The sequence below is a fragment of the Arthrobacter sp. TS-15 genome, from assembly GCF_006964045.1.
Lineage (GTDB): Bacteria > Actinomycetota > Actinomycetes > Actinomycetales > Micrococcaceae > Arthrobacter.
Genome location: NZ_SDXQ01000031.1, coordinates 1 through 57671 on the forward strand (window position 1 = coordinate 1; position 57671 = coordinate 57671).

Consider the following 57671-nt stretch of genomic DNA (forward strand, 5'->3'; position numbering starts at 1 on the left):
GTGTTTTCGCGGGGGGCTCTGCGGCGGTTGATGACTGCCAAGGCCGGGGTCTTGCGTGATGGTGCTCTGATTCGTGAGGCCGGTGTGGCGTTGGCTGCCTGGGCAGAGGATGTGCTTCCACTGAATGTTCCTGAGTCTTTGGATGTTCGGGAGCATGAGGATTCCAACCTCTTGTTGGCGGCGCAGTTGCTGGTGCATGCTGCCCGGGAACGGCGTGAGTCCTTGGGGGCTCATTACCGCAGCGACAGCTGGGAGGACCCCGGAGTCGTCGAAGATATTGACAAGCGTTACACCATGAGCCGGAAAGTGAGCCTCGTCCATGACTAACCTGACCCTCCCCGCTGCCCCCGTCCGGGACATCCTGGAACGGGCGTTCGCGGAGGACGCGCCCAGCGGCGACATCACCTCGCAACTACTGATCCCCGCCGACGCCCGGGCAACTGCAGTGTTGAATGCGCGAGTCCCCGGGGTCTTCAGCGGCGGTCCCGTTTTCCGTGATGCCATGAAGCTCGTGGACCCGGACACGGACGTGGAATTGCTCCTCGCCGACGGTGAAGCCTTCGACGCCGGAACACACCTCGCGCGGGTCAGCGGCAGCGCCCGCTCGGTGCTCCTCGCCGAAAGGGTGGGCCTGAACCTGGTGCAGCGGATGAGCGCCATAGCCACCAAAACGGCGGAATTCGTGCGGCTTGTGGAAGGGACGCGCGCCCGGATCACGGACACCCGCAAGACCACCCCCGGACTTCGTGTGCTGGAGCGCTATGCGGTGCGCTGTGGTGGGGGAGCCAACCACCGCTACAGCCTCTCCGACGCCGTGCTGGCCAAGGACAACCACCTGGCCGTCATGACCGGAGGCGACTCCAGCAAACTGACCGAGCTGCTGATTGCAGCCAAGGCCCAGCTTGGCCACACCACCCACTTCGAGGTGGAAGTGGACCGGGCCGAGCAGATTGAACCCGTGTTGGCTGCCGGTGTGGACACCATCATGCTGGACAACTTCTCCATCGAACAGCTCCGTGCCGGGGTCAAACAGGTGGACGGACGGGCCATCGTGGAAGCCAGCGGCAATGTGAACATCAATACCGTCACCGAGATCGCTTCCGCCGGCGTGGACGTTATTTCCATTGGTGGCCTGACCCACAGCGTGAGCGCCCTCGACCTGGGGCTGGACGTCGTTCTAGAGACAGCCTGACCATCCCATGATCTTCCTTGACGCCGCAGCCACCACTCCGGTTCGCCGTGAGGCCCTTGAAGCCATGTGGCCTTACCTGAGCGGCGAGTTCGGCAACCCCTCCAGCCACCACAGCCTGGGCGAAACGGCAGCGGGTGCGCTTGCCGGAGCCCGTTCCGGCGTCGCGAAGGTCCTGAACTGCCGTGCCGGCGAGGTGACCTTCACTTCCGGCGGCACGGAAGCGGACAACCTTGCCGTCAAAGGCATAGCGTTGGCGCGGAAGGCGGCTGATCCGTCGCTGAACCGTGTGGTGATCAGTGCCATCGAACATCCCGCAGTGGAAGAATCAGCCCGTTACCTGGAACGGGTGCATGGATTCACCGTGGATGTGCTCCCCGTGGACGGGAAAGGTCTGGTCTCCATTGATGGCTTAAGGTCGGTCATAGGCCCCCACACCGCTCTGGTGAGTGTCATGTACGCGAACAATGAGGTCGGAACCGTCCAGCCCATTGCAGCCTTGGCCGCAGTGGCCCGGGAACACGGAGTGCCGTTCCACACGGACGCAGTGCAAGCCGCTGGGTGGTTGCCGGTGGACGTGAAAGCGCTCGGTGTGGACGCGTTGAGTATTTCCGGACATAAACTTGGTGCGCCCAAGGGATCCGGTGTCCTGTTCACCAAGGGGCGGCTTCGGGTGGAGCCCCTGGTGCACGGTGGCGGCCAAGAGAAGGCAAAGCGCTCGGGCACAGAGAACGTGGCAGGGGCTGTTGCGTTGTCCACGGCGCTCAAGCTCTCCCACGCTGAGCAGCCCCATCAAGCAGCGCGCGTTTCGGATCTCAGGGATCAGTTCATCCAGCGGATCCTCGCCACCGTACCTCACGCCCTGCTTACAGGACACCCCATCCAACGCCTGCCCTCCGTAGCTTCTTTCTGCTTCCCCGGAACCAGCGGCGAGTCTGTGCTGCTTGAGCTGGAGCGGCTCGGCGTGGTGTGTTCCAGTGGATCGGCCTGCGCGGCGGGATCCGACGCACCCTCGCCGGTGCTCCTGGCCTTGGGTATCGCCCCTGAAACGGCCCAGACGGCGGTGCGTTTCAGCTTCACCTCAACTGTCACCGACGCCGAACTGGAACAGGCAGCCGCTGCCGTGGAAACCGCCGTCGGACGCGTCCGGAACCTGGCTGTCCCGCAAGAAAAGCAGTAATTACTACCTGGGTGATTACACGTGCCGCGCGCGCCTGAAAATCCAATGCCGCAGCAGGGTAAACCGGACCGCCGTGGCCACGAAACCGGACAACGTGGTGGTCCACAACTCTTCGGTGACCGTGGCTTCGGGCCGAAGAAGATGCAAAACACCCAGGCTCCCGCCGGTGATGATCAGCGCGATGCCAATCACTATCACCCCACTGAGGTGGTCTTGCGCACGTTTCCTGCGGCCGGTGATTTTGAACGTCAACCGTCGATTCAGGGCCGTGTTCATCAACGACGTCAGAACAAGGGCAACGGCGTTGGCCAGCTGGGGATCGATCCACGGACGCAGCACAGCGTAAATGGCCAGCGAACTCGCCGTGCACACCACTCCGACTCCGGTGAAGCGGATTAATTGCCGAACAACCGGGTACTTCAGGACGCCGCGATGCCGTTTGCGTTGACGCGGGGGCTTTTGAGAGGGAGACGGGCGTAGCTCAGTGGCCTCCGCAGCTATCTCCATGGGGTTAAGCCTGACACACTATGCGGGCTGCTGTTCCCAGGAAGCGCCGGTGACGGGGTTGTGAAGCTCGCCGATTCCTTCCACGCGGCACACCACGGTGTCTCCCGGTTGGATTCGTGCGCACTCCGCGGGGAACCCTGTGAGCACAAGGTCGCCGGGCTGGAGCGTTATGAATGAGCTCAGATAGACCATGATTTCGTCCACTTTCCAGCCCAGGTCCGCTGAACTCGCAGTCTGCAGCTCCTTGCCGTTATGCACAATCCCGATCTCCAGGTTTGAGTCATCCAGGCTGGTGACTATCCACGGACCTGCGGGAGTGAAGGTGTCCTGGCTTTTGGCGCTGATCCAGAGTTCGTCGGACTTCTGGAGGTCGCGGGCGGAGACGTCGTTACCGATGGTGTATCCGAGAATTGCCGACCTCGCTGTTTCCAAGGTCAGGCCTCGGGAGGCACGGCCGACGACGACCGTCAGTTCAGCCTCCGGGTCCACGTAACCAACGGTGGAGCTCAACTGAATTGCTTCGCCCGGTCCGATCACGCTTGATGCTGCTTTGTGGAAGGCCTGTGGCGGCAGGTCCCGGCCAGGCTGCCCGGTGTTGTGCGCCATGCCGAAGACGTTTGCAGGTACCGAGGGGGCCAAAAAAGTGAACGCATCCTGGCTGACCACCGCCCCGGGTTCCCACCCGTTTCTGGCCGGGCTGCTGGCATTGGCCCTCGACGTCGGGAAGGGGGACTCCACCACAGTCCACTGTGTGCCTTCCGCCGAGTCGAAATCCCGGGCGTCGTTGGCCACAAAGAACTGCTCGTCAGGAGACTGGCGGGCCAAAGTTTGATCGGTGTCAGTTGCGATCGGGACGGGCCGGACTCGGGCGATGCGACGGGAAAAAGGCGAAGTCATGATGACATCCTACGTCCTTCCTGGCCGGTGGGTTGCGTTGTGGGGCCCGCTCTGCACACTCTGGCCCTCCCTTAGCGCGCAGAGCGGGCCTCACAACGCATCAGGTGAGGGGCGCGGATCCGAATGCCACGCTGAAGCGGTCACACCACAGCACCACGGATGTCAGCCCCGTGATGTCCGTTCCTGGCGGAAGTAGGTAGTTGTGATTGCCGTGCGTGGCTTTGACCGCACCGAGATCCACGTATCGGCCGGACCGGTATTTGAACCAGTCGCCGCCGGCCGGCAGGCTGCTCAACCATACTTTGACGTCCGGGCCGTCGCTGCTGGCCAGGTCCTCGAGCCGCAGCAGATGGCTGCCATCGGCAAGTCTCACCAACCGGGCAGTGCCTGTGGTCTCATGCTCTTGGGATTGGAAAGTGCCCGAGCCAAGAACCACCGGTGCCTCGGGAGTTGCGGGTGGGGGCGTTACCGGAGCCTGTGCGCTCGCGGGAGCGGGAGCCTGTGCGCTCGCGGGAGCGGGCGCGGCAGGCAGGGCATCGTAGACGCTGCTGCTGGTGAAGATGCGCCACGGCTGGAACAGGGCGGCCCCCACAACCACTACGGAAAGGACCACCACCCCTGCCACAACCGCAAGGATCCTGTTGGCCCGGATCATGCGCTGCAGTCTGTTCATGCTTCAAAGTTAGGCTTCGCGGCAGGGCTTTGGGGGTTCTTTTGCTTACAGGACGGTGACGCCTTCTTCCAGTGCCGTGGAAGGAACTCCTGTGCAGGAGGAAGCGCCGTGCAGGATGAACACAGGACCCGGGCTTAGAATCCGTTCCATGCGTCTGGCGATTATCGGGTTGGTCCTCCTTGTGGCTGGTGGGGTCACAGTGGTTACGGGTGTCCTGCCCTGGCAGGAGGTGGCAGTCCTTGTAGACCGGGTGGCACCCATCCTGGGTTTTGTCATTGCCATGACGGTGGTTACGGAACTTGTCAGTGAGGCCGGCGCCTTCCAGTGGATTGCCCGCCATGTGCGGGGGTGGGGGCGTGGACGCAGTGTCATGCTGTGGTTGCTGCTGGCGTTGTTTGCCACACTCAGTACCGTTTTCCTGTCACTGGATACGACGGCGGTGCTGCTCACCCCGGTGGTGGTCACCGTAGCCCGCCAAGCGGGCCTCCCCGTTCTGCCCTTCGCCCTGACCACGGTTTGGCTGGCCAACACTGCCAGCTTGTTGCTTCCCATCTCCAACCTGACCAACCTTTTGGCGCAGCACAATCTCGGTGGCATCAGCCCGGCACAGTTCGCGCAACTGATGTGGGCGCCCTCGCTCGCGGCAATTGTGGTGCCCTTGGCATTTGTTGCTGTGGTTTTCCGGCGGGAGCTTCGCAAAACCTACGCGCTCGATTCCGCCCGTCCGGCCCCGACCACCTCATCCACGGCAGCGCCGGACAAAGTCCTGCTCCTGGTCAGTGCGATCGTCCTGGTGTTGCTGTTGCCGGCGTTGGTATCCGGAGTCGCCATTTGGATTCCCGCCGCGTTGGCTGCCGCGATACTCGCCGTGACCTTCGCCGTCCGCCGACCCAAGGTGTTCAAGGTGGCCTTGATCCCGTGGTCCCTGCTGCTCTTTACCTGCGGCCTCTTCCTTGTAGTGGAAGCAACGCAATATCTTGGCGCATCAGTACTGCTTGGCCAGGTGGCAGGGCAGGGGAACGGGTTCCTTGAGCTGCTGAGGCTGGCCATGACAGGCGCCCTTGGCTCAAATGTCGTCAACAACCTGCCGGCTTACCTTCTGGCCGAGCCACTGGCCGGAACTCCTACCAGGATGGCTGCGCTGTTGGTGGGGGTGAACGCGGGACCCCTGATCACTCCGTGGGCCTCTTTGGCCACCTTGCTATGGCACGAACGCTTGGTGCGGATGAATGTACTGATCAAGTGGCGGGGGTACGCGGTTTTCGGCCTGATGGTGGCGCCGCTGACAATAGTGGCGGCCATTGCGGCCCTCGCAGTTCTCGGCCCCGGAGGGGTGTTTGGTTAGCCGAGATACTGTTCGCCCACTGGGACCTCGGCAGCCAGGCGGTTTGCTGGTCCCGCCAGCGGACAAGCCCAGGCCTCGTTGTAGGCGCAAGATGGGTTGTACGCGAAGTTGAAGTCCAGGACAAACTCTTGGTCTGCGCCGGATCCCCGCGTCCCATGGAACGAACCCTTGACCGTGTCCACCAAGTACCGTCCGGCGCCGTAGCTTCCGCCGTCCTTGCCTGCAGTGGCGTCGCGGAACGGCACGAAGATCCCGCCCCCGTAGCTCCTGAGCTTCCAGGCCGCCAACGAGCCCAGCCCGGGGAGGTCGAAAGTGCCGATTCGGACGAATGGCACCAACCCGTCAGTCCCCGTCTCAACGTTCATTTCCTGGCCGGCTCCCTCGGGTGACAAGGCGGCGTACCTCCGGAAGGAGGGGTCATAGTCGGCGGTTGGCAGTCCGGAGAAGGAAGCCTTCATATCGGCGGTGAGCGCTGAAGCCGGATGCGTAGCGAACATCAGGTCCCGTTCCTGCCGCCAAAACACGTGGGCGTCGAACGGGTTGGTGGCCGCGAGCTGGCGCACTTTGTCGTAGAGGGCGAACGTCCGCAGGCGCCAATCAGCAATATCAATAGCTGACATGGCGGGAATGTCGTCTTCGAAATAGTCCTTCTGGTCAGGAGCCATACACTCAGCCTAGTCCTGTGCGTGTCGCAGGACTGCCGCCGATAGGCTGTGGGCATGAAGGGCATCCTGAACCTGCGCTGCAATCCGATGCGGCTTGCCGTGTTTGCCGTGGCGGTCACAGTCCTCGCCGGCACAGCATCCTGCTCCGCCGAGAACAAGGGCCCGCAAGTCAACTCCACTACCGGCTCCCAACCAAATAGTTCGGAATCGGGAACGGCAACACAGGGCAGCACGACGCCGGCGACAGGCACCGGCGAAACTCCAAGCACCGGCGGGAGTACTTCGGCCAGCCCCGGGTCAAGCCCGGTGGCGACGGCGGTGTCCTGGAAGACGTACACGGACTCCGCCAAAACCGTCAGCTTCGAGTTACCTCAGGAGTGGATAGCCCAGTCGGTAACGCCGGAGGCGGGATCGTTGGCCAACGCTGTGAAGGTGGAGGTCAAGGATGCCGAGGGGCGGTACATAGCCACGCTACACACCGGGTTGCCTACGACGCCGCCTGCTGCCTGCCCGGCCGGTCAGGCACGCCCCTATGTGGTGATCAGCAGTGTGCCATTGGACATTCCCCACTCGGATGGCCAGGACACCATTGATCCGCGAGTAGTCTTCCGCGTGGTTCAGGGCTACAAGTTCTTCGGCTCTTACGGCATCACCAATATGGTGGCGGGAGTGGACGGACAGGCCTGCGAACTGAGGAACCGGGTTCAGGGCCCAGCCGGCAAGGGCGACATCACCTTTGGGGATGTCCCGGTCATCCATGCCTTTGCCGCTGATGAGAAGGTGGCACCGGCCAAGGCTTTCGATACCTTGGACCTGGCTGCAAAGTATGCGGTCCACGGTTCTGAATTCGCCAATGTCCAGCGGATGCTACTGTCGCTGAAGGTTAATCTGTAGCTCTGCGATTGGCTGATTCACATACATGGCGGCAATGGGGGCTGTCCGCCGCAACCCACCCCGGAGATCAATGGAACGCAATGTTGCTGCCTCACTCGTGTTCAAGACTGCAGCCAACACCAAGGTGGCCATGGCCATAGCCGTGGCCAATAATCGTGGTTACCGCTCTGTGAACGAAAACCTGTCCATCACCAGTGGTGGTGCCGAGGTTCCCTTTGCTGAACTCAGCGATCACCACGGCGGCCGCTTTCACTACCTGGAATTCAGCGAGCCGAGCGAGGTGACTGTGGACTACCGGGCAACGGTTCACGGCTTCGGGGAGCCGGACACATCCAGTCCGATGGAACTCATCAGGTACGTCAGGCCCAGCCGGTATGCGGAGTCGGACAGGCTGCTGCCTACCTCCTATGCCGAGTTTGGAAGCCTGCACGGTGCCGAGCTGCTCCATGCCGTCCGCAATTGGGTCAACGGGGAACTGCGTTACGTCAGTGGGTCCTCGCGGGGGACAGACGGCGCCGTGGAAACCCTGCTGCACCGCAAAGGTGTGTGCCGCGACTTCGCACACCTTGCCATTGCCCTCCTGCGGTCCAAGGATGTTCCCGCGCGGTTGGCGGCGGTGTACGCCCCCGGGCTAAGTCCTATGGATTTCCATGCTGTTGCGGAGGCGCACATCGACGGCGCCTGGCACATCATTGATCCCACTGGTCTCGCGCCCCGCGAATCCATGCTTCGCATCACCGCAGGCCGGGACTCCTCGGATACGGCCTTCCTGTCCACCGTGGGCGGCAGCCTGACCCTCAAAACGCTCAAGGTCAGCGCATCGGTCAACGGGGAGCTCCCGGTGGAGGACCCCCGGGAGCTCATCAGCTTGCGCTAGTGTCCGGCCACCGAGGCGCGGAGTTTCTCCGTGAGCCGCAGAAGCTCCTGCTGCTCCTCGGCCGTGAGCGCGGGCGCCACCAAGTTGGCGATGTCGCGGACATGTTCGCGGCCGATGGTCTTTTGGAGCTCGCTTCCGGCCTCGGTGAGTGAGAGCAGGACTCCGCGGCCGTCGTCGGGCGCTATGGTCCGCTCCACCAGGCCGCGCTTCTCCAGGCGGTCCACCAAGCGGCTTAAGCTGGACTGGCTGAGCAGGACCTTGTCATTGATCTCATTCAGGCGCAGCTGGCCCGAAGGGCAGCGGGAAAGCGTGAACAGGACGTCGTACTCCTTGACAGGAAGTGCTTTGAACGCCGGCCCGGACTGAAGCTTCCGCATCACCGCCACCTGGGAGCGGAACAACGACTCCCAGGTTTCGGCGGCGAGGCGCACGGCGGAGGATGCCGAAGGGCTGGACATCAGGCGTCCTGCCCCGCAGCACCAGCACCAGCAGTAGCGGACGCGCTGACCTTGGCCTCCAACGCGGCGGCAACCCGTGAGGCGTGCGTGGGTGCGTCCGGCACGTTCGCAGGCTTCATGGCGGCGTACTCCTTTCGAAGAACCGGCAACACCTCTTCGCCGAAGAGATCCAACTGCTCCAGGACGGTCTTCAGGGGCAGTCCGGCGTGGTCGATCAGGAACAACTGGCGCTGGTAGTCGCCGAAGGCCTCGCGGAAGGTCAGCGTCTTCTCGATGACTTCCTGCGGGCTGCCCACGGTGAGGGGAGTCTGCGAGGTGAAGTCCTCCAGGGACGGTCCGTGCCCGTAGACGGGTGCGTTGTCGAAGTATGGCCGGAATTCCTTCACGGCGTCCTGCGAGTTCTTCCTCATGAAGAACTGTCCGCCCAAGCCAACGATTGCCTGCTCCGGAGTTCCGTGGCCGTAGTGTGCGTAGCGCTCACGGTACAGGCCGATCAGCTGCTGGTAGTGCTCCTTAGGCCAGAAGATGTTGTTGGCGAAGAAACCGTCGCCGTAGTAGGCGGCCACTTCAGCGATCTGAGGCGTGCGGATGGAACCGTGCCACACGAAGGGGGCGACGTCGTCGAGCGGACGCGGCGTGGAGGTGAAGTTCTGCAGGGGTGTGCGGAACTTGCCGGACCAGTTGACGGTGTCCTCGTCCCACAGCTTGCGGAGCAGGCTGTAGTTCTCGATAGCCAGCTCGATGCCGTCCTGGATGTTCTTTCCGAACCAGGGGTACACCGGAGCTGTGTTGCCACGACCGAGCACCAGGTCCACGCGGCCATCAGAGAGGTGCTGGAGCATGGCGAAGTCTTCGGCGATCTTGACCGGATCATTGGTGGTGATCAGGGTGGTTGCCGTGGACAACGTGATGCGCTCGGTCTGGGCTGCGATGTAGGCCAGGGTGGTGGTGGGGGAGGAGGAGAAGAAGGGCCGGTTGTGGTGCTCGCCCAGGGCGTACACATCCATGCCGATTTCTTCGACCTTTTTGGCGATGGCAACGGAGGCCTTGATGCGCTCGTTTTCCGTGGGCGTGCGGCCCGTGGTGGGGTCAGTGGTGATGTCGCTGACGCTGAATACGCCGATCTGCATGATGTGCCTTTCTCCCTGCCCGAAGTCCCGGGCTCTGTAAACAGTGTACCTCAAACTAGATGCATTTGCATGTATCGATACCTGTAACAGGACAGGCCCGGGAATTGTTCCCGGGCCTGTCCACTACCAGTGCTTCTGTTGGGGGAGCCCGCTATTCTGCGGGATTATGGGCCGCACGGCGGCCAGTGACGCGTGGAATCATGCCCGTGGTCCAGTCCTGGAAATCTCCCGATGCGGAGCCGCCGTTCCCACCGGGTCCGTCGCCGGGAGCAGCCGTGGGCTTGTCCTGCAAAGCCTTCAGCAGGTCCTTCTTTTCCCGGCGCCCCTCCACGAGTTTGTAGAGCACCGGAACCAGGACCAACGTCAGGGCCGTGGACGAAACCAAGCCACCGATCACCACGATTGCCAGGGGTTGGGAAATGAAGCCGCCGCCACCAGTAAGGCCTAAAGCCATGGGAGTCAGGGCGAACACCGTCGCCAAGGCGGTCATGAGGATGGGCCGCAGGCGCCGGCGCGCACCGTGTGTGATGGCATCGGCAACGTTCATGCCCGGAGAGCCGTCATGTGGCTTGCGATATTGGTTAATCAGGTCGATCAACACAATGGCGTTGGTCACCACGATGCCCACCAGCATCAGCATGCCGATCAGTGACGGCAGCCCCAAGGGAACGCCGGTGATCAACAGCAGTCCCACGGCGCCGGTCGCGGCGAACGGTACAGAAACCAACAGGATGAGCGGCTGGATGAGGGACTTGAAGGCGGCCACCATGATCACGTAGACGATGGCAATTGCCGCCAGCAGGGCCAAGCCAAGCTGCCGGAAAGACTCCGCCTGCTGCGTTGTGGCACCACCAATGGTGGCGGTGACCCCCGCAGGCAAGTCCACAGCCGCCAGCCGCTCCTGCACCGCTGCGCTGACACTGCCCAGGTTGGATCCGGACGGCGTCACGGTCACTTTGGCGGTTCGCTGCCCGTTGCTGCTGGTGATGGACACCGGGGTGTCAACCTGCTCGACGGCGGCAATCGTCTCCAGTGCCACGCCGCCACGGGCTGTGGGAAGCTGGAGTGCCCGAACTGCGGCAATGCTGGTAAAGCGCGTGCCCTCACCGATCTGCACAGGGTAGTCGTTGGTCTCGATCCGAACGGTACCGGCCGGAATGGGGCTGACCGTGGAGGCCAGGAAGGCTCCTACTTGTTCTTCCGTCAGGCCTGCCGCCACGGCCTTGGCCCGGTCAACACGGACCTGGACCACCGACTGCTTGGAAGCAAGGTTCGTGGCGACCTCCGAGCTCCCAGGAACGCCTTCCATAGCCTTGATCATGGCATCACTTGCTGTCTGCAGGTCAGCGGAATTAGCGGCCCTGATGGTGATATCCACCGTTGAGGATGTCCCGAATCCGCCCTGCTGCGATCCCACCGTCACCTTCCCGGGGGCCCCTGCCAGCTTGGCGCGAACCTCATCCTGGAGTTTGGTTTGGTTCACTTTCTCGTCAGTGACAATGGTGAATGTCGAGTTGGAGGAACCAGTGGAAGTGAGTGCAGCGAAGCCGGTCTGGGCGTTTCCGGAAGTGACCTGCACGTCCTTGATGCCCGCAATGCCCTTGAGGGACTCCTCAATCTTGGAGGCTTCATCGCTGGTGGCCTGCAGGCTGGTGCCCGCTGGAAGGACTTGGCGCACAGTCATGCTGTTCTCGCCGGAGCGGCCCAATAGATCGGTAGACAGAAGGGGCGAGACGGCGATGGTGGCCACCAGAATCAGTGCTGCTGCCGACAAGGTGATAACCGGATGCTTTTGCGTCTTGGCGAGAAGAGGAAGGTAGCCTCGCTGGAGGCGACTGCGCTCCTCGGCCTCTTGGGCTTTCCGGGCGGCTTCCTTGGCGGATGCCTGTGCCTCAGCGCCTCTTCCGGGCGAGGAAAGGAACCAGTAGGCCAGGACCGGAACGATTGTCAGGGAAACCAGCAGTGATGACAACAACGCAATGGTTACGGTCAGGGCAAAGGGCCGAAACAGCTCACCGGCGAGGTCACCGACGAAAGCGATGGGCAGGAATACGGCCACGGTGGTCAAGGTGGAAGCCGTGATGGCCCCGGCCACTTCCCGGATGGACGTCAGGATGGCTGTCAGCTTGTGTTCGCCGTAGCTCAAATGCCGCTTGATGTTCTCGATCACCACGATGGAATCGTCAACCACCCGCCCGATCGCAATGGTGAGGGCGCCCAAAGTAAGGATATTCAACGAGTATCCCGTGGCGGAGATGCCAATGAAGGTAATCAGCAGGGACAGCGGGATGGAGACGGCCGTGACCAACGTTGAGCGTACGGACATCAGGAAGACCAGGATGACAGCTACGGCGAAGCCAAGGCCAAGGAGCCCTTCGGTGGTGAGGTCCTTGATGGACTTTTCAATGAAAGGAGCTTGGTCGAAGACCGGCGTGAAAGTCGCGTTGTTGCCGAGTTCCTCTTCCATAGGGCCGACGGCGTCCCTCACGGCGTGCGAAATCGCCACCGTATCGCCTTCCGGCTTCTTGGTGACGGACAGGGCCAATGTGGGCTTGCCGTTGGTGCGGGTGATGGACGTGGCGGCGTCGTCCTCGATGCTGACATCGGCAACAGCCCCAATGGTTGCAGCCGTTTTTGCGCCGGCCAAAGGGAGTCCCTTGATGATGTCCAGGGAATCCACCGGGCTGCCGAGCTGGAGGGAAAGGGTCTTGCCCTGGTCCTCAATGGTGCCCACGGGGATTAACGTGCCGTTGTTCTTGAGCGCATTGCTGATGGACTGGACAGAGGCCCCTGTAGTTGCCAGATCAGCGGGGCGGGGCTGGATCAGGATGTGCTGGCTGGAGCCGCCGGTCACGTCGGCGCCACGGACGCCGTCGATCTTCTGCAGGCGGGGAACGCTGAGCCGAAGGAGGTCGGCGTTGAGTTCGCTCAGCGGCTTGTCCGACGACACCGCCAAGTAGACAATCGGGAAGTCGCTGATGTTACCGGCGATGGACTGGGGCTCGACGTCGGCCGGCAGCACCCGCTTGGCATTGGAAATCGCCCGGTCAATCTGGTTCCGCGCCCGGTCCAGGTTGGAGCCGTACGTGAACACCATAGTGATCTGTGAAACGCCGTTGCGGGACGTCGATGTGGTGGATTCAAGCCCCTCCACGCTGTTCAAAGCTGTTTCCAGGGGCTGGCTCAACTGCTTGTCCACAACCTCCGGGGAAGCGCCCGGCATGGAGGTCACCACGGTGATCTGCGGGAACTCGATGGACGGAATGAGTTCCTGCTTGAGCGACCCCATGGTGATCACGCCGAACACCGCCGCAAAGACGGTGATCAGCGCGATCAGGGCCCGGTTTCCCAGGGACAGTTTGGCCAAGCGGAACATTGCATTGACTCCTGCGGTCTACGTAACGATTCGGCTGAGGGAACCGGCCGCAGCCCCGGGTGTGGCCTAGCTTTGGATGGCGTTAGCCACTTCCAATTGCAGGGACCTTGCAGTGCTTGCTTCCAGTTCGGCCGCCAGGTCCGCATTCTCGTTGAGCTTGACGCCGTAGCCCGGCATCATGTCCTTGAGTTTGGACTGCCAACCCTTGAAGTTCTTGGGGAAGGACTTCTGTAGCAGTTCGATCATGATGGGCACGGCGGTGGACGCGCCCGGAGAAGCGCCCAGCAGTGCGCCGATCGAACCATCGCGGGAAGCGATTACTTCGGTGCCGAACTGCAGGACGCCACCCTTCTGTGGGTGCTTCTTGATGATTTGTACACGCTGACCGGCGGTGATCAGTTCCCAATTGCCGCCGGATGCTTCAGGGTAGTACTCGCGCAGGGCCTCAACCTTGGCCTCGTGCCGCTTGGCAACTTCCTTGATGAGGTAGGCGGTGAGGTCCATGTTGTCCTTGGCCACGGCCAGCATGGGAATGATGTTTCCCGGGCGGATGGACAGCGGAAGGTCCAGGTAGCTGGAGGTCTTCAGGAAGTTGGTGGAGAACCCGGCGTACGGGCCGAAGAGGAGGGAGCGTTTTCCGTCCACATAGCGGGTGTCCAGGTGCGGGACGGACATTGGCGGCGCGCCGACCGAAGCCTGGCCGTAGACCTTTGCACTGTGCTGGGAAGTCACGGCGTCGTCGGTGCAGCGGAAGAATTGGCCGGAGACGGGGAAGCCGCCGTAGCCTTTGCTTTCAGGGATGCCGGATGCCTGAAGCAGGTGGAGTGCACCGCCGCCGGCTCCTACGAAGACGAACTTGGCATGGATGCGGCCGTGTTCGCCTGACTTGGGGTGCTTGATGGACAGGTCCCATCCACCGCCTGCTGCGCGGTGGATGTTGGTGACGTCGTGGCCATAATTGACCTCGGCGCCGCTGCTCTGCAGGTAGCCCGTCAGCTCGCGGGTCAAGGCGCCGAAGTCGACGTCGGTGCCTTCAGCTGCGCGGGTTGCGGCCACGCGCTGCTTGCGGTCGCGGCCCTTGACGATCAACGGTGCCCATTTGGCGATCTGGTCCTGGTCCTCGGTGTACTCCATGCTGCGGAACAGCGTGTTGGGTTTCAGGGCCTGGTACCGCGTTTTGAGGAAGTTCGCGTGGTTATCGCCGATGACGAAGCTCATGTGCGGAACTGTGTTGATGAAGCCTTTGGGAGACCCGATCACTTTGCTGTCCACAAGATGGGACCAGAACTGGCGGGACAGCTGGAACTGTTCGTTAATGTGCAGGGCCTTGGACGGGTCTACGGAACCGTCTTTTGCTGCGGGGGAGTAGTTCAGCTCACACAGCGCGGCATGGCCGGTGCCGGCATTGTTCCAGGGTCCGGAACTCTCAAGCCCTGCTTCGTCGAGTCTTTCGAACATGGAGATGGTCCAGGTGGGTTCAAGTTGCTTGATGAACGCACCAAGGGTGGCACTCATGATTCCGCCGCCAATAAGGACGACGTCGGCATGTTGAGTCTTGGAAATGAAGGTCACGATCAATCTCCGTTAGCGGCGGCACTGGCTGTCACAGAATATCCCCGTGCAGTCTCAATACTGAAATTGCGGGGAATCGTCAAGGCTTTAGGCGGACGTTTGTGAAAACTTCGTTGAGGACGGGGGAAGCCGGGTAGCTTTCAACCTTGTTGGACAGAGCCAGCGCCGAGATGGGGAAGGCTATGGGCACAGCCGGTACCGACGCCGCGATCTCAGCATTGATGGCCTGGTACTGGGCGTTGCGTTCATCGCCTTCGGGCATTGCCCGTGCGCGTTCTATCTTGTGGAAGACTTCCGAGTCGGCGTATCCGAACTCGGCGCGGGTTTCGCCAAAAAGGGGTCCGAGGAAGTTGTCTGCGTCCGCGTACGAACCGTTCCAGCCCAGGAGGTGAAGGCCCCGGTCGCCGGCCGACTGGACTCTTTGGAGGTAGCCATCTTCCCAGTCGATGGGAACCGGTTTGATGTTGAAGCCGACGGCGACGAGTTGGCGGCTGAGCTCGGCGTAAATCTTTTCCGGGGTGGGCATGTATGCCCTTGTGGCGTTGAGGGGGTAATAGAACTTCAGCTCTTCACCCTTATAGCCGGCTTTCTTCAAGAGCTCCTTGGCCTTCTCAGGGTTGAACCCCAGGGAGGGGGCATTGTTGTTGAAGCCGCTGAGCTTGGGTGGCACGAATTGTGATGCCTGCGCCGTGTTGTCGATGAAGAACTTACGGATCAACGCTTCCTTGTCGATCGCCATCTCGATTGCTTGGCGCACTTCGGGCTTTTCCAGCGGTGCAACAGCCTGGTTGATCCCCAGGTACATCACCGAGAAAGGGTCGCGCTGGATGATCTGGACACCCTTTTTGACCAGTTGGTCAAAAGTCCCTGAGGTCACAAGGTCGTAGGCGTCGATCTTGCCATCCAGAAGGGCCTGCTGGCGTGATTCCGCGCGATCGTAGGGGATGAAGTTGATGGTTGCGATCTGTCCCTTGTTTCCCCAGTAGCCCTTGTAGCTGGACAACGTGAGCTTTTTCTCATCCCACGCGGTGAATGCATAGGGGCCTGTGCCCACGGGATGGCCGGCGTAGGTGGACATGGCTTGGCCGTTGCGTACTTGGTCAAGGACATTGGCTGTCTTTGCCTGCAAAGCAGCCGGGGAAGATATTGCGAAGGCCGGCAAGGTCAACGCCTGAAGGAACCCGGTGAAGGGCCGCGTCAGATTGATCTGGACGTCGGTGGCCGAAACCACCTTGCAGTCTTTGAAAATGGAGAATACCGGCTGATCCGAGTACGCCTTGAAGACGCTCTGGAAGGAGATGCCCGGCGCCTGATTCCTGAGCTCCTCGGGAAACGTGAACCAGCGGTTGAAGTTGGCGCATACGGCGGTTGCATCCAGGGTAGTGCCGTCGTGGAAGGTCACACCGGACCGGAGCGTGAAGTCGTAACTGAGCCCGTTGTTGCTGTCTTTCCACTCCGTGGCGAGGAGGGGCGTGGTTTGACCTGTTTCGCCATCCACCCCCACAAGTCCTTCGAGGACTTGGCGGGTGACACGGTAGGACTCGGAATCGGCGGTCATGGCGGGATCCAGGCCCAAGGGCATGGACGCCGTGCCGAAATTGAAGGTTGCTGTCGGTTCAACCGCGGGGGAGCTGCCGGTGGATGACGACGGCGACGGGCCCGGGGTTCCGGTGCACCCTGCCAGTCCCAAAGCCAGTACGGCAGCCCCGAACTGCATGCCCAGGCGCCGCATTTTGCTGCTTGCCACTCGTGTCCCCTCAAGCCGGTTGGAAGTGCTGTGGCCGGCTTCGGCCAGACCGCATTCCAGTCTAGTTGAACGTCCTGACTGCGCTTCCCAGCGGACTTTCAGGTGCCCCGGCTGCATGAAAATAAAAATACCCCCGGTCTTGCAACCGGGGGTATTTCCGTATCTGTGCGCAAGGGGGGACTTGAACCCCCACGCCCGAAGGCACAGGAACCTAAATCCTGCGTGTCTGCCAATTTCACCACTCGCGCTGGCAGGCAATCCGACCGCCTGAAAGGACGGTCGCTGCCATATACCGGCCTCCAGTGTACCCGTTACTTGTCCAGCTTGAGATCCCGCCGGAGCTTGGCTACGTGCCCGGTGGCGCGCACGTTGTACTGGGCCAGGGAAACCTTTCCATCGGGATCAACCGCAAAGGTGGAACGGATCAATCCCATGTAGCTGCGGCCGTAGTTCTTTTTCTCACCCCAGGCCCCATATGCCTCGGCGACGGTGTGATCCTCGTCCGATAGCAGCCGAAAGGTCAGTTGTTCTTCTTCGGAGAACTTGGCAAGTGCCTTGACGGGGTCGGGGGAGACACCCACCACTTCGTATCCTGCAGCCTGCAGTGACCCCAGGGAGTCGCGGAAATCGCATGCTTCCTTGGTGCACCCGGGAGTGGAAGCGGCCGGGTAGAAGTAGAGGATGGTTTTTCGTCCGCGGAGGTCGGACAAGCTCACGCTTTTGCCGGTTTCATCCTGAAGTGTGAAGTCCGGGGCGGCATCTCCCGGGATAAGTCGTTCAGCCAAAATGTTCTCCTTACCAGTGGTCGCGATTTCCCAGTTTAGTGGGCGAGGCCGCGTCCTCACCGCTTCCGCGCATATACTGTCGGCATGCCAGATATGGAGAGATGGCCCACCACCCGTTTGCTTTCGACAGCCGCGCGCCTGGTGGAAATCTCGTGGAACGAAAAATTGAAGTCCATCGGTCTTACCCACGCCGGTGTCATTGCCATGCAGGTGTTGGCTGCCAAGGGTGCCATCACGCAGGCGGCTCTGGCCGAAGTTGCGCGGGTCAAGGCTCAAACAATGGGTACCACCCTCGCGAGGCTTGAGCTGCACGGGCATGTCACCCGACAACGCAGTGACTCCGACCGCCGAAGTCACGTGGTGACTCTTACTGACGCCGGCATTGCAGCTCTTGCAGAGGCAGTAAAGCTTGAGCAGGATGTTCTGTCCCCCGTTGCCGTGGATACCGTCCGGCTGCGGGAGGAACTTCGGTTGGTCGTCCGGGGCCTGGCGGGGTTGCCCGCGCCGGAGCAGGAAGCCCACACGGAAAACACCGACTTGCCGCAGGCCTGACCTGAGCCCGTTGCCGGGCTTCCTGCGGGAAGCTCGGCATGGAAACGCGAAAGGCTCCGGATCGTAGATGCGATCCGGAGCCTTTACTTTGTGGTGCACCCCCCGGGACTCGAACCCGGAACCCATTGATTAAGAGTCAATTGCTCTGCCAGTTGAGCTAGAGGTGCAGCTATTGTTTCGGCTTATGAGGGAATTTGCATTCCCCGTTGGCCTCTGCAACGACAAATAACTCTACACCAGTTTTTTGTGGTCACGGACCACATTCGGCCCTGCGTGATGAACGCCATGTGGTCGGCGCAGGAAACGGCATGAATTAACACAAAAAAGGCCTTGGCGTGATATTCACACCAAGGCCTTTTGTTTTGTGCACCCCCCGGGACTCGAACCCGGAACCCATTGATTAAGAGTCAATTGCTCTGCCAGTTGAGCTAGAGGTGCAGCTGTTGATTTCGATCCCACGGGGAAGCTTTTATTTCCCCGGCGATCTCCGCAACGACATGTAACTCTACACCACTTCCGTCCAAGTGTGAAATCCGCGGCATACCGCCACTGGCATCACGGCGCAGGCCTCAAAATCAGCGCAAAATCAGGGTTTCTGTTGTTGCTGATGACCCAGAGTGTGCCATCAGGAGCGCGGGCTACATCCCGGAGGCGGCCATATTCCCTTGTGAAGTAGGCCACAGGGGAGCCTGCGGTCTCCCCGTTAAGGGGAACCGCCCAAAGCCGTTGTCCCCGGAGCGCCCCTGTGTAGGCAACGCCGTCCACGATTTCCAGCCCACTGGGTGAGGCATCGGACGTTGAGGGCCAGACGACCTTCGCGTCGATCAGGCCGCTGCGGCCGGGCGCTCCAGTCACGGTGGGCCAACCGTAATTGCCTCCAGGGGTAATCAGGTTCAGTTCATCATCCACGTCAGGACCAAATTCACTGGCCCAGAGTCGTCCGGCGTTGTCCCAGGCCAGGCCTTGCACATTCCGATGCCCGTAGCTGTACACGGGATTGTCGCCGAAAGGATTCCCTGGCGCCGGGTGCCCCTCCGGAGTGAGTCGTAGGATCTTGCCGCCCAAGGCGTTCGTGTCCTGCGGCTGCTCCCGACGCTGAGAGTCACCGGTTCCGACGTAGAGGAACCCGTCCGGGCCGAATCGAATCCGGCCGCCGTTATGAGTGGAAGCCTTGGGCATCCCGGAGAAAATCACTTCAGCCTTACCCAAAGTCACCATGCCGCTTGGATCCCCGGTCAGTTTCATGCGCGCAATCCGGTTGTCGTCCGAGGACGTGAAATACGCGTACATCCAGCGGTCCGTTACGAATTCCGGCGAGAGGGCAAGGCCCAACAGCCCGCCTTCTCCGCCGGGTTCGACGCCGGGCACCTCGCCTAAGGTAGTGGCTTGACCGTTTCGGATGCTCTTTACCTGAGCGGTGTCCCGCTCGGACACCACGGCGGTGCCGTCCGGCAGGAAGACCACCGACCACGGCAGCTGCAGTCCGACGTCGAGTTTTTGGGTGACATCGGGAGTTTGTGGCGCGGCGGGCGTGGATTGGCCGGCTTGCGCGGACGGAGACCCCGGCGAAAGGGGCCCGCCCTGCATGGGAGCGGTGCCCTGACTTGCCGATGCCGCTGGTGTTGCCGCTGTGCCCGGAGACGACGGACTGCCCGTACATCCAGGCAGGACAACCAGGATTGCCAGCAACAGGGCATAAGAAGAAGCGGGCACCCAACGATCGCGGGTTTCCGAGGGGCGCCTTCTTGTATCCCCGACCGCTGCGTTCATGACCGCTGGCGGAAAGTCAGTGCCTGTTGCGACGTGGAGGCCGGAAACCGGCAGCTTCGGCGTGGGCGGATGATTCGAACCAGACGTCGGCGGCAGCGTCGTCATAGCCTGCAGTGTCTTCGTCGAAGTAGGTCATGGCGGACGCGCTGGCCTTGACGGGATAGGAGTCCCCGGGTGCGCTGGAGGAGCCCGTGCCGTAAGGGTGCTCGACGGCCAGATGACCAGTGCCCGCCGAGTCTTCGGCGGCAGCGGACTCGGCGCCCGGCAGGGTGGGTGAATGTGCATCGGTGTACTCGTGGTGATGGACCGGGGTACCGCTTGCATCGGTCCATGAAGATTCCCACTCCGCCTTGTCCTCAGCGGTATCCCTTGCGGCCGTGTCATCAGCCTTGGGGCCGGAGGTTGCCGTTGTGGAACCCGAGTCCCAGTCGTCAACATCGCCGGCGTCAGCCGCGTGGACCCTGGCGTCAGTATCCACGACGGGCTCGTCCACCACTGGTTCGTCAATGACAGGATCGGCCACTGAGGGGGCTGCGATGACGGGTTCCTCCACCGTCAATCCGGGTGTGGAAGCCGGGTGGACGTCAGAGGCGGCAACGGCGGGTGAATCGTCGACGGCGGTACGCGGCTCGGTCTCTACGTCGGCCGCGGCGGGGGAGGCCCCGTGTGCTTCTCCGGAAGGTGCGGGTACGGATGGGGCGGGTTCGTCGGCACGGGGGCCACTGCCCTCGGAGGCCGCTTTGCCGAGATTGGTCACACCTGCCAGGCCTGCCACGCCTGCTGCGGCTGCACCGGCATCCGGGATGGATCCCGTACTGGCGGGCGCCGTCGCTGCCGGGGGAGTGGTGCCGGATACCCCGGCGGTGCGATCCTCGGCGGTGGCGTGGGTTGAGGTGGGATCGGTATTCCGCGTCTTGTTGCGGTTCATAAGCCACCAAACAATAGCGACGACCAAAACAATGACAATGACCCAAATTAACCAGTCCATGGTGGAGGCCCTTCTGCTCACAGGGGTGCAGCTCGTGGTATTCCCGACGTTACGTGCCTGCTAATGGGCTGTCCAGCGTTTGACCTGCTGCTTCGCCCGAAAACATCTCCCTACTGACCATTTGTGGAGCGGCGGATGGATGACGCAAAGACCGCACCATGGAAAAAGTATGGGCTTAATGCGGCGTGCAACAGCGTCGGCAGAGGCCCGGTAGACATAGACTTTGGACCATGAGTGACGCCACCCAGATTGCGACAGAGAATACCCCGGACATCAAACCCCGCAGCCGGGTGGTGACCGACGGCATTCACGCGGCGCCGGCCCGTGGCATGTTCCGTGCGGTGGGCATGGGCGACGACGACTTTGCCAAACCTCAAATTGGTGTCGCGAGTTCGTGGAACGAGATCACACCCTGCAACCTTTCCCTGAACCGCCTTGCCCAGGGCGCCAAGGAAGGCGTCCACGCCGGCGGCGGTTTCCCCATGCAGTTCGGTACCATCTCCGTTTCGGACGGTATCTCCATGGGCCACGAGGGCATGCACTTCTCCCTGGTCTCCCGTGAGGTGATCGCGGATTCCGTGGAGACAGTGATGCAGGCCGAACGCATCGATGGCTCTGTGCTGCTGGCAGGCTGTGACAAGTCCCTCCCGGGCATGCTCATGGCTGCTGCCCGCCTGGACCTCGCGTCAGTCTTCCTTTACGCAGGCTCCATCATGCCGGGCTGGGTCAAGCTTGAAGACGGCTCCGAGAAGGAGGTCACCCTCATCGATGCCTTCGAGGCAGTCGGTGCCTGCGCTGCGGGCAAGATGAGCATGGAAGACCTCACCCGGATCGAAAAGGCCATCTGTCCCGGCGAAGGCGCCTGTGGTGGCATGTACACGGCCAACACCATGGCCTGCATCGGTGAGGCCTTGGGCATGTCCCTTCCGGGTTCAGCCGCCCCGCCGTCGGCAGACCGCCGTCGTGATGATTTCGCACGCAAGTCCGGCGAAGCGGTAGTTAACCTGCTGCGTCTGGGGATCACGGCCCGCGACATCATGACCAAAAAGGCGTTCGAGAATGCCATTGCGGTCACCATGGCCTTCGGCGGTTCCACCAACGCTGTGTTGCACCTGCTCGCGATCGCCCGGGAAGCCGAAGTAGAACTGACGCTGGACGACTTCAACCGCATTGGCGACAAAATCCCGCACTTGGGGGACCTCAAGCCTTTCGGCCGCTACGTCATGACCGACGTCGACAAAATTGGCGGCGTGCCGGTCATCATGAAAGCACTGCTCGACGCCGGACTGCTGCATGGTGACTGCCTCACCGTGACCGGCAAGACCCTCGCCGAAAACCTCGCCTCCATCAACCCGCCTGACCTTGATGGCAAGATCCTCCGTGCCTTGGACAATCCCATTCACAAGACCGGCGGCATCACCATCCTGCACGGTTCCATGGCCCCCGAAGGCGCCGTAGTGAAAAGCGCCGGGTTCGATGCGGATGTCTTTGAAGGAACTGCTCGTGTCTTCGAGCGCGAGCAGGGCGCGCTGAGCGCGTTGGATAACGGTGAGATTAGCAAGGGTGACGTGGTGGTTATCCGCTACGAAGGGCCCAAGGGCGGGCCGGGCATGCGCGAAATGCTGGCCATTACAGGAGCCATTAAGGGCGCAGGGCTTGGCAAAGACGTTCTGCTGCTGACCGACGGCCGCTTCTCGGGTGGCACAACAGGATTGTGCATCGGCCACGTTGCGCCCGAAGCCGTCGACGGCGGGCCCATTGCCTTCGTGAAGGATGGCGACCGCATCCGTGTGGACATCGCCGCGCGCTCTTTCGACCTCCTGGTGGACGACGCCGAACTCGAAGCCCGCAAGGAGGGCTGGGAGCCGCTGCCCGCAAAGTTCACCAAGGGCGTGCTGGCCAAGTACGCAAAGCTCGTCCACAGTGCCTCCACCGGGGCGTACTGCGGATAATTCCTGCCGTGGACTCCGACTGTTGAGACACAGTCGGAGTCCGGCAGGCGGACATGGCTGTCCAAATAGTGAGATACGATAGTGGTCAATTGACACGTATCTCACTTTGAGGGAACACTGAACGCATGATCACATTCGTTACCGTTGGCGTCGTCGTCCTTACCAAGCGCGTGGCTTAGCCCGACTGGTAACGAACCGTCACGCGCAAACCCCTCGAAGAGCCGCAAGGCTGAGGGGTTTTTTTATTCCCCGAAGCAAGACCCATCTAATGAAGATCCACTAAGGAAGAGTCCGATGAGCAAAGGATCGCCGATCAGCCCCTCGCTGATGGCTGCAAAGTCCGCTGGAGCCCACAAAGCTCCGGAAAAGATCGACCGTACGGCTGAAGCCGTCGTCGTCGACGCTGCTGCACCTCTCTCTCCTGTACTTGGGCCGAACACTGTTGTACCCCCAACGGTGATGTCCGGCTCACAAGCAATTGTCCGCTCGCTCGAAGAACTCGGCGTGGACGATATTTTCGGTTTGCCCGGTGGCGCGATCCTGCCCACCTACGACCCCTTGATGGCCTCCAGCATGAATCACATCCTGGTCCGTCACGAACAGGGAGCCGGCCACGCCGCGCAAGGCTACGCCATGGTTACCGGACGGGTTGGCGTTTGCATCGCCACCTCAGGACCCGGTGCCACCAACCTCGTTACCGCCATCATGGACGCCCACATGGACTCCGTGCCGATGGTAGCCATCACCGGCCAGGTTTCCAGCGGAGTCATCGGAACCGATGCCTTCCAGGAAGCGGACATCGTGGGAATCACGATGCCCATCACCAAGCACTCGTTCCTGGTCACTGACCCCAATGACATCCCGCACGTCATGGCAGAGGCTTTCCACCTCGCATCCACGGGCCGCCCGGGACCTGTCCTGGTGGACATTGCCAAGGACGCCCAAGTTGGCCAGATGACCTTCTCCTGGCCGCCGAAGGTTGACTTGCCGGGCTACCGTCCCGTCGTGCGGGGACACAACAAGCAGGTCCGTGAAGCTGCCAAGCTGATCGCTGCTTCCAGCAAGCCGGTCCTGTACGTGGGCGGCGGCGTGGTCAAGGGCCATGCTTCTGCCGAGCTCATGGAACTCGCGCTTGCTACCGGCGCTCCCGTGGTCACTACCTTGATGGCCCGCGGCGCCTTCCCGGATTCCCACCCGCAGCACGTTGGCATGCCAGGCATGCATGGTTCCGTCTCTGCCGTCACCGCGCTCCAGCAGGCCGACCTCCTGATAACGCTCGGTGCAAGGTTTGATGACCGCGTCACCGGCGTGCTGAAGACCTTTGCCCCGTTTGCCAAGGTCATTCACGCTGACATCGACCCCGCGGAAATCTCCAAAAACCGCACTGCCGATGTTCCGATCGTTGGCTCGGTCAAGGAAATCATTCCGGAACTCACCGAGGCCGTGAAGACACAGTTTGAGCTGAGCGGGACCCCGGACCTGGATTCGTGGTGGGCCTTCCTGGGCAACCTCCGCGACACCTACCCGCTGGGTTGGACGGAGCCCGAGGACGGCCTGACCGCCCCGCAGCGCGTGATCAAGCGCATCGGCGAACTCACCGGACCGGAAGGCATCTACGTGGCCGGCGTGGGCCAGCACCAGATGTGGGCCGCTCAGTTCATCAAGTACGAGCGCCCCCACGCATGGCTGAACTCCGGTGGCGCAGGAACCATGGGATACTCGGTTCCGGCAGCCATGGGCGCCAAAGTTGGTGAACCGGACCGTGTGGTGTGGGCCATCGACGGGGACGGCTGCTTCCAGATGACCAATCAGGAACTGGCCACCTGCGCCATTAACAACATCCCCATCAAGGTGGCCATCATCAACAACTCCTCGCTGGGTATGGTCCGCCAATGGCAGACGCTGTTCTACGAGGGCCGTTACTCGAACACGGATCTGAACACAGGCCACGACACCATCCGGATTCCGGACTTCGTCAAGTTGGCTGATGCCTACGGTTGCGCCGCACTGCGTTGTGAGCGCGACGAAGACATTGACGCCACCATCCAGAAGGCGCTGGAAATCAACGACCGCCCGGTGGTTATCGACTTCGTCGTCAGCCCCAACTCGATGGTGTGGCCGATGGTGCCTTCGGGCGTCAGCAATGACCAGATCCAAGTTGCCCGCAACATGACCCCGGAATGGGAAGAGGAGGACTAGGCATGAGCCGTCACACACTGTCCGTTCTGGTCGAAGACAAGCCCGGCGTGCTGACCCGCGTGGCCAGCCTCTTCGCCCGGCGCGCGTTCAACATCAATTCCCTTGCTGTGGGACCCACTGAGGTTCCGGGCATGTCCCGCATGACGGTTGTCGTCGACGCCGACGGCGACCTCATTGAGCAGGTCACCAAGCAGCTCAACAAGTTGGTCAACGTGATCAAAATTGTTGAACTGACTTCAGAATCTTCCGTACAACGTGACCACATCCTGGTCAAGGTACGTGCGGATGCCGCGACACGTCTGCAGGTAACCCAAGCTGCAGACCTGTTCCGTGCCGCAGTCGTCGACGTGTCCACAGACTCGTTGGTGATTGAGGCAACCGGTACCCCCGAGAAGCTCGCCGCGCTGCTGTCAGTGCTCGAGCCGTTCGGCATCCGTGAAATCGTGCAGTCCGGCACCTTGGCCGTTGGACGGGGATCCCGCTCCATGAGTGACAGGGCGCTCCGCTCCGCGTGAGCCTTGCGTCAAGTACCGCAGCACCACTATCAATATCTACGAAAAACCACTCAAGAGGAGTTACGCAAGTGACTGAAATGTTCTACGACGATGACGCAGACCTGTCGATCATCCAGGGCCGCAAGGTAGCAATCGTTGGCTACGGCTCGCAGGGCCACGCCCACGCACTGAACCTCCGCGATTCCGGCGTCGAGGTCGTTATCGCGCTCAAGGACGGCTCAAAGTCGGCCGCCAAGGCAGAGGACGCAGGCTTCACTGTCAAGAACGTTGCTGACGCCGCCGAATGGGCCGACGTCATCATGATCCTGGCACCGGACCAGCACCAGCGTGCGATCTACAACGACTCCATCAAGGACAAGCTGACCGAGGGCAAGGCACTTGCGTTCGCACACGGCTTCAACATCCGTTTCGGCTACATCGAAGCTCCGGCCGGCGTTGACGTCATCCTGATCGCCCCGAAGGCTCCCGGCCACACTGTGCGCCGCGAATTCGAAGCCGGCCGCGGTATCCCGGACATCATCGCTGTTGAGCAGGACGCATCCGGTTCCGCTTGGGACCTGGCGAAGTCCTACGCCAAGGCAATCGGTGGAACCCGCGCCGGCGTCATCAAGACCACCTTCACCGAAGAGACCGAAACCGATCTCTTCGGCGAGCAGTCCGTCCTCTGCGGCGGCGTTTCCCAGCTGGTCCAGTACGGCTTCGAAACCCTGACCGAAGCCGGCTACCAGCCGCAGATCGCCTACTTCGAGGTTCTCCACGAGCTCAAGCTCATTGTTGACCTCATGTGGGAAGGCGGCATTGCCAAGCAGCGCTGGAGCGTTTCCGACACCGCAGAGTACGGCGACTACGTTTCCGGCCCGCGCGTCATCACCCCCGAGGTGAAGGAAAACATGAAGGCTGTCCTCGCGGACATCCAGAGCGGTGCTTTTGCCAAGCGCTTCATCGATGATCAGGATAACGGTGGCGCCGAGTTCAAGGAACTGCGTGCCAAGGCTGAGCAGCACCCCATCGAAGAGGTCGGCCGCGAACTGCGCTCCCTGTTCTCCTGGCAGCAGCAGGACGCTGACTACGTTGAAGGTTCCGCAGCCCGCTGATCCTTCCGTGCCGGCCTGAAGGCCGCACACTACGACGCCCGTCCGGCGAACACAGCCGGGCGGGCGTTGTTGCGTATGATCCGCTGTTTCTCCACCGAATAGCACAGCAGTGTGGGCTGTGAACTTCTTCACAACCGCCGCCGGTCCGGCCGTAACATCGCTCCCCGGCAACGGAATCCCGGCCCGGATTCGATATTCTGGGCTGGTCCCGGCGCCGTGCCCCGGGCCACGCATCCGCTCCTTGTCCAGTTCTGTCCAAAGTTGTCCAAAGTAAGGTGCCACCCGTGTCAGCCAGCAAACCCGTCGTCCTCCTCGCCGAGGAACTTTCGCCCGCCACAGTCGAGGCATTAGGCCCGGACTTTGAAATCCGACAGACCGACGGCGCCGACCGTTCCCAGCTGCTGTCCGCCATTGCCGACGTCGATGCCATCCTGGTCCGGTCTGCCACCCAAGTGGATGCCGAAGCAATCGCGGCGGCTAAGAACCTCAAGGTCATCGCCCGTGCTGGCGTGGGCTTGGACAACGTGGATATCAAGTCTGCAACGCAGGCCGGCGTTATGGTGGTCAACGCCCCGACGTCCAACATTGTCTCTGCCGCTGAGCTCACCGTGGGTCACATCCTGAGCCTCGCCCGCCACATTCCGCAGGCCAGCTCTGCGTTGAAGAACGGCGAGTGGAAGCGTTCCAAGTACACCGGAATCGAACTTTTTGAGAAGAAGATCGGCATCATCGGCCTGGGACGCATTGGTGCTTTGGTGGCTGCACGCCTCCAGGGTTTCGACACTCAGATCCTGGCGTACGACCCCTACATCACGTCCGCCCGCGCAGCCCAGCTGGGCGTCAAGCTGGTCACACTGGATGAGTTGCTGGAAAACTCGGACTTCATCACCATTCACATGCCTAAGACACCTGAAACGGTGGGGATGCTCGGCGCCGATGCTTTCCGCAAGATGAAGGAAACGGCCTACGTGGTCAACGTGGCCCGCGGTGGCCTCGTGGACGAGGAAGCACTTCACATTGCGCTGAAGGAAGGCCAGATTGCCGGAGCAGGCGTTGACGTCTTCGTCAAGGAGCCCAGTACGGATCTGCCGTTCTTCGAGTTCGACAACGTCATTGTGACCCCCCACCTCGGGGCATCCACGGATGAGGCCCAGGAGAAGGCAGGCGTTTCAGTTGCCAAGTCCGTGCGCCTCGCCCTCGCCGGCGAGCTGGTACCGGACGCCGTGAACGTAGCCGGCGGAGTCATTGCTCAGGACGTGCGTCCTGGCATCCCGCTGATCGAGAAGCTGGGGCGGATCTTCACCGCGCTGACCCACGCTTCCTTGACGCAGATCGACGTTGAGGTAGCCGGTGAGATTGCCGCACTGGACGTCAAGGTGCTCGAGCTCGCCGCACTGAAGGGCGTTTTCGCGGACGTCGTCACGGAGCAGGTCTCCTACGTGAATGCTCCGGTGATCGCCGAACAGCGCGGCATCAACACCCGCCTCATCACCACCCCGGACGCTGAGGATTACCGCAATGTCCTAACCATCCGTGGTGCGCTCAGCGACGGTTCCCAGATTTCCGTCGCCGGAACCCTGACCGGTCCCAAGCAGGTGGAAAAGCTTGTGGGCGTCAACGGGTACGACGTCGAAATTCCCATCAGCGAACACCTGGTGGTTGTAGCCTACGCCGACCGTCCGGGCGTGATTGGCACCATTGGACACATCCTGGGCATGAACAACATCAACATCGGCGGAATGCAGGTGGCACGCCAGACCGAAGGCGGCCAGGTACTGGCACTCCTGACCATCGACAGCTCCGTTCCGCAGCAAGTGCTGGAAGCCATCAAGGCCGGTATTGGCGCTGAGATGGTTCGCGAAGTGGACCTGGAGGACTAGCACTGATCCGTATCAGTTAGGTTCGCGTGCCGGCGACACACCTTGGCACGCAGGAGTGGCCGGTCTGCTTACAATGGCTGGGTCCGGAATTCGGACCCGGCAGCAGGCCGGCCACAACTTTTTTGCACATACAGCCCGGTATTCCTTTGTGTCTTTTGAGGAATAACGGAGCATGTGTGCGCGCCCGTAATCAAGGTCTCAGGGAGCCCAATGAACGCCGTCCAAAGGTTCATCAGAAGCCGTGTGCTGCTGCTGACCGCGGCCATTTTGATCGTCGCCATGTGCTTGTCCGTCCTCGTCCAGAGCCAGTCGCAGGCGGCTCTGAACAGGACAGTGGACGAGAACTCGCGGGGACTCTACGACATCCTGGTCCAGGCAAAGCCTGACCAGTCACAAGATGGCGACGGCGGTGCATTGATCCAGCCGGAAATCGCCAACGGCCAGGGCGGCATCAGCTTTGAACAGTTGGAGAAGATTCGGACCATGGGCCAAACGGCCGTGGCCGCGCCCATCAGCCTGGTCTCGCGCGTATCGCAAAACCTTGAGGCCCCTCGCCTTAACGCCATGGACTACCTGGGGTACAACGCGGGACTTGCCGGGGCAGTAACGGCGGGGGACCCCTCCGCCATGGACTCCAGCAAATGGCCTGCAGCGGAATCCGTGCTCTCTGATTCCCCCAAGAAGTATCGTCTGACCGCCTCTGCCACCAGCTCTGACGGCGTTAACCAGCAGACTCTCTTCAAGACCAGCGCTGAAGGTACTTTGGGCAAGGGCCGGCTGATCCAGGAACAGACTGCGGGCGGCACCAACGTCCGGATCGCGGGCCCCGAGGGCGAGACCGGCGTCAAGTTCCCGGCCCCCGCCTTGGGCTCCGAGCACAACCTCTTCAATCTCTCCGTAGCGCTTCCCTTGGCGCCCGAGGTGACAGAGTCCGTCGTCGCCGTCGACCCCGCCGCTGAGCGCGCGCTGCTGGGCTCCGCAGGAGACTTCCTGGCACCACTGGAGAAAGCTCCTCCGGCAGACGCCCGTGACGCCGGTGCAATCGGACGCCACTTCGAAAGTCTTTTCACCACCGGCCTCAGCATGGACCAGCTGGAAGAAGGACCGGATTTCCTGGGTGTAAAGCTCAAATACTGGGCGCCGCTGATGACGCAGTACCAGCAAGCCAAGCGCGACGGCCTACTGACCAATGATTCCAAGGCCATCCCGCTGATTGTCCGTTCCGGCACCTCCCTTGACCTCCAGTACTCGGTAAAGATCGAGGAACTTGATGCAAGTGGCAAGGTGGTCAAGGATGTTGGCACCGTAACGCGGTCCTTGGACAAGGACTACCTCCCGTTCGTATCCAAGTCCCCGTTCGCCCTCGAATGGCCGGGATCCACTGACCACAGCCAATTGCTGGGCAGCACGGCTTCCTTCAGCCAGGGCCTGTACAACCCGGCCGCTTGGAGCACCGCTTTTGCCGCCGCTCCGCAGTACAAGGACGGCGATGAAGCCGCCAACGGTGCAACAGACAAGAGCGCCATCCCGGGAGACTGGGTGACGGTCAACCGTTTGCCCGAGAAGTCCTCCTTTGGGGCAGCGGTGGACCAGACGCAACGCAAGCCGGTGGACGAACGTTCCTACCGGGAGGACCTGGAGACGGGCAAGAAGCCGGCTACACCATTGCCCATGGTGTACGGAACCTTCGACCCTGCCGCCGTAAAGTCTGCGGCCGGGGACGTCAACAAGCTTCCCTTGGGCGGCTATGACCCCACTCCCATGACGCTGAGCAAGGACGCTGAGGGCAAAGAGGTGGAGGGCACGGAACTGAAGCCGTCCCTGAGCGCTACGGGCCTGGTCAGCCAGTCCGCCGGAGCCATCACCGACTACTACGGTCTGGCAGCAGCTCGTGGCTACGACAGCAACGCAGATGTCATTGACGCCATCCGGGTCAAAGCATCAGCAAGCGGCAACTGGAAGACGGCACAGCCCGAGGTGGAGAAACTTGCCACCCAGATCCGCGAGCTGGGCCTTGAGGCCACTGTGGTGGCTGGATCCGCCCGCGAGGACGCCAACATTTTTGTCCCCGGCTATAGCAAAGACGACGCCGGTAAGGAATCACCGCTGGGCACCGTCCAGCAGTCGTGGGTACGGCAGGACGCGGCCGATGCCGTCTCCGGCTCCCTCACCGGAACCAATATCACCCTGCTGTTCCTGACCCTTCTTGGCGCCACACTCCTGACGGGTGCCTCCACCGTGAGCTACATCCGCCAGCGCAGGAGCGAAGCCGGAATTCTTCGCGCCATGGGGTGGACGCAAAAACGCATACGATCCTGGGTCCTGGAAGAGTTCGGCGTAGGTGCCGCTGCTCTCGCTGCCGCCGGCATTGTCCTGAGCCTGCTGAGCTGGAATATCGCCACCGTGATCGTCTCGGTGACCATGCTTGTCATTTACTGTGGTGCTGCATTGCTGGCCGCCCAGCAGTTGCGCCACCGCGTGGTGATTGATCAGGAGCCGCAGCACGACGACCGGCTGGTCACCGTGGACTCGCCGCTGACATTTGCGAACAGGCAGCTGACAACCAACCGGTTCAACTCGATCTCTCTGGCCGTGGCAGTGGGTGTGTTTGGTGCCGCAGTGGGTGCCCTCATCGCGCTCCTGATCGACATTCCCCGGGCTGCCGGCGCCAGCGCACTGAGTGGTCTTGCCGCAGCAAGCATCGCCCTGCCGAGCGTCATCCTCGCTGTTTTCGGTGTGGTTGTCGGGCTCCTGTTGACCTTGGTCACCGGCCGCTTCGAACTCCATGCCAAACGGGAGTACCTCGGTACCTTGCGTGCCATGGGCTGGAACCCGGACATGCTGGGCCAGGTCCGCTTCTTTGAAAACGCACTAGTGGGCACGGTGGCACTTCCGCTGGGTGTCCTCGGCGCCTTGGGGCTGGGGCTGCTCCTGGCTCCCTACGCGGCTCTTTGGGCCGGGCTGGCCGGTCTGCTGGCCGTAATTTGCTGGATTCCGATTGCAACGAAAGTAGTCAAATGACTGACAATCCCAACCCCGAGCTGACGGCCACCCCGGAATCGGCGGAAGAGTCATTGCAGACCCGTGCCAACACCATCGTGAGGGCCACGGATCACGCAACACCCCTGGAACTGAGCCGGGTCACCATCCACTACGGTGGCGACAAAGGCGGAGCCGAGGAAGTTGACGTGGTGGACGACTTCAACCTCACCCTTCATTCCGGCGAAATGCACTGTGTTGCCGGTCGAAGCGGCTCCGGTAAGACCAGCATCCTGACCGTCAGCGCAGGACTGACGCTCCCGACGTCGGGCAGAGTCTTCTGGGAGGGCCAGCCCCTGGACAGCATGGGCGACGACGAGATCGCGGACCGCCGCCGGGCGCTGATCGGCTACGTGGATCAGGGCGGTGCCTTGATTGACGGCATGAGCGCGTTGGAAAACGTCCTGCTCCCCGCCGTGCCCGATGGCGAAGTGGAACAGCGTACCGAGATGGCCAAGGACCTCCTGGACCTCGTGGGCCTGGGACGCCGCATGCGCCACCGTCCTGCGCAGCTTTCCGGTGGTGAACGTCAGCGCGTGGCTATTGCCCGCGCCCTGATCCTGGGAACCCGCGTATTGGTGGTGGACGAGCCCACGGCCAGCCTTGACCGTGCGGCGGCCAACCGCATCATCGGCATTCTGAAGGACACCACCAGCGATGGCATTGCCGTCCTGGTTGCCTCCCACGACCACGAGCTCGTGCGGCTCAGCGATACGCTGACCGAACTTAACTAAGCTATTTCATCCCAAAAAAAGGTAACTTCTTAGAGTGACGTCTCCAGAGAAATCCCCGTTCTACATCACCACCGCAATCAGCTACCCCAACGGCGTGCCGCACATCGGCCACGCTTACGAGGTCATTGCGACTGATGCCATGGCACGCTTCAAGCGCCTTGACGGCCATGAAGTGTTCTTCATGACCGGAACGGACGAGCACGGACTCAAGATGCAGCAGTCAGCCGAGAAGGAAGGCATCTCTGCCAAACAGCTCGCTGACCGCAACTCGGCAGCCTTCAAGCAGATGAGCCAGGACTTGGGCATCTCCCATGACCGCTTCATCCGCACCACGGACCAGGACCACTACGCCGCCTCCCAAGCCATCTGGAAGAAGATGGAAGCCAACGGCGATATCTACCTGTCCAAGTACGAGGGCTGGTACTCCGTCCGTGACGAGGCATATTACGTCGAGGACGACACCGTGGTGAAGGAGGACGGGCTTCGCTACTCCAAGGAAACGGACACTCTGGTGACGTGGACCGCCGAGGAAAGCTACTTTTTCCGGCTCTCCAATTACCAGGAGAAACTCCTTGCCCTGTACGAGGAACAACCGGAGTTTGGTGCGCCGCAGTCGCGCTTCAATGAGGTCATCAGTTTTGTCCGGCGCGGCCTGGAAGACCTGTCCATTAGCCGCACCACGTTCGACTGGGGCGTTCCCGTCCCCGGCGATGAAAAGCACGTCATGTACGTCTGGGTCGACGCCCTGACCAATTACCTGACCGGCGTGGGCTACCCGGATATCGAGTCGGAATCATTCAAGAAGTTCTGGCCTGCCGACGTCCACGTGATCGGCAAGGACATCTCACGCTTCCACGCTATTTACTGGCCCGCTTTCCTCATGAGTGCAGGCCTGGAGTTGCCCAAGCGCGTCATGATCCACGGCTTCCTCACCAACAATGGTGTGAAGATGTCCAAGTCTTTGGGCAACGTGGTGGCACCGCAGGACTTCGTGGCACAGTACGGCCTGGACCAGTGCCGCTACTTCTTCCTCCGCGAAGTTCCGTTCGGTGCGGACGGCAACTACAACCACGAAGCCATTGTGGGCCGCATGAACTCGGATCTGGCCAACAACTTCGGTAACCTGGCCCAGCGTTCGCTGTCCATGGTGGCGAAGAACTGTGAAGGCAAGGTTCCCGTACCCGGCGCATTCACGGCAGAGGATGATGCTTTGCTGGCACAGGCTGGTGCGCTGCTGGAAACTGCCCGCGCAGCGTTCGACAAGCAGGAATTCAGCCGGGCCTTGGAAGCCATCTGGACTGTCCTCGGCGACACCAACGCGTATTTCGCCGAACAAGCTCCGTGGGTACTGCGCAAGACGGACATCGACCGCATGAACACGGTCCTTTACGTCACCCTGGAGGTTGTGCGGATCGTGGCGATCCTCGCACAGCCGGTTATGCCGTCGTCGTCGGCCAAGTTCCTTGAGGTTCTCGGCCAGCCGGAGGGTGAGGCCCGCCAGTTCGCCGCAATCGCGACGCCTTTGGTGGCAGGGACAGCGCTGCCGGCACCTGCACCTGTCTTCCCGCGGTACGAAGAACCCGCCGAGGCATAAACCTTCTCTCACATCACAGCCGTAAACAAGAAACGCTCTCTCACTTCCTGCCGGTCTATCCAGGGAAGTGAGAGAGCGTTTCTGTTTAAGGGTGATTAGCTGATAGAGCGTCGGGGGCTTAGGCGGTAGCTAGCCCCTCAACCGGTGACAACCGTGCCGCCCGCCGGGCAGGCACCACCGATGCCAGAAGTCCGGCGACTACGGCTACGCCAAAGACAGCTGCCAACTGCAGCCACGGCACCGCCGGAACAACACTGGCCACGCCGCCCAGGGTTGCCTGCGCTCCAAGCCATCCGTAAACGACGCCCATGCCGGCTCCCATGATCGCTGCCACGCCTGCGACGAGCACGGCTTCAATAGCCAACATCCCGCGAAGCTGCCCCTTGGTCAGGCCAAGGGCGCGGAGCAACGAGTTCTCGCGCGTCCGCTCCAGGACCGACAGCGACAAGGTGTTGGCCACGCCAATCAACGCGATCACCACTGCGACACCAAGGAGCCCAGTGACCACCAGCAACAGGACATCGATGATGCTGTTGAAGGTCACTCGCTCAATTGCTGCACCGCTGACAGTGCGCTCATGAACACCCAGAGCGGACGCGATGTCCTTCTGGATGGCCTGAACCCGGTCCCCGGAGACCGAATCGTCCAGTTTCACCCACACCATGCCCGGCGTTTCCGGCAACGCAGCTGAAGAGATGCTGGAACTCTCCACAAAGGCGGGTACGTGGCGGGTTCGCAGAACCTTGGCGTCGAGCGTAACGCTGCCTGCCGCCGTCGAGATGTCTGCTGGTCCCTGCCCGGAGTCTTCAGGCAGGTACACGGTGCCTGGCACCGGCTTGAGTTTGTTGTCGCGCAGTACGGATGCGGCATCAACGGCGGAGAGCCCGTAGACGGTGGTGGCGGCGTCAGGCGTCGCTCCGTCCTGCAGCGTTCCCAACGGTTGGAGCAGCACCGCAGCGCTGACGCCGTCGAGGGCTTTGATTCGAGACAGGGCCTGCGTGGGGTCGGTGCCGTCCACTGCTGTCTGAGCGGACAGGTCCACCGGATAGTTTTCCGCCAAGGTGTCGTTGAATGCCTGCCTGGACGTCGCCGCCCCCGTCATCATGAGGGAGACCAGCGTGACCCCGATCAGCAGTGCAGCGGCCGTAGCGGAAGTGCGGGCAGGGTTTCGCGTCGCGTTAACTGCTGCGAGCTTGCCGGGCACACCGGCCGGTGCTGCCAATCGGCCTGCCATGGCTACCACGGAGGGGATGAACAGGGTGGAGCACAGCAGGATGCCCACAAACGAGGCAGCACCCCCGAGCAACGCCACCAGCAAGGAGACCGTCAGGCTGCCGTACACCAGCACGACGGCTCCGCCCAGCACGGCCACGAGGCCCAGGATAAGGCGGATCTTGCCTCGCCGGTTGCCCACGGTGGCGTCGTCGGCCGGTCGGAGGGCCGCCAGTGGTGCCACGGCTGTTGCCGCTTTCGCGGGTACCAGGGCAGCCACCACCGTCAGGAGCGTGCCGGCTACCAGGCCGGCAATGATGGCCGACGGCGGTACCGCCAGTGTGGCGAAGGCTTGCTCAGGTTGGGACTTGGCCCAGGCAATCAATCCGGTCATCAGGCCGGTGGCAGCGAGGACGCCCACAACCGAGGAAATGAAACCGACCACCAGCGCCTCCAGCATGACGGATCCGCGGATCTGTGACCGGCCGGCACCAAGGCACCGAAGCAAAGCCAACTCCCTGGTCCGCTGGGCAACCAGGACTGAGAACGTATTGGCTACCACCAAAGTGGAAACAAGGATGGCCACTCCAGCGAAAGCGAGCAACACAACGGTCAACTGATCCTGGCCGGCACTGAGCATGGCCACTGTGGAGGTGACCTTCTCCTGCGCCGTTTCCAGCACGGGTCCAACGGTGCCGGCCGCTTCCATACGGTGTGCGATGAAGTCCTTGGCTGCGGTGACGTCTTCCCCGGGCTTGAGCGCGAACTGCAGCCCCGAATACCCGGCGCCCGCGTCCTGCACGGCGTTCAGAACCGATTCCGAACCCACCAACTGGGCAGCCGATGACGAGAAAGGATCGTTAGTGGCTTTCATGAGGCCCGATACGGTGATCTTCGCTGTCTTGACCGGTCCCGCGCCGCGCAACTCCACGGTACTGCCGACTGTGAGGCCCAAATGCTCGGCAGTCTTGACGTCAATTGCGGCTTCCAAGCCGCTCGATGGCATGGACCCTGAGGACAGCATGCCACTCTCCAGGGAAACCGGCGCCGCATTGCGCAGGCGCCCGTACTGCTCACCGCCACCGGCCACGAACGTCACATACGTGGAACGCTCGGCGTAGCTGTCCTGGACTGCAGGGGATGAAACGGCTGCATCCACCGCAGCCTGGGTGAACGGCTCCCCGTTCTTGGATGTAGCCACAACATCGGCGTTGCGGTACGCCTCGCCGATACTCGCGCCCAGTGAGGCATTGGTGCTGGCGCCCACCATAAGGGTGGCCGAGAGAAACATGACGGACAACATGACTGCAAGCCCGATAGCGACGAATCGTCGGAAATGCGTCGTCAATTGGGAGACGGCAACACGCAACATGCCTCAGGCCCCCAGCTTGCCGAGGGCGGTCAGCACAGAGTCTGCCGTTGGATGGTGAATCTCGCCCACCAGGCCTCCGTCGCTCATCAGTACTACGCGGTCCGCGTAGCTGGCGGCCACGGGATCGTGGGTGACCATGATGATGGTCTGCCCCATCTCCTGGCTGCTCCGGCGCAGCAGTGCCAATACTTCCCCGCCGGCCTTTGAGTCGAGGTTGCCGGTTGGTTCGTCACCAAACACGACGTCGGGACGAGTCAGCAGCGCCCGGGCAACAGCCACGCGCTGCTGTTGGCCACCGGAGAGCTCATGTGGCCGATGCTTCATACGGTCCTTGAGCCCAAGGGTTGTGACAACGGTATCCAGCCATCCGGCGTCGGCAGTGGTTCCTGCCAAGGCGAGGGGGAGCGTGATGTTCTGTTCGGCAGTCAAAGTGGGCACCAGGTTGAATGCCTGGAAAACGAAGCCGATCCTCTCACGGCGGAGCGCCGTGAGCTGGCGGTCGTTGAGCCCTGTCAGTTCCGTGCCGCCCAGCACAATCCGTCCGGAATCAGCCGTATCCAAGCCGGCGAGACAGTGCATCAAAGTGGATTTGCCGGAGCCGGACGGCCCCATGATGGCAGTGAACTTTCCGGCGTCGAAGCTCACGGACACCCTGTTCAGGGCAGTCACGGTGGTATCGGCGCGGCCGTAGCTCTTGGTCAGCTCATGAGCCTCCACAGCGGGACGGGCCTGAGCGCCTGCCGAGCCTGCCGGACGATCGGTTCCTGACGGGTGGGGGAGAGACGTGAATGTTGTCATGGTTCCACGCTATGGTTCAGCCCTGCGCTGGAGGATCGGGCTGCGGGCCCATTATTCCGGGGGCCTGCTCATACCGTGGTCTGAGACTGGCCGCCGCAGTGCAGGGCTGCCTAAGTACCCGGCGCCACCACGCCGGTCTCATAGGCAATGACTACAATCTGGACGCGGTCCCGTGCACCAAGCTTGGCCAGAATATGGCCCACATGGGTCTTCACCGTTGCCTCGGAAAGGAACAGGCCCGCTGCTATCTCCGGATTGGACTGTCCCTGTGCGATCAGCTGGAATACCTCGCGCTCGCGGGTGGTCAGGCGCTCGACTGCGGCTGCATGTTCAGTTTGCTCCGGCGATTGAGTCCTCAGGAGCGGTGCCACGTGGTCAAGCAGGCGCCGGGTGGTGGAAGGAGCGATCACGGCGTCACCGCGGTAGACGGTGCGGATGGCCTCGAGTAGTTCCTCTGGCGGTGCATCTTTGAGGAGGAACCCGCTGGCACCGGCCTGAATCGCGGCAAGGGCGTACTCGTCCAGATCGAACGTGGTCAGGACCACGATTTTGATTTCGGCCCGTTGGGAGCCGGAGGGCTGTGCCGCAGCTTGTTCCAAAATTCGACGGGTTGCTTCAATGCCGTCCATCCCGGGCATGCGGACATCCATCAGGACCACGTCGGCGGCAGTGGCGCTCAGGGCCTGTACCGCCTCAATCCCGTTTCCTGCCTCAGCCACCACCTCCAGGTCCGGCTGGGAATTGATCAACATGCCAAAACCGGACCTCACCAATTGCTGGTCATCAACGAGCGCCACACGAATGGGCGCAGGAACTTCAGGCATGGCTAGGCCTCCGAATAGGGGATGAATGCGGATACACGGAAACCGCCGCCCTGTACCGGGCCTGCGGTCAAGGAACCATCGTAGAGGGAGACTCGCTCGCCCATTCCCGGAAGCCCGTTACCGCCGCCTGCCGTTGGCGGATCAGCAGCGGCGCCCCGGCCGTCGTCGATGATGTCCACTTGCAGGCCTCGGGCCTGCCACGTGAGCGTTACCGCCGCCGTCGCCTTGGGGCCGGCGTGTTTCATCACATTGGTGAGTGCTTCCTGAATGATTCGATAGGCAGTGAGTTCGGCGCCGGCAGGAAGGGCCCTGCGGGGCACACCGGTCTGTTCGAAGGCCACCTGAAGTGTCGCAGCGCGGAAGCCGAGGAGGAGTTCATCGAGATCCGAAAGCCGGGGTTGTGGGCGGGTAGGGGAGTCCTCGTCCGAGCGGAGGACCCCCAGCAGCCTTCTCATTTCGCCCAAGGAATCCCGGCCTGTAGCTGCGATGGTGGCCAATGCTTCGGTGGCGAGCTCGGGTTGTGCCGCAGCCGCGTATCGTGCGCCGTCCGCTTGGGTAATGATGACGGACAGCGAATGCGCCACGATGTCGTGCATCTCGCGGGCGATGTGGGAGCGTTCGTCGGCAGCGGCCAGTTTCCGTTCCTGCATCTGCTCCACTTCGAGTCGCCGTGTTCGGTCCTCCAGTGCCTGAAGCTGGAGGCGGCGGACGCGCGTCAGGTCACCAAGTGTCCAACTCACCAAGACAAGCATCCATATCAGCACGGTATAGAGCGCGCCTATGGTCAGGCCCAGAATTCCGGATTCGGCGGTAGTGGAAAAGAGCCGTGTGGTGAGCATGACCCCACCGACGAGCCCGGCCAGCAGAACCGTCCGGCTCGCCCACGCAGGTCCGTAGGCAGCCGTTGCGTAGATGACCAGCGGGACCGCGATTTGGCCCGCTACCGGTTCCGCACCCACGGCCCACTGGATGAGGCACACAAGGATCACGACGCCGGCCGCCACAGCCGGGCGCGTACGTCGCCAGGCGAGGGGGAACAGGAGGCTGCAGGACAGAAGGAACAGCCAAGGCCTGTCGGCGACCAGATATACGGGACCGAAGAGGAGAATCAGCAGGCAGGTGGCCGTCATGTCCACTTTGAAGCGGTTGATCCGGAACCATTCGTAAGCTGCGTGCCTTCTATCCACGCTATGACTCTATGCGCTGGGTCCCGGCATGGGCATCATGCCGTGGTCTGAGCCTTCCGTTGCTGCAACCAGATGCCGTTGTTCAAGGAGTGAGACGATTTTGACCAGCATGTGGATTGCTTGGCTAGATAGAACCATGAGTGCAACGTCCATCAATCTCGCTGTCATCCCTGGCGACGGCATTGGCCCAGAGGTCATCGCCGAAGCCGTCAAGGTCCTCGAAAAGGCTGTCGCCGCCGAAGGCGTCGCCCTCGAACTGACCAACTATAAGCTCGGTGCCCAGCACTGGCTTGAGACCGGCGAGACCCTCCCGGACGAGGTCCTGGCGGATCTGCGCACCCGCGATGCAATCCTCTTTGGTGCAGTAGGCGCAGCTCCGGGCGATACCCGCATCCCGTCCGGCATCATTGAACGCGAGATGCTGCTCAAGCTCCGCTTCAGCCTGGACCACTATGTAAACCTGCGCCCGTCCCGCCTCTACGGTACGGTCGGCAGCCCGTTGGCCAACCCCGGCGCCATCGATTTCATCGTGGTCCGCGAAGGCACCGAAGGTCCCTATGTGGGCAACGGCGGCACATTGCGAGGCGGGACACCCCATGAGGTGGCCACGGAAGTTTCCCTCAATACCGCCCACGGCGTGGAGCGCGTGGTTCGCGATGCCTTCCGCCGCGCCAGCGAGCGTCCGCGCAAGCACGTCACCCTTGTCCACAAGCACAATGTGCTCGTGTTTGCCGGGCACCTGTGGAAGCGGACCGTCGAGGCCGTGGCCAAGGAATTCCCCGAGGTCACCCACGACTACCTGCACATTGACGCAGCCACCATCTTCATGGTGACCGACCCCTCCAGCTTTGATGTCATCGTCACCGACAACCTCTTCGGCGACATCCTCACCGACCTCGCGGCTGCCGTTACCGGCGGCATTGGCCTGGCGGCATCGGGCAACATCAACATGGACCGCACAGCACCGTCCATGTTTGAGCCCGTCCACGGCTCCGCTCCAGACATCGCCGGACAGCAGAAAGCCGATCCCACCGCGGCCATCCTCTCCGCAGTGCTGCTCCTGGACCACCTTGGCTACACCACGGCGGCCCGAAAGATCGAAGCGGCAGTAGTCGCCGACGTCGAGAGCCGCACCGGCGAGCCACGCAGCACAGCTGCCATTGGCGACGCCATTGCGGCCGCACTTTAGGCCCAATACTCAGGCGTAAGCTTGTCTTGAATTATTTACCTGCTTCCCTGGTCCATCGCTGAACCACACCCTTTTGGGGACCCGGTTCGCCCTGCCAGGTAGCTGACTGTGGAGGAAACATGACTCAGACTGCCCATGGCGTCGAATTCAGCCAGCAGCTTTCGGAAACACCGAAATCTGCTGAGGAGCGTGCAGCCGTCCTGGCGAACCCGGGATTTGGCGACTACTTCACCGACCACACCGCCGTCGTCGACTACAAAGTTGACGCCGATGGCAATGGCGGTTGGCAGAACGCCCGGATCGAGCCCTACGGACCCATCTCCCTGGACCCGTCCGCTGCCGTGCTGCATTACGGCCAGGAAATCTTTGAGGGTCTGAAGGCCTACCGTCACGCCGACGGATCCGTGTGGACCTTCCGGCCTGAGGCCAACGCCGCGCGCTTGAACAAGTCGGCACGCCGCCTTGCCCTTCCGGAGCTGCCCGAGGAGTACTTCCTCGGTGCCATCCGCGAACTCGTACAGGCGGACCAGGAATGGGTGCCGTCCGGCGACGGTGAAGCCCTGTACCTGCGCCCGTTCATGATCGCCACAGAAGCGTTCCTTGGTGTCCGTGCTGCCCGCGAAGTGTCTTTCCGGGTCATCGCTTCCCCTGCCGGCAACTACTTCGGTGGCGAGCTCAAGCCTGTTTCCATCTGGATCTCCCGCGAATACGCCCGTGCGGGCCGCGGTGGAACAGGTGCGGCCAAGTGCGGCGGAAACTATGCAGCGTCCCTGATCGCACAGCAGGAAGCCGAAGCGAACGGTTGCAAGCAGGTACTTTTCCTGGACCACTTCAACGACGACGCCGTGGAAGAACTCGGCGGAATGAACGTCTTCTTCGTCATGAAGGACGGTTCCTTGGTTACTCCCGCACTCAGCGGCACCATCCTGGAAGGCGTGACGCGTATGTCCGTCATCCAGGTGGCCAAGGACATGGGCCGTGAGGTCACCGAGCGGAAGATCACCCTGGACGAGTGGCGCGAAGGCGTCGCTTCCGGCGAGATCACCGAGGTCTTCGCTTGTGGCACCGCAGCAGTGATCACGCCGATCGGTGTGCTCAAGGACGCCACGGAATTCATCGGTTCCGAGGACGCGAAGGCCGGGGAGACCACCATGGCCATCCGCCAGCAGCTCCTTGGCATCCAAACCGGAACGGTTGAGGACACCCACGGCTGGCTGACCCGCCTGGTCTAGTACCCGGGTGCCCTGCACAAACTAAAGACGCACGACGGCGGCCCGTCCCCTTGGCAGACAAGCGGACGGGCCGCCGTTCTGCTTCCCCGGACGCTCTCGCAGATCCCTCGGGTTTGGGGCGGGCCCTCTTGCAGGTCACTGGGGGCGTTCTAACGCTGTCAATTCTGGCACTTCAAGGCGTCTAGCCCGGGAAGGGCGCGGGATGTGAGTGAGGGTTGGTGGTTTGGGCGCCGGATGTGAGAGAGGGTTGGTGGGAAGGGCGCCGGATGTGAGAGAGCGTGGGTTCAGTGCCAAGATGGGACAGTGACTTCTGAATCAATGGCGACTTCCGGCACCACACCTTCCGGCGATGGCTCCTCTCTTGGGCCCACAGGGGAGTCTTTGCAGCGCAGCAGCGAGCTCACCCGCTACCGATTGGCTCCAAACCCGGGACCGATGAGCCTGGACGGCACTAACTCCTATGTCATTGGCGCCCCGGATTCTCCCGACATCGCGGTGGTGGACCCGGGTCCTGAAGACGAACATCACTTGGCCGTGCTGGCATCGGCGGGCGTTGTGGAGGTGGTCCTCATTACGCATCGGCATGCTGACCACACTGAGGCATCAGCGCGGTTCCATCAGATCACCGGGGCACCGGTGCGTGCTGCGTTGCCGGAACATTGCCATGGCGGCGAGCCGCTGATGGACGGCGAGGTCCTGATGGCGGGTGGCGTGGAAATCCGCGTGGTGACAACCCCTGGTCATACGTCCGACTCCCTCTGTTTCCATCTTCCGGATGACGGCCCCACCGGTTCCGTTCTCACCGGGGACACCATTCTGGGCAGGGGAACCACCGTGCTGGATTACCCTGACGGCCGATTAGGCGACTACCTTTCAAGCTTGGACAAGCTGGAAGCGATGGGGCCGGCAACTCTGCTGCCCGCCCATGGGCCTGTGCTCCCGGCTTTGGACGAGAAGTGCCGCGAGTATCGTGATCACCGTGAGCAGCGGCTCGATCACATCAGGGCCGCGCTGGACCACCTGGGGCAGGACGCCTCGATTCCAGCGGTCACCGATGCCGTTTATCCCGACGTCGACCCATCCGTCAGGTGGGCTGCGGAGACTTCCGTGGCAGCCCAGTTGGATTACCTCCGAAGCTAGAGGCGGACTGTAGGCTTGAACCCATGCGTATCGCCCGGTTTGTAGTTGATTCTGATCCCCTTTATGGCGTTGTTGAAGGCGAGCCCGGCAGTGAGGAAATCACTGTCATCAACGGCGACCCCTTCTTTAATGGTGTTGAGCGTACCCACGTGAAGCACAAGCTCGAGGACGTGAGGCTCCTCGCTCCGATCATTCCCCGAAGCAAGGTCATCGGTGTAGGCCGGAATTTCGCAGAGCACGCTGCCGAACTCGGCAACGAGGTTCCCCAGCAACCATTGCTGTTCCTGAAGCCCAACACCTCGGTGATCGGCCCCAACGATCCCATCATCCTTCCTGAGTTCTCGGAGGAAGTTTCCTTCGAAGCTGAGCTGTGCGTGGTGATCGGCCGGATCTGCAAGGACGTTCCCGAGGACCGTGCGGACGACGTCATCTTCGGCTACACCTGCGGCAACGACCTCACCGCCCGCGATGTCCAGAAGACAGACCTTCAATGGGCGCGTGCCAAGGGATTCGACACCTCCGCGCCGCTTGGTCCGTGGATCGAAACCGAACTGGACCACGAGGACCTGTCCATCCAGGGCCGCCTCAACGGCGAACTCCGCCAAGATGGCAGCACCAACCAGATGATCCGGGGTGTACGCGAGCTTGTCTCGATCGTTTCGCACGCATTCACCCTTCTTCCGGGCGACGTCATCATGACCGGCACCCCCGCCGGCGTAGGCCTGGTCAGTGAGGGCGACCGGTTCGAGGTGGAGATCGAGGGCATCGGCCGGCTCTCCAACCCGGTGGTCCGCCGCTAGGCATCACGCAAAACGCCAGACCCCGACGGCGGTACGCGCCTTTCGCACGAAAGACGCGTACCGCCGTCGGGCTTTCCCGGCCGGGAAACCGAAGCGGCGCCAAGCGGTAAAGTTGGAACCACTATGACTACTGCTTCTGCGTCGAACGCTGCCTCCAGCGCCATTCCTGCCGTCAACGCCGAGACTCCGGTCCGCGTCCGTTTCTGCCCGTCGCCTACGGGTACACCGCACGTTGGCCTGATCCGCACCGCCCTGTTCAACTGGGCCTATGCACGCCACACCGGCGGCAAGCTGATCTTCCGCATCGAGGACACAGATTCGGCCCGTGACAGTGAAGAGAGCTACCACCAGTTGCTGGACGCCCTGAAATGGCTCGGCATCAACTGGGATGAGGGTGTAGAGGTTGGCGGACCGCACGAGCCGTACCGGCAGTCGCAGCGAGGCGAGATTTACCAGGACGTCATCGCCAAGCTCAAAGCCGGGGGACACGTTTACGAGTCCTACTCGACGCCGGATGAGATTGAGGCCCGTCACAAGGCCGCCGGTCGCGACCCGAAGTTGGGTTATGACGGCTTCGACCGCCACCTGACGGATGAGCAGCTGGCACAGTTCAAGGCCGAGGGCCGCGAAGCCGTGCTCCGCCTCCGCATGCCGGACGAGGACCTGACCTTCAACGATCTGGTCCGCGGAGAGATTACGTTCAAGGCGGGTTCGGTTCCGGACTTTGCTGTTGTCCGCGCCAACGGTGCCCCGCTTTACACACTGGTGAACCCCGTGGACGACGCTCTCATGGGAATCACCCACGTCCTTCGTGGCGAGGACCTGCTGAGCTCCACTCCGCGTCAGATTGCGCTGTATCGCGCCCTCTATGCGATTGGCGTCGCCGAGTACATGCCGGAGTTCGGCCACCTGCCCTACGTCATGGGTCAGGGCAACAAAAAGCTTTCCAAGCGTGACCCCGAGTCCAGCCTGTTCCTGCACCGTGAACGTGGCTTCATCCCTGAGGGCCTGCTCAACTACCTGTCCCTGCTGGGCTGGTCCCTCAGCGCTGACGAGGACATCTTCACGGTGGAGCAGCTCGTAGCCAACTTCGACATCCACGATGTCCTGGGCAACCCTGCGCGCTTCGATATCAAGAAGGCTGAGGCCATCAATGGAACCCACGTGCGGATGCTCGCACCGGAGGACTTCAAGGAACGCTTGGTTCCCTACCTCCGTGCTGCAGGTTTCGTAGGGGAAATCCTCACTCCGCGTCAGGAGGAGATCCTCGCCGAGGCGGCGCCTCTGGTCCAGGAACGCATCACCCTCCTGGGCGAAGCTCCCGAGATGCTGGCCTTCCTGTTCAAGGCCGATGACGCCGTTGATGTTGCCGACGATGCCCGCAAGGGCCTTCCGGAGAACCTGGAGGAAGTACTCGATGCGGCCTTGGCTGCCTTGGAACCGATTGGGGAGTGGTCCGCGGAGAACATTCAGACCGCGCTCAAGCAGGCTCTGGTTGAGGATCTTGGCATCAAGCCGCGGGCAGCATTCGGGCCCGTGCGCACGGCCATTTCCGGACGCCGCATTTCTCCGCCGCTGTTCGAGTCGATGGTGATCCTCGGCAAGGATTCCTCGCTCGCTCGTGTCCGCGCCTTCCGCGGCTAGAGGCAGAAGCAGTCATGGCTATCTCCAGCTCGTTCGGAACTGTCCGCGGCGTCCTCTTCGACATTGATGACACCCTGGTGGACCTTGAGTACGCCATGACAACGGCACTGCGCGATGTCAGCGAACATCTCCTGCCCGGCCTGGATCAGGCCGGGTGGGCGAAGTTCGGACGTATCTTCACGCACGAGACCACGCACTTTTACGACCGCTACCTGGCCGGGGAGCTGACTTTCAATGAGCAGCGGCTCCTGCGGGGCAGGGCTGCTTTGGGACACTTTGGCGTGGAGCTTCAGGACGGCGAGGAATCCCAAGCCTGGGTAGCCGAGTACCATCAACGCCAGACGGCGTATGTGCGGGCTTTTGACGACGTTGAAGGCGTACTCGACGCCCTCGATGCCGCAGGGATTCCCTACGGCGCCGTGAGCAACAACGTGCATGATTACCAGCGGGCCAAGCTGGACGGTGCAGACCTGTCAAGGATCAAGGTCCTGGTGGGTACGGACACGGTGGGCGTGCCAAAGCCGGATCCGGCGATCTACCTCGAAGGTGTGCGTCTGCTGGGCACGGTGCCGGGAGAGACGTTGTATGTGGGCGACAACAGGTTGCTCGATGCCGACGGTGCAACGGCGGCGGGCCTGATCGGCGTTTGGCTCAACAGGACGGGAGAAGTGGTGGAAGAGTTCACCGGGCGCCAGGTGGACTCTCTGTCCCGGCTGCTGGTAACAGCTCCTGCTGCGGCGTGAGAATGGTGTGATGCAGGTAACGGCTTTCCGATTTGTGCAGGTGGCCAGACTCCGGTAGAGTCATTACTCGTGCTGAGGGGCACGGAGGGAAAAGCTGAGGGAAACCAAAGCGCTGAACTCCGGTCCGAAAGTCACTTTGGGATATGGTGTAATTGGCAACACTACGGTTTCTGGTACCGTCATTCTAGGTTCGAGTCCTGGTATCCCAGCTCTGAAAATCCGCGTGAATACGCCGGAAATTCAGAACCTCCAAGTCGCTGAAGCGATTTGGAGAGAAGCTGAAAGTATGAAATACTCATTCAGCTTGATCGCCGGAAACGGTGACAAAAAAGTGCAAGGCCCCATCGTATAGCGGCCTAGTACGCCGCCCTCTCACGGCGGTAACGCGGGTTCGAATCCCGCTGGGGTCACAGACAAATCCCCCGGAACCACGGTTCCGGGGGATTTCTTTTTTCCTTGGTTTTATCCTCTGTGCCTGCGGCGCCGCTCCTGTGACGGGGATTGGGCTGGCATGATGATGCTGTGACCGCAAATGATGATGAGGCAAGACCCCGGGCTACCCCAGCTGCCTCGGGCGCGGCAGCCGCCGTCGAGACCCTGGTAGCTGCCCGCACTGAACTTGCGGCCACAACCCTTCCGCTCGCCGTGCCGGAGGTTCGGGAGGCCCGTCAGTGGATCCGTGAGTCCCTGGCCCAGCTCGACGATTATGTGATTCCCCGCTACCGCAGCCTCGACGCTCCGCTACTGGCAGTCGTAGGCGGTTCCACCGGGGCGGGGAAGTCAACGCTGGTTAACGCGCTGATCGGCTATCCGGTGACGCGTGCCGGCGCTATCAGGCCCACCACCCGCCAACCCATCCTCCTGCATCATCCGTTGGACGCTGAGTGGTTTGAAGGCCACCGGATCCTTCCGGGCCTGGACCGTATCCGCGGAACCGTGTCAGCGAGCCCGCTGCCGGCCCATCAGGCGGGTGCCGCTCCCGACGCGCAGGCCATCACGTCATTGGTACTGGTGGGACACGAGGCAGTGCCGCAGGGAATCGCGCTCCTGGATGCGCCCGACGTCGACTCCATCTCCGATGACAACCGCAGGCTCGCCGGTCAGCTTCTTGCCGCCGCCGACCTTTGGGTGTTTGTCACCACAGCAAACCGCTACGCCGACGCCGTGCCCTGGCGGCTGCTCTTGGACGCAGCTTCGAGGGACATCACCGTAGCTGTGGTGCTGGACCGTGTGCCCGTCGCCGCGGAAGAAGAGGTCAGGACTGACCTCCAGGCAATGCTGGATCGGCAAGGCTTGGGTGAGGCGGAGCTTTTTGTCGTTCCGGAGAGTGCCTTGAATGGGCTGGGGATGCTCCCGGAGGAATCCGTGATTCCCCTGCGTCAGTGGCTGGGCGCTTTGGCAGCCAATGCAGCCGGCCGGGCAGAGGTCGCCAGACGCACGCTTAATGGCGCCGTCAAAGCAGTCAGCGTCCGTTTGGAGGGAATCGCGGAGGCCGCTGCCGTCCAGGACACCGCTGCGCACAATCTCCGGGCAGCCTGCGTTGCAGAGTACGAGCAGGCGCTCCAACGTATTCTTGAGGCCACCAGAGACGGAGCATTGCTCCGCGGCGAGGTATTGGCGCGATGGCAGGACTTCGTAGGTACGGGAGAGTTCTTCCGTGCGCTCGAGCAGAATATCGGCAGGATGCGGGACCGCGTAGGAGCGTTCTTCCGTGGCGAACCCGCTCCTGCTGTGAAAGTTGAGACCGCCATTGAGACCGGCTTGCAGGCGGTGATCCTGGACGAAGCCGCGAACGCAGCCGAAAACGTGGACAGGCGGTGGCGTTCGGACATGGCTGGTCGGGAACTCCTTGGCACTGAGGATCTTTCGGGAACCAGCGAGGGGTTTGACGCGAAGGCCGCAGCGGCTATTCGATCCTGGCAGGAAGGGCTGATGGAGATGATCCGTACCCAGGGCCAGGGCAAGCGAACCCAGGCACGGTGGCTATCCTTGGGCGTCAACGGGCTTGGCGCCGCGCTCATGGTGGTGGTGTTCTCCATGACTGCCGGTCTGAGCGGCTTGGAGATCGGCATTGCCGGCGGAACGGCCGTTGTTGGCCAGAAGCTGCTCGAAGCGGTGTTCGGTGAGGACGCAGTACGTCGACTGGCCCAGCAGGCAAGGGACGATCTGCATACTCAGTGCCAACGGCTCCTTGACGATGAGAGGGAGCGGTTCCTTGGCCGCCTCGAGGCAGCACTTCCTGGATCTGGAGTTGACCTCGCCCGGCATGCTCAAGCATTGCGCGGCTTGGCAGGGGTCGCATGAGCCGGCACAGCCAGGTTCGCGAATCGTCCCGGTTGCAGCGCAGGCTTGAATCGCTCAATGCCGCACGGGAGCTGGCCGAGGGCGTCCTCCCGGATCCGGAGTTGCAATCCGTCTACGAGGTCCTGGAGCGTGCCACCTCGCGGCGGTCACTCTCGGCCGATCACACCGTGGTGGGATTCTTCGGAGCGACAGGCAGCGGAAAATCCTCCCTGTTCAATGCTGTTTCGGACAGTCGGCTGGCAACTGCCACCGCGCGGCGTCCCACAACGTCAGCACCTTTGGCGGGCATTTGGGGAGAGCAAGGCAGCGGGCCGTTGCTCGACTGGCTGGATGTCAAAGAGCGGCACACGCTGCCGCCAGTTCCAGGTCTCGCGGACGAACACACCGGCCTGGTGCTGCTGGACCTACCGGACTTCGATTCCACCAAGGTGGAAAACCGGGAGATCGTCCAACGGATGGTGGGCATGGTTGACGTCCTGGTGTGGGTCTTGGACCCACAAAAGTACGCCGACGCCGCAGTGCATAATGACTTTCTCCGCCCCATGGCCTCCCACGGTGCAGTCACGCTGGTTGTCCTGAACCAGGTGGACAAACTCAGTGCTGCCGACGCCTCTGCGGTGATGGAGTCTTTGGAAGCTATCCTGGCGCGGGACGGACTGGGGAAAGTTCGGGTCCTCAGTGCCTCAGCACTGACTGGCGACGGCGTCCAAGCCCTCCGCAGTGCCATCAGGAAGGTGGTGGTCCAACGGGAGGCAACCACAGAACGCTTGGCGGCGGACGTTGCAAAGGCGGCCGGGGAACTCGCCCGCGCCTCCGGCGAAGGCGAAGCCCGGGGCGTCAAGGTAGGTACGAAAGCCCGCCTGGCGTCTGAATTGTCGACGGCGGCAAATGTACCGGTGGTGGTGGACGCCGTTCAGCGATCTTTCCAAAGAGAGTCCGCCAAGAGGACGGGGTGGCCTGTCACCCGCTGGCTCTTGCGTTTCCGGCCCGACCCGCTCCGGCGGTTGAACCTTGGCAGGGATGACACCAGGCCGGAGCTGAACAGGACATCGCTGCCACCTGCAGGCGCACCCGAGCGGGCACGCACGGATGCGGCCGTCAGGGATTTTGCCGACGACGCCTCGACGGGTGCCCCGGGTCCTTGGCGCGCAGCCATCCGCAGCGCGGCAAGGGACGGGCGGGAGGAGCTGCCCGACGCCTTGGACCAAGCGATTGCAGGCACTGACCTCTTGGCGGGCAAACGTCCCCTGTGGTGGCTTCTTTTCAATACCCTCCAATGGATCGCGCTTGTGCTCGCAGCAGGGGGCCTGGGCTGGCTGGGTGTGTTGGCCGTGCTCGGCTACTTCCAAATGCCGGTGCCTGAGGTGCCTCGAACAGAAGGGTGGCCGTGGCCAACCCTGATGGTTGCCGGGGGAGTGTCGCTGGGAATTGCCCTTGCCATCACCGGGAGGATTCTTGGTGGATGGGCCGCTCGGGTTAGGGCGTCGAAGGCAGGGAAACGGTTGAAAGCTGCCGTGGCGGCGGTTGCCGAGAAGCGGATTGTAGAGCCCGTCGAGGTGGAAATTACCCGCTTGAAGGCGTTCAACGCAGCCCTCAAGGCCGCACGTTCCGGCTAGAGGGCCGCGGCTGCGTCCCTGACTTTGATGAGTGTTCTCAAGTTCCGGGTAGTGGTGCCGGCTTTGTAGCGTGCCTTGGCGGAGAGCTTGCTGAAAGGGCTGTCCAGCGTGCCGCCAGCCGGTGCCAGCCAAGCGGAGGCCTCTGGGCCAAGGCGCACTTGTTCTACGCCGCCCAGGTTTTCGCCTGCTTCAAAGAGTTCGTCGAGCATTGCGGTGTCCGAGGCGAGAGTGATGTAACTGTGCGTGGATTTGTCGTCGGCCGGGTATGGGCACGCGTCCACCAGTTCGCTGACCCGCGCGGCGGTGAGGACCACCACCCAGGCGTCGTATCCGAAGGTTTCCCGCAAGCACTTTTCGAACTGCGCTTTGACGAACTTTGGGCTGAGGTCACTCTGAAGCACCACGTTTCCGCTGGCCAGGAGCGTTTTGACCTTGGTGAACGGGTAGTCCTTCAGGGCTGCGGAGAGATCGGCCATCTTGATGTTGATGCCGCCCACGTTGATGCCGCGCAGAAAGACGGCGTAGCTTTCCATGGCTAGTCGTTGTTCTTCCTGAGGGCCTCGGTCAGTACCCTGGCGGCGTTACAGACCACTTCGGCGTGCAGCCTGCCCGGCTGGCGGGTGAGTCGCTCAATAGGACCGGAAATCGATACTGCGGCAATGACCCTTCCGGAGGGTCCGCGCACGGGGGCCGAAACCGAGGCGACCCCAGGTTCGCGTTCGCCGAGGCTCTGACCCCAGCCCCGGCGTCGTACTCCTGCCAGGACGGTAGGCGTAAAGCGGGCGTTTTGCAGCCCCTCAAGGAGGCGGTCATGGTCTTCCCATGCCAGCAGTACTTGGGCGGCGGAGCCGGCCTTCATGGACAGCTGGGTGCCGACGGGAATGGTGTCGCGAAGGCCGATAGGGCGTTCCGCCGACGCCACGCAGACACGCCAGTCGCCTTGGCGGCGGAAAATCTGCGCGCTTTCGCCCGTGGCGTCGCGGAGCTGAATGAGAACGGGACCGGCGGAGGCGATGAGCCGGTCTTCACCGGCAGCGGATGCGAGTTCCACCAGCCGGCTGCCCAGGACGAAGCGCCCTTGAATGTCGCGGCTTACCAGGCGGTGGTGAACCAGGGCCAGCGCGAGCCGGTGAACTGTGGGCCGGGCAAGGCCTGTGGCCGCCACGAGCTGCGCGAGAGTGGTGGGCCCGGCCTCAAGGGCATCGAGTACTTGGGCCGCTTTATCAATGACACCGACTCCACTAGAATTGTCCATGTAATGATATTGCCGTCTCAATATCTGAGATGCAAGTTGTTTCGCTGGCCTATTTTGACGCCGGGCTGCTTCAGTGGAACAAGAACATGCAACAAGCCAATCGCAGTGAAGGGAGCAAGGCCGTGGGAAAGACACTGGCCGAGAAGGTCTGGGACGCGCACATAGTGCGCAAAGGTGAAGGCGAAGGAGCCAATGCCCAGCCCGACCTTCTCTTCATCGACCTGCACCTTGTCCATGAAGTAACGTCCCCGCAGGCATTTGAAGGCCTGCGCCTGGCCGGCCGGCCTTTGCGCCGGGTAGACCTCACGATTGCCACCGAGGACCACAACACTCCCACGCTGGACATCGACAAACCAATTGCGGACCTGACCAGCCGTACCCAGATTGAAACCCTCCGCGCAAACTGCAAGGAATTCGGCGTCCGCTTGCACTCCCTCGGTGACAAGGAACAGGGAATCGTGCACGTAGTGGGTCCGCAGCTGGGCCTGACTCAGCCGGGTATGACCGTGGTTTGCGGCGACTCGCACACCTCAACCCACGGGGCCTTCGGGGCGTTGGCCATGGGCATCGGCACGTCCGAGGTGGAGCACGTCATGGCCACCCAGACCCTGTCCTTGAAGCCGTTCAAAACCATGGCCATCAACGTTGAAGGTACCCTGCGCCCCGGCGTCACCGCCAAGGACATCATCCTGGCCGTCATCGCCAAGATCGGCACCGGCGGCGGTCAGGGATACGTCCTGGAATACCGTGGCTCCGCCATTCGTGCGCTGTCCATGGACGCCCGCATGACCATCTGCAACATGTCCATCGAAGCCGGCGCCCGCGCCGGTATGGTGGCTCCGGACCAGACCACCTACGACTACATGCAGGGCCGCCCCCACGCCCCCGAAGGCGCCGACTGGGATGCCGCCGTCGAGTACTGGAACACGTTGAACACGGACGCCGACGCGACCTTCGACGTCGAAGTTGACCTCGACGCTGACACCCTGGAGCCGTTCGTGACCTGGGGAACCAACCCGGGCCAAGGCGTCTCGCTGTCCGCCAAGGTGCCTTCGCCCGAGGACTTCGGTGATGAGAATGCCAAGGCAGCCGCTGAGCGCGCACTGCAGTACATGGGCCTGGAGGCCGGCACTCCCATGAAGGACATCCGTGTGGATACGGTCTTCCTGGGTTCCTGCACCAATTCCCGGATTGAAGACCTGCGCGCTGCTGCAGACATCATCCGTGGCCGTGAAAAGGACCCCAACATTCGCATGCTGGTGGTTCCCGGATCAGCCCGTGTCCGGCTCGAAGCCGAAGCAGAGGGCCTGGACAAGGTCTTCAAGGACTTTGGCGCTGAATGGCGTTTTGCTGGTTGTTCCATGTGCTTGGGCATGAACCCGGACCAGTTGGAGCCGGGGGAGCGTTGCGCCTCAACATCCAACCGCAACTTCGAGGGACGCCAAGGTAAGGGCGGCCGCACGCACTTGGTCTCGCCGGTGGTGGCCGCCGCCACGGCGGTCCGAGGCACGCTGAGCTCGCCGTCGGACCTCGAGTCCGCTGCCGCAGGCACACTGACCGGAACCGCAGTCTAGGAGGATCCCATGGAAGCATTCACTACCCACACCGGCATCGGCGTTCCCCTGCGCCAGAGCAACGTGGACACGGACCAGATCATCCCCGCTGTGTACCTTAAGCGCATCACCCGGACAGGGTTTGAGGACGCGCTGTTCGCCGCCTGGCGGAAAGACGAGTCCTTCATCCTGAACCAAGCCCCGTTCAGCGCAGGCTCCGTCCTGGTGGCCGGCCCCGATTTCGGTACGGGGTCATCCCGCGAACACGCCGTCTGGGCGTTGAAGGATTACGGCTTCAAAGCTGTTCTGTCATCACGTTTCGCAGACATCTTCCGCGGAAACTCCGGAAAGCAGGGGTTGCTGGCGGCGCAGGTAGCCCAGGACGACATTGAGTTGATCTGGAAGGTCCTGGAAAACCACCCCGGTACCGAAGTCAAGGTGGACCTGGTCTCCAAGACGGTTGAGTGCGGCAATGTAGTGGCGCCGTTCGAGATTGACGACTACACCCGGTGGCGCCTGCTGGAAGGCCTCGACGACATCGGCCTGACCCTTCAGCATGAGGCAGACATCACGGCGTACGAGGCCACGCGCCCGTCTTTCAAGCCGAAGACGCTGCCAGCGAAGGTTCAAGCCCAGTAGCCTCAGCTGTGAGGTCGCAAGCTTGCGGATAACGGACCGGCGGGCCCCTTTGGGAGGGCCGGCCGGTCCTTTTTCGTCGGTGTGCTTCAGGGGCCTGATCGGCGGGCCGTTGGGCGGTTCCATTTCGGATCGGTAAAGCGAGCTTCTATGCTTAGCTGGAGCCTTTGTAAGTTTGGGGGGCGAGTAGTCGTGAGGAAACCGGTATAGATGAGTAGTGTTCTGACAATCCGCGGTGGCGTCCCGTTAACCGGACGAGTGACCGTTCGCGGTGCCAAGAACCTGGTGCCCAAGGCCATGGTGGCGGCGTTGCTGGGCAGCGAGCCATCGGTGCTGAGGAATGTGCCGGAAATCAAGGACGTAGAGGTAGTCACCAGCCTGCTGCAGCTGCATGGCGTGACCGTCGTTAAGGATCCGGTTTCGGGCGACCTCACCTTGGATCCCAAGGATGCGAAGACGGCCTCCAGCACAGCAATTGATGCACACGCGGGCGATTCAAGGATTCCCATCCTGCTGTGCGGACCCCTGATCCATGCCATCGGCGAGGCATTCATCCCGGATCTGGGTGGCTGCAAGATCGGCGACAGGCCCATCGACTACCACCTGAACGTTTTGCGGCAGTTCGGTGCCGTGGTGGAAAAGCGCCCCGGTGGCATCCACATCTCTGCCCCGAACGGCCTTCACGGAGCCAAAATTTCCCTGCCATACCCCTCGGTTGGGGCCACCGAGCAGGTGCTGCTGAGTGCAACGCGTGCGGAGGGCATCACCGAACTCATTGGCGCGGCCACGGAACCGGAGATCATCGATCTCATAGCTGTCCTGCAGAAAATGGGCGCCATCATCAGCGTCCAGACGGACCGGACCATCCGGATCGAAGGCGTCAAGGACCTGCGTGGATACAACCACCGCGCACTCCCGGACCGCAACGAGTCCGCGTCCTGGGCTTCGGCTGCTTTGGTGACCCGGGGCGACATCTATGTTGAGGGCGCTTCGCAGCGGGACATGATGACCTTCCTCAATACCTACCGCAAAGTGGGCGGTGGCATGGACATTGGCGATGACGGCATCCGCTTCTACCATCAGGGCGGCAAACTCTCCCCGCTCGTCCTGGAGACGGACGTCCACCCCGGATTCATGACGGACTGGCAGCAGCCGTTGGTGGTTGCCCTCACGCAGGCCGAGGGCGTCTCAATCGTCCACGAGACGGTCTACGAGAACCGGTTCGGATTCACCGAAGCCCTTGCGCGAATGGGTGCGAACATTCAGGTACACCGTGAGTGCCTGGGCAGTGTTCCCTGCCGGTTCGGACAGCGGAACTTCCTCCACTCAGCAGTCATTTCAGGTCCCACTCCACTCAGGGGCACCGATATTGACATCCCTGATCTCCGGGGCGGTTTCAGCCACCTCATCGCAGCGCTTGCTGCTACGGGAACTTCACGGGTTACGGGCATCGACATCATCAATCGCGGCTATGAGCGCTTCACCGAGAAGTTGGCCGGCCTGGGCGCCGATTTCGATATCACCACCACCAAGTAGCGGGGGCTCCTTTGAAGGAATCGGCCAAGAGCCGTGCAACATTCATGCTGCTGGCCGGTCTCGCGCGTCCGCTGATGAATCTCCTGATGGCCAAGAAGTGGGAAGGCATGGAGAACCTGCCATCCGGCGGCTTCATCGCAGTACCAAACCACTGCACCGAGATCGACCCCATCGTGATCGGGCATATGGTGTACAACCAGAAGCGGCCACCGCACTTCCTCGCGAAGACGGGCCTCTTCAAGGTTCCCGTATTGGGTGCCCTGTTGCGCGCCACCAGGCAAATTCCGGTTGAACGCTCGACGGCGGGAGCGAACCGCTCGCTTCAAGTCGCCAAAGAGGTAGTGGACGCCGGCGGCGCAATCATTATCTATCCCGAGGGCACCCTGACCCGCGACCCCCATCTGTGGCCGATGAAGGGCCACACCGGGGCCGCCAGGCTTGCCCTGCAGACCGGCGCGCCCGTGGTACCCATGGCGCACTGGGGTGCACAGGAAGTTTTTCCGCGGTACGCCAAGCGGTTCCACATCTTCCCTCGTAAAACTGTGCGCGTGCTTGTGGGTAAGCCCGTTGATCTCAGTGCGTTCAGCGACCGGCCCATGGACCGTACAACGCTGACGGCGGCCACGGAGGTCATCATGGATGCGATCACGGAACTTCTTGAAACCCTTCGCGGAGAAGATGCGCCGGCTGAGCGCTGGGATCCGGCTGTCCACAAACAGTCCAAGCACGGCCGCTTCACCCAGGAGGGCTCCCTTGACGAGCACGAAGGGGATGACGGCAAATGACCACTGTGGACGGTACCGTCAATACACCGGATATCGTGGCAGTTTTGGGTGCGGGGTCCTGGGGAACCACGTTTGCCAAGGTCTTGGCCGATGCCGCTGCGGCAACCGGATCCGAGCGCAGCATCCGGATCTGGGGTCGCCGCTCCCAGGTGGTTGAGCAGATCAACTCTTCGCACCGCAACGAGCAATACCTCAAAGACATAGTGCTCCCGCCTTCAGTCACCGCCTCCACGGATGTGGCCGAGGTGCTCAAGGACGCCACCTTGGTGGTCCTCGCCGTGCCCGCCCAATCCCTGCGGCCACAACTCGGGGAATGGAAGCCCTTGCTTGCACCCGACGCCGTGGTTGTCTCTTTGATGAAGGGCCTCGAGCTGGGCACGGACGCCCGGATGAGCGAAGTCATCGCCCAGGAGTTGGGTCTTCCCGCGTCCCGCGTAGCAGTGGTCTCCGGTCCTAACCTGGCAATGGAGATCGCCAGGGAGCAACCAACAGCATCCGTTGTTGCTTGCAGCGACGCGGACACCGCTGCTGCCGTAGCCTTGTGCTGCACGGCACCGTACTTCAGGCCCTACACCAGCACTGACGTTGTGGGCGTGGAAATCGGCGGGATCGTAAAGAACGTGATTGCCCTTGCCGTTGGAATTTGCGAAGGCAAGCAGATGGGCGACAACACCAAAGCGTCGGTGATCACACGAGGACTCGCCGAGACGTCCCGGCTTGCGCTGGCCCTCGGCGGAGAAGCTCACACCATGGCCGGCCTTGCCGGGCTGGGGGATCTTGTTGCCACATGCTCGTCAGCTCTCTCACGCAACCACACCGCCGGGAGGTTGCTTGGAGAAGGCCTCAGCCTCGAGCAAGTTGCCGAACAAATGACACAAACAGCCGAGGGCATCAAATCGGGCCCGGCTGTACATGAGCTCGCTGGCAAGTTGAATGTAGAAATGCCGATTACGGCCGCCGTCGTGGCAGTGCTGGAAGGCAGAATGTCCGTTGATGACCTGGGACCGCGACTGCTGGCCCGGGCACTGAAGTCCGAAGGCGACTACTGATGGTGACTGACCAATCCACCCCCGTGACGGGCCGTCCCCGTGTAGCAATCCTCTTCGGGGGGCGCTCCAGCGAACACGCAGTCAGCTGCGTCACTGCCGCTGGCGTGATGGGCGCGATCGACAAAAACAAGTACGAGGTCATACCGATCGGCATCGCCAAATCCGGTCAGTGGGTTCTCGCTTCGGGCGACACCAGCGACTGGTCCTTGAGCTCCGCAGCGCTTCCCGAGGTGGCGCCGTCGGGTAAAACCGTCACCTTGGCCGAGGTGGGTGGTGAGCATCAGCTCATCGTGACCGAGCCCAACGCCGTTCCCTTGGAATTGGGTGCCGTGGACGTGGTCTTTCCCCTGCTGCATGGGCCGTGGGGAGAAGACGGTACAGTCCAAGGCCTCCTGGAGCTTTCGGACACCCGCTATGTCGGAGCCGGTGTGCTGGCCTCGGCTGTGGGAATGGACAAGCACTTCATGAAGGTGGTGTTTGAATCCGCCGGACTAAGCGTGGGCCCGTACGTGGCTGTCACGGACCGCGAATGGAGCACTGACTCCGAGGCAGTTCGTAAGCGGGTGGACAAGCTTGGGTTCCCCGTGTTCGTCAAGCCTGCCCGCGCGGGTTCGTCCATGGGTATTTCCAAAGTGGACTCGATGGATGGGCTGGACGCTGCCATAGAGGAAGCGCGACGCCACGACCTGAAGCTTGTCATTGAAGCCGGCATCGTGGGCCGTGAGATCGAATGCGCGGTCCTTCAAGGCCGTGGAACCGATGCTCCCCGTACTTCAATGCCCGGTGAAATTGCCGTGGCAGAAGGAGAGCATCAGTTCTATGACTTTGCCGCCAAATACGTGGAGGACGGGGCCGCAGCCCTGAGCTGCCCTGCCGATATGCCGGATGAGGCAATCGCGCGTGTGCGCGAACTTGCCGCCGTCGCTTTCGACGCCGTCGGGGCAGAAGGCCTTAGCCGTGTGGACTTCTTCTACACCCCGGCCGGCGAGCTCATTATCAACGAGATCAACACGATGCCTGGCTTCACACCTAAGAGCATGTACCCGCAAATGTGGGCCGCATCCGGCCTTGCCTACGGGGATCTGATTGACGAATTGATCCATCTGGCGCTGACCCGCAAAACGGGCCTGCGCTGACCTGGTTGATGGCCTACTGCGCTGACGGCAGGTTCTGAAGGTCTTCCT

Annotated in this window: 47 protein-coding genes, 5 tRNA genes and 1 pseudogene (1 of these 53 running past the window's edge); 31 read left to right on the forward strand and 22 right to left on the reverse strand. The window is 62.2% G+C overall.

Annotated elements, in window-relative coordinates:
- The 3 genes and pseudogenes from EU811_RS12355 to EU811_RS12365 form a co-directional block, all read left to right on the forward strand.
- Positions 1-327: pseudogene (locus tag EU811_RS12355) on the forward strand (L-aspartate oxidase); the annotation flags it as partial.
- A complete protein-coding gene (nadC, locus tag EU811_RS12360) occupies positions 320-1192 on the forward strand; it encodes a carboxylating nicotinate-nucleotide diphosphorylase (protein ID WP_142938707.1) in 873 nt (290 codons plus the stop codon). The pseudogene EU811_RS12355 and the gene nadC, both read left to right, overlap by 8 nt.
- Positions 1193-1199: 7 nt before the next feature.
- Positions 1200-2369, forward strand: a complete 1170-nt coding sequence (locus tag EU811_RS12365; protein WP_142938708.1) for a cysteine desulfurase family protein — start codon at positions 1200-1202, stop codon at positions 2367-2369.
- Between the two features lie 15 nt (positions 2370-2384).
- On the opposite strand, the gene EU811_RS12370 is transcribed toward EU811_RS12365, so the two are convergent.
- The 3 genes from EU811_RS12370 to EU811_RS12380 all read right to left on the reverse strand — a co-directional run bounded on the left by EU811_RS12370 (position 2385) and on the right by EU811_RS12380 (position 4446).
- Complete coding sequence (locus tag EU811_RS12370; protein ID WP_142938709.1) at positions 2385-2876, reverse strand: GtrA family protein; 492 nt, start codon at positions 2874-2876, stop codon at positions 2385-2387.
- An 18-nt stretch (positions 2877-2894) separates the two neighbouring features.
- Positions 2895-3773 carry a fumarylacetoacetate hydrolase family protein gene (locus EU811_RS12375; protein ID WP_142938710.1) on the reverse strand — a complete coding sequence of 293 codons (879 nt, stop codon included), beginning with the start codon at positions 3771-3773 and terminating at the stop codon, positions 2895-2897.
- 100 nt (positions 3774-3873) lie between these two features.
- The gene (locus tag EU811_RS12380) at positions 3874-4446 is read right to left on the reverse strand and encodes a DM13 domain-containing protein (protein WP_142938711.1); all 573 of its coding nucleotides are present in this window, start codon (positions 4444-4446) and stop codon (positions 3874-3876) included.
- Positions 4447-4594: 148 nt separating this feature from the next.
- Between EU811_RS12380 and EU811_RS12385 the strand changes: the two genes are divergently transcribed.
- Positions 4595-5791, forward strand: coding sequence for an SLC13 family permease (locus EU811_RS12385; protein ID WP_142938712.1), 1197 nt, complete (start codon positions 4595-4597; stop codon positions 5789-5791).
- Here EU811_RS12385 and EU811_RS12390 read toward each other — a convergent pair.
- On the reverse strand, positions 5788-6456 hold the full coding sequence (locus tag EU811_RS12390; RefSeq protein WP_142938713.1) for a DUF1684 domain-containing protein: 669 nt from the start codon (positions 6454-6456) through the stop codon (positions 5788-5790). The genes EU811_RS12385 and EU811_RS12390 overlap by 4 nt on opposite strands.
- A 54-nt stretch (positions 6457-6510) precedes the next feature.
- Between EU811_RS12390 and EU811_RS12395 the strand changes: the two genes are divergently transcribed.
- Both EU811_RS12395 and EU811_RS12400 read left to right on the forward strand, forming a co-directional pair.
- Positions 6511-7350, forward strand: a complete 840-nt coding sequence (locus EU811_RS12395) for a hypothetical protein (protein WP_142938714.1) — start codon at positions 6511-6513, stop codon at positions 7348-7350.
- Positions 7351-7420: 70 nt separating this feature from the next.
- Positions 7421-8227, forward strand: coding sequence for a transglutaminase-like domain-containing protein (locus EU811_RS12400; RefSeq protein WP_142938715.1), 807 nt, complete (start codon positions 7421-7423; stop codon positions 8225-8227).
- Here the strand turns inward: EU811_RS12400 and EU811_RS12405 are convergent.
- From EU811_RS12405 to bcp, 7 genes are all read right to left on the reverse strand, one after another.
- Positions 8224-8685, reverse strand: a complete 462-nt coding sequence (locus tag EU811_RS12405) for a MarR family winged helix-turn-helix transcriptional regulator (RefSeq protein ID WP_142938716.1) — start codon at positions 8683-8685, stop codon at positions 8224-8226. The genes EU811_RS12400 and EU811_RS12405 overlap by 4 nt on opposite strands.
- Positions 8685-9815 (reverse strand): LLM class flavin-dependent oxidoreductase, encoded by a 1131-nt coding sequence (locus EU811_RS12410; RefSeq protein WP_142938717.1) that lies wholly within the window; start codon positions 9813-9815, stop codon positions 8685-8687. The genes EU811_RS12405 and EU811_RS12410 overlap by 1 nt, the downstream gene beginning before the upstream one ends.
- 151 nt (positions 9816-9966) lie before the next feature.
- On the reverse strand, positions 9967-13191 hold the full coding sequence (locus EU811_RS12415; RefSeq protein ID WP_142938718.1) for an efflux RND transporter permease subunit: 3225 nt from the start codon (positions 13189-13191) through the stop codon (positions 9967-9969).
- A 66-nt stretch (positions 13192-13257) separates the two neighbouring features.
- The gene (locus EU811_RS12420; RefSeq protein ID WP_142938719.1) at positions 13258-14763 is read right to left on the reverse strand and encodes a malate:quinone oxidoreductase; all 1506 of its coding nucleotides are present in this window, start codon (positions 14761-14763) and stop codon (positions 13258-13260) included.
- A 79-nt stretch (positions 14764-14842) separates the two neighbouring features.
- Positions 14843-16510: an ABC transporter substrate-binding protein gene (locus EU811_RS12425; RefSeq protein ID WP_142938720.1), complete on the reverse strand. Its 1668-nt coding sequence runs from the start codon at positions 16508-16510 to the stop codon at positions 14843-14845.
- A 166-nt stretch (positions 16511-16676) separates the two neighbouring features.
- Positions 16677-16758, reverse strand: a tRNA-Leu gene (locus EU811_RS12430).
- A 63-nt stretch (positions 16759-16821) separates the two neighbouring features.
- Entirely contained in the window at positions 16822-17295 is a 474-nt protein-coding gene (bcp, locus tag EU811_RS12435) for a thioredoxin-dependent thiol peroxidase (RefSeq protein ID WP_142938721.1), read from the reverse strand.
- 84 nt (positions 17296-17379) lie between these two features.
- Here bcp and EU811_RS12440 point away from each other — a divergent pair, with 84 nt between their 5' ends.
- The gene (locus EU811_RS12440) at positions 17380-17847 is read left to right on the forward strand and encodes a MarR family winged helix-turn-helix transcriptional regulator (protein ID WP_142938722.1); all 468 of its coding nucleotides are present in this window, start codon (positions 17380-17382) and stop codon (positions 17845-17847) included.
- Positions 17848-17938: 91 nt separating this feature from the next.
- Here the strand turns inward: EU811_RS12440 and EU811_RS12445 are convergent.
- The 4 genes from EU811_RS12445 to EU811_RS12460 all read right to left on the reverse strand — a co-directional run bounded on the left by EU811_RS12445 (position 17939) and on the right by EU811_RS12460 (position 20605).
- Positions 17939-18014, reverse strand: a tRNA-Lys gene (locus EU811_RS12445).
- Between the two features lie 198 nt (positions 18015-18212).
- Positions 18213-18285: transfer RNA gene (locus EU811_RS12450), tRNA-Lys, on the reverse strand.
- Between the two features lie 117 nt (positions 18286-18402).
- Positions 18403-19617, reverse strand: coding sequence for a PQQ-dependent sugar dehydrogenase (locus EU811_RS12455; protein WP_142938723.1), 1215 nt, complete (start codon positions 19615-19617; stop codon positions 18403-18405).
- 16 nt (positions 19618-19633) lie between these two features.
- Positions 19634-20605, reverse strand: a complete 972-nt coding sequence (locus EU811_RS12460) for a sunset domain-containing protein (protein ID WP_238703401.1) — start codon at positions 20603-20605, stop codon at positions 19634-19636.
- 230 nt (positions 20606-20835) lie between these two features.
- On the opposite strand from EU811_RS12460, the gene ilvD reads away from it, so the two are divergent.
- The 8 genes from ilvD to metG all read left to right on the forward strand — a co-directional run bounded on the left by ilvD (position 20836) and on the right by metG (position 33612).
- Positions 20836-22557, forward strand: a complete 1722-nt coding sequence (gene ilvD / locus EU811_RS12465) for a dihydroxy-acid dehydratase (protein ID WP_142938725.1) — start codon at positions 20836-20838, stop codon at positions 22555-22557.
- 294 nt (positions 22558-22851) lie between these two features.
- On the forward strand, positions 22852-24756 hold the full coding sequence (locus EU811_RS12470; RefSeq protein ID WP_011775175.1) for an acetolactate synthase large subunit: 1905 nt from the start codon (positions 22852-22854) through the stop codon (positions 24754-24756).
- 2 nt (positions 24757-24758) lie between these two features.
- Positions 24759-25271 (forward strand): acetolactate synthase small subunit, encoded by a 513-nt coding sequence (gene ilvN / locus EU811_RS12475; protein ID WP_011775174.1) that lies wholly within the window; start codon positions 24759-24761, stop codon positions 25269-25271.
- 68 nt (positions 25272-25339) lie between these two features.
- Positions 25340-26365, forward strand: coding sequence for a ketol-acid reductoisomerase (gene ilvC, locus EU811_RS12480; protein WP_142938726.1), 1026 nt, complete (start codon positions 25340-25342; stop codon positions 26363-26365).
- Between the two features lie 284 nt (positions 26366-26649).
- Complete coding sequence (gene serA / locus EU811_RS12485) at positions 26650-28245, forward strand: phosphoglycerate dehydrogenase (protein ID WP_142938727.1); 1596 nt, start codon at positions 26650-26652, stop codon at positions 28243-28245.
- A 210-nt stretch (positions 28246-28455) separates the two neighbouring features.
- Positions 28456-31266 (forward strand): FtsX-like permease family protein, encoded by a 2811-nt coding sequence (locus EU811_RS12490; protein ID WP_142938728.1) that lies wholly within the window; start codon positions 28456-28458, stop codon positions 31264-31266.
- Complete coding sequence (locus EU811_RS12495) at positions 31263-32018, forward strand: ABC transporter ATP-binding protein (RefSeq protein ID WP_142938729.1); 756 nt, start codon at positions 31263-31265, stop codon at positions 32016-32018. The genes EU811_RS12490 and EU811_RS12495 overlap by 4 nt, the downstream gene beginning before the upstream one ends.
- A gap of 34 nt (positions 32019-32052) precedes the next feature.
- Positions 32053-33612, forward strand: coding sequence for a methionine--tRNA ligase (gene metG, locus EU811_RS12500; RefSeq protein ID WP_142938730.1), 1560 nt, complete (start codon positions 32053-32055; stop codon positions 33610-33612).
- Between the two features lie 118 nt (positions 33613-33730).
- Here the strand turns inward: metG and EU811_RS12505 are convergent, their stop codons facing one another.
- The 4 genes from EU811_RS12505 to EU811_RS12520 all read right to left on the reverse strand — a co-directional run bounded on the left by EU811_RS12505 (position 33731) and on the right by EU811_RS12520 (position 39005).
- Entirely contained in the window at positions 33731-36196 is a 2466-nt protein-coding gene (locus EU811_RS12505; RefSeq protein WP_142938731.1) for an ABC transporter permease, read from the reverse strand.
- A 3-nt stretch (positions 36197-36199) separates the two neighbouring features.
- On the reverse strand, positions 36200-36994 hold the full coding sequence (locus EU811_RS12510; RefSeq protein ID WP_142938732.1) for an ABC transporter ATP-binding protein: 795 nt from the start codon (positions 36992-36994) through the stop codon (positions 36200-36202).
- 110 nt (positions 36995-37104) lie between these two features.
- Complete coding sequence (locus EU811_RS12515) at positions 37105-37818, reverse strand: response regulator (RefSeq protein WP_142938733.1); 714 nt, start codon at positions 37816-37818, stop codon at positions 37105-37107.
- A gap of 2 nt (positions 37819-37820) precedes the next feature.
- Positions 37821-39005: a sensor histidine kinase gene (locus EU811_RS12520; protein ID WP_165450186.1), complete on the reverse strand. Its 1185-nt coding sequence runs from the start codon at positions 39003-39005 to the stop codon at positions 37821-37823.
- Positions 39006-39141: 136 nt separating this feature from the next.
- Here EU811_RS12520 and EU811_RS12525 point away from each other — a divergent pair, with 136 nt between their 5' ends.
- The 10 genes from EU811_RS12525 to EU811_RS12570 all read left to right on the forward strand — a co-directional run bounded on the left by EU811_RS12525 (position 39142) and on the right by EU811_RS12570 (position 49673).
- Complete coding sequence (locus tag EU811_RS12525; RefSeq protein ID WP_142938734.1) at positions 39142-40194, forward strand: 3-isopropylmalate dehydrogenase; 1053 nt, start codon at positions 39142-39144, stop codon at positions 40192-40194.
- 119 nt (positions 40195-40313) lie between these two features.
- Positions 40314-41426 (forward strand): branched-chain amino acid aminotransferase, encoded by a 1113-nt coding sequence (locus EU811_RS12530; RefSeq protein ID WP_142938735.1) that lies wholly within the window; start codon positions 40314-40316, stop codon positions 41424-41426.
- A gap of 318 nt (positions 41427-41744) precedes the next feature.
- Positions 41745-42566, forward strand: a complete 822-nt coding sequence (locus EU811_RS12535; RefSeq protein ID WP_142938907.1) for an MBL fold metallo-hydrolase — start codon at positions 41745-41747, stop codon at positions 42564-42566.
- A gap of 23 nt (positions 42567-42589) precedes the next feature.
- Positions 42590-43366 carry a fumarylacetoacetate hydrolase family protein gene (locus EU811_RS12540; RefSeq protein ID WP_011775161.1) on the forward strand — a complete coding sequence of 259 codons (777 nt, stop codon included), beginning with the start codon at positions 42590-42592 and terminating at the stop codon, positions 43364-43366.
- A gap of 123 nt (positions 43367-43489) precedes the next feature.
- Complete coding sequence (gene gltX / locus EU811_RS12545; protein WP_142938736.1) at positions 43490-45010, forward strand: glutamate--tRNA ligase; 1521 nt, start codon at positions 43490-43492, stop codon at positions 45008-45010.
- Positions 45011-45024: 14 nt separating this feature from the next.
- On the forward strand, positions 45025-45753 hold the full coding sequence (locus EU811_RS12550; protein WP_142938737.1) for an HAD family hydrolase: 729 nt from the start codon (positions 45025-45027) through the stop codon (positions 45751-45753).
- A gap of 137 nt (positions 45754-45890) precedes the next feature.
- A tRNA-Gln gene (locus EU811_RS12555) sits at positions 45891-45962 on the forward strand.
- A 128-nt stretch (positions 45963-46090) separates the two neighbouring features.
- Positions 46091-46163, forward strand: a tRNA-Glu gene (locus tag EU811_RS12560).
- Between the two features lie 112 nt (positions 46164-46275).
- Positions 46276-48057, forward strand: coding sequence for a dynamin family protein (locus EU811_RS12565; protein ID WP_142938738.1), 1782 nt, complete (start codon positions 46276-46278; stop codon positions 48055-48057).
- Positions 48054-49673, forward strand: a complete 1620-nt coding sequence (locus tag EU811_RS12570) for a GTPase (protein ID WP_142938739.1) — start codon at positions 48054-48056, stop codon at positions 49671-49673. Before EU811_RS12565 ends, EU811_RS12570 begins: the two co-directional genes overlap by 4 nt.
- On the opposite strand, the gene EU811_RS12575 is transcribed toward EU811_RS12570, so the two are convergent.
- Together EU811_RS12575 and EU811_RS12580 are read right to left on the reverse strand one after the other, a co-directional pair.
- Positions 49670-50206: a DUF1697 domain-containing protein gene (locus tag EU811_RS12575; protein ID WP_142938740.1), complete on the reverse strand. Its 537-nt coding sequence runs from the start codon at positions 50204-50206 to the stop codon at positions 49670-49672. The two genes, EU811_RS12570 and EU811_RS12575, sit on opposite strands and share 4 nt — an antisense overlap.
- A gap of 2 nt (positions 50207-50208) precedes the next feature.
- The gene (locus tag EU811_RS12580) at positions 50209-50928 is read right to left on the reverse strand and encodes an IclR family transcriptional regulator (RefSeq protein WP_014922101.1); all 720 of its coding nucleotides are present in this window, start codon (positions 50926-50928) and stop codon (positions 50209-50211) included.
- Between the two features lie 122 nt (positions 50929-51050).
- Here EU811_RS12580 and leuC point away from each other — a divergent pair, with 122 nt between their 5' ends.
- The 6 genes from leuC to EU811_RS12610 all read left to right on the forward strand — a co-directional run bounded on the left by leuC (position 51051) and on the right by EU811_RS12610 (position 57623).
- Positions 51051-52502 carry a 3-isopropylmalate dehydratase large subunit gene (gene leuC / locus EU811_RS12585; RefSeq protein ID WP_142938908.1) on the forward strand — a complete coding sequence of 484 codons (1452 nt, stop codon included), beginning with the start codon at positions 51051-51053 and terminating at the stop codon, positions 52500-52502.
- A 9-nt stretch (positions 52503-52511) separates the two neighbouring features.
- Positions 52512-53120 carry a 3-isopropylmalate dehydratase small subunit gene (leuD, locus tag EU811_RS12590; RefSeq protein ID WP_142938741.1) on the forward strand — a complete coding sequence of 203 codons (609 nt, stop codon included), beginning with the start codon at positions 52512-52514 and terminating at the stop codon, positions 53118-53120.
- Between the two features lie 207 nt (positions 53121-53327).
- Positions 53328-54653 carry a UDP-N-acetylglucosamine 1-carboxyvinyltransferase gene (murA, locus tag EU811_RS12595; protein WP_091468167.1) on the forward strand — a complete coding sequence of 442 codons (1326 nt, stop codon included), beginning with the start codon at positions 53328-53330 and terminating at the stop codon, positions 54651-54653.
- Positions 54654-54664: 11 nt separating this feature from the next.
- Entirely contained in the window at positions 54665-55438 is a 774-nt protein-coding gene (locus EU811_RS12600) for a lysophospholipid acyltransferase family protein (RefSeq protein ID WP_142938742.1), read from the forward strand.
- On the forward strand, positions 55435-56487 hold the full coding sequence (locus EU811_RS12605; RefSeq protein WP_142938743.1) for an NAD(P)H-dependent glycerol-3-phosphate dehydrogenase: 1053 nt from the start codon (positions 55435-55437) through the stop codon (positions 56485-56487). Before EU811_RS12600 ends, EU811_RS12605 begins: the two co-directional genes overlap by 4 nt.
- Positions 56487-57623 (forward strand): D-alanine--D-alanine ligase family protein, encoded by a 1137-nt coding sequence (locus EU811_RS12610; RefSeq protein WP_142938744.1) that lies wholly within the window; start codon positions 56487-56489, stop codon positions 57621-57623. The genes EU811_RS12605 and EU811_RS12610 overlap by 1 nt, the downstream gene beginning before the upstream one ends.
- A 13-nt stretch (positions 57624-57636) precedes the next feature.
- On the opposite strand, the gene EU811_RS12615 is transcribed toward EU811_RS12610, so the two are convergent.
- On the reverse strand, positions 57637-57671 hold the 3' portion of the coding sequence (locus EU811_RS12615) for a DUF3515 family protein (RefSeq protein ID WP_142938745.1). It continues 475 nt past the right edge of the window; 35 of the gene's 510 nt are visible here — the last part of the coding sequence; its start codon lies beyond the right edge, outside the window; it ends in the stop codon at positions 57637-57639.

What these genes read in the sequence shown, in the direction of transcription:
- nadC (WP_142938707.1), top strand. Translation starts at nt 320, where the DNA reads ATGACTAACCTGACCCTCCCCGCTGCCCCCGTCCGGGACATCCTGGAA.
- EU811_RS12365 (WP_142938708.1), top strand. Translation starts at nt 1,200, where the DNA reads ATGATCTTCCTTGACGCCGCAGCCACCACTCCGGTTCGCCGTGAGGCC.
- EU811_RS12370 (WP_142938709.1), bottom strand. Translation starts at nt 2,876, where the DNA reads ATGGAGATAGCTGCGGAGGCCACTGAGCTACGCCCGTCTCCCTCTCAA.
- EU811_RS12375 (WP_142938710.1), bottom strand. Translation starts at nt 3,773, where the DNA reads ATGACTTCGCCTTTTTCCCGTCGCATCGCCCGAGTCCGGCCCGTCCCG.
- EU811_RS12380 (WP_142938711.1), bottom strand. Translation starts at nt 4,446, where the DNA reads ATGAACAGACTGCAGCGCATGATCCGGGCCAACAGGATCCTTGCGGTT.
- EU811_RS12385 (WP_142938712.1), top strand. Translation starts at nt 4,595, where the DNA reads ATGCGTCTGGCGATTATCGGGTTGGTCCTCCTTGTGGCTGGTGGGGTC.
- EU811_RS12390 (WP_142938713.1), bottom strand. Translation starts at nt 6,456, where the DNA reads ATGGCTCCTGACCAGAAGGACTATTTCGAAGACGACATTCCCGCCATG.
- EU811_RS12395 (WP_142938714.1), top strand. Translation starts at nt 6,511, where the DNA reads ATGAAGGGCATCCTGAACCTGCGCTGCAATCCGATGCGGCTTGCCGTG.
- EU811_RS12400 (WP_142938715.1), top strand. Translation starts at nt 7,421, where the DNA reads ATGGAACGCAATGTTGCTGCCTCACTCGTGTTCAAGACTGCAGCCAAC.
- EU811_RS12405 (WP_142938716.1), bottom strand. Translation starts at nt 8,685, where the DNA reads ATGTCCAGCCCTTCGGCATCCTCCGCCGTGCGCCTCGCCGCCGAAACC.
- EU811_RS12410 (WP_142938717.1), bottom strand. Translation starts at nt 9,815, where the DNA reads ATGCAGATCGGCGTATTCAGCGTCAGCGACATCACCACTGACCCCACC.
- EU811_RS12415 (WP_142938718.1), bottom strand. Translation starts at nt 13,191, where the DNA reads ATGTTCCGCTTGGCCAAACTGTCCCTGGGAAACCGGGCCCTGATCGCG.
- EU811_RS12440 (WP_142938722.1), top strand. Translation starts at nt 17,380, where the DNA reads ATGCCAGATATGGAGAGATGGCCCACCACCCGTTTGCTTTCGACAGCC.
- EU811_RS12455 (WP_142938723.1), bottom strand. Translation starts at nt 19,617, where the DNA reads ATGAACGCAGCGGTCGGGGATACAAGAAGGCGCCCCTCGGAAACCCGC.
- EU811_RS12460 (WP_238703401.1), bottom strand. Translation starts at nt 20,605, where the DNA reads ATGGACTGGTTAATTTGGGTCATTGTCATTGTTTTGGTCGTCGCTATT.
- ilvD (WP_142938725.1), top strand. Translation starts at nt 20,836, where the DNA reads ATGAGTGACGCCACCCAGATTGCGACAGAGAATACCCCGGACATCAAA.
- EU811_RS12470 (WP_011775175.1), top strand. Translation starts at nt 22,852, where the DNA reads ATGAGCAAAGGATCGCCGATCAGCCCCTCGCTGATGGCTGCAAAGTCC.
- ilvN (WP_011775174.1), top strand. Translation starts at nt 24,759, where the DNA reads ATGAGCCGTCACACACTGTCCGTTCTGGTCGAAGACAAGCCCGGCGTG.
- EU811_RS12490 (WP_142938728.1), top strand. Translation starts at nt 28,456, where the DNA reads ATGAACGCCGTCCAAAGGTTCATCAGAAGCCGTGTGCTGCTGCTGACC.
- EU811_RS12495 (WP_142938729.1), top strand. Translation starts at nt 31,263, where the DNA reads ATGACTGACAATCCCAACCCCGAGCTGACGGCCACCCCGGAATCGGCG.
- EU811_RS12505 (WP_142938731.1), bottom strand. Translation starts at nt 36,196, where the DNA reads ATGTTGCGTGTTGCCGTCTCCCAATTGACGACGCATTTCCGACGATTC.
- EU811_RS12510 (WP_142938732.1), bottom strand. Translation starts at nt 36,994, where the DNA reads ATGACAACATTCACGTCTCTCCCCCACCCGTCAGGAACCGATCGTCCG.
- EU811_RS12515 (WP_142938733.1), bottom strand. Translation starts at nt 37,818, where the DNA reads ATGCCTGAAGTTCCTGCGCCCATTCGTGTGGCGCTCGTTGATGACCAG.
- EU811_RS12525 (WP_142938734.1), top strand. Translation starts at nt 39,142, where the DNA reads ATGAGTGCAACGTCCATCAATCTCGCTGTCATCCCTGGCGACGGCATT.
- EU811_RS12530 (WP_142938735.1), top strand. Translation starts at nt 40,314, where the DNA reads ATGACTCAGACTGCCCATGGCGTCGAATTCAGCCAGCAGCTTTCGGAA.
- EU811_RS12535 (WP_142938907.1), top strand. Translation starts at nt 41,745, where the DNA reads ATGGCGACTTCCGGCACCACACCTTCCGGCGATGGCTCCTCTCTTGGG.
- EU811_RS12540 (WP_011775161.1), top strand. Translation starts at nt 42,590, where the DNA reads ATGCGTATCGCCCGGTTTGTAGTTGATTCTGATCCCCTTTATGGCGTT.
- gltX (WP_142938736.1), top strand. Translation starts at nt 43,490, where the DNA reads ATGACTACTGCTTCTGCGTCGAACGCTGCCTCCAGCGCCATTCCTGCC.
- EU811_RS12550 (WP_142938737.1), top strand. Translation starts at nt 45,025, where the DNA reads ATGGCTATCTCCAGCTCGTTCGGAACTGTCCGCGGCGTCCTCTTCGAC.
- EU811_RS12570 (WP_142938739.1), top strand. Translation starts at nt 48,054, where the DNA reads ATGAGCCGGCACAGCCAGGTTCGCGAATCGTCCCGGTTGCAGCGCAGG.
- EU811_RS12575 (WP_142938740.1), bottom strand. Translation starts at nt 50,206, where the DNA reads ATGGAAAGCTACGCCGTCTTTCTGCGCGGCATCAACGTGGGCGGCATC.
- EU811_RS12580 (WP_014922101.1), bottom strand. Translation starts at nt 50,928, where the DNA reads ATGGACAATTCTAGTGGAGTCGGTGTCATTGATAAAGCGGCCCAAGTA.
- leuD (WP_142938741.1), top strand. Translation starts at nt 52,512, where the DNA reads ATGGAAGCATTCACTACCCACACCGGCATCGGCGTTCCCCTGCGCCAG.
- murA (WP_091468167.1), top strand. Translation starts at nt 53,328, where the DNA reads ATGAGTAGTGTTCTGACAATCCGCGGTGGCGTCCCGTTAACCGGACGA.
- EU811_RS12605 (WP_142938743.1), top strand. Translation starts at nt 55,435, where the DNA reads ATGACCACTGTGGACGGTACCGTCAATACACCGGATATCGTGGCAGTT.
- EU811_RS12610 (WP_142938744.1), top strand. Translation starts at nt 56,487, where the DNA reads ATGGTGACTGACCAATCCACCCCCGTGACGGGCCGTCCCCGTGTAGCA.